This is a genomic window from Mesorhizobium sp. WSM4312 (assembly GCF_002294875.1).
Taxonomy (GTDB): Bacteria; Pseudomonadota; Alphaproteobacteria; order Rhizobiales; family Rhizobiaceae; genus Mesorhizobium.
The window spans coordinates 168794-216103 of record NZ_NSFU01000014.1; the positions used below are offsets into that span (position 1 = coordinate 168794).

At 63.8% G+C, this 47310-nt stretch carries 42 protein-coding genes, 1 tRNA gene and 3 pseudogenes (1 of these 46 running past the window's edge); 24 read left to right on the plus strand and 22 right to left on the minus strand.

All coding sequences use genetic code 11. The features are described from left to right. Nucleotides 1-149, minus strand: partial view of an NADPH-dependent FMN reductase gene (locus CK228_RS23975; protein ID WP_095789493.1) — the beginning only. The gene continues 421 nt to the left of window position 1, outside the view; the window shows 149 of its 570 coding nt (coding positions 1-149); the start codon lies at nucleotides 147-149; the stop codon falls past the left edge of the window. A gap of 200 nt (nucleotides 150-349) precedes the next feature. Between CK228_RS23975 and CK228_RS23980 the strand changes: the two genes are divergently transcribed. Beyond that, nucleotides 350-1717: a cytochrome P450 gene (locus tag CK228_RS23980; protein WP_095789453.1), complete on the plus strand. Its 1368-nt coding sequence runs from the start codon at nucleotides 350-352 to the stop codon at nucleotides 1715-1717. A 27-nt stretch (nucleotides 1718-1744) separates the two neighbouring features. Here CK228_RS23980 and CK228_RS23985 read toward each other — a convergent pair whose 3' ends face one another. From CK228_RS23985 to CK228_RS24020, 8 genes and pseudogenes are all read right to left on the minus strand, one after another. Beyond that, on the minus strand, nucleotides 1745-2722 hold the full coding sequence (locus tag CK228_RS23985) for a complex I NDUFA9 subunit family protein (protein WP_095771937.1): 978 nt from the start codon (nucleotides 2720-2722) through the stop codon (nucleotides 1745-1747). 110 nt (nucleotides 2723-2832) lie between these two features. After that, nucleotides 2833-2991 (minus strand): annotated as a pseudogene (locus tag CK228_RS35875) (DoxX family protein); the annotation flags it as partial. Between the two features lie 87 nt (nucleotides 2992-3078). After that, nucleotides 3079-3360 carry a hypothetical protein gene (locus tag CK228_RS23995; protein ID WP_095771604.1) on the minus strand — a complete coding sequence of 94 codons (282 nt, stop codon included), beginning with the start codon at nucleotides 3358-3360 and terminating at the stop codon, nucleotides 3079-3081. Between the two features lie 239 nt (nucleotides 3361-3599). After that, on the minus strand, nucleotides 3600-4601 hold the full coding sequence (locus tag CK228_RS24000) for an Ldh family oxidoreductase (protein ID WP_095771605.1): 1002 nt from the start codon (nucleotides 4599-4601) through the stop codon (nucleotides 3600-3602). 91 nt (nucleotides 4602-4692) lie between these two features. Further along, nucleotides 4693-5502 carry an ABC transporter permease gene (locus tag CK228_RS24005; RefSeq protein ID WP_095789494.1) on the minus strand — a complete coding sequence of 270 codons (810 nt, stop codon included), beginning with the start codon at nucleotides 5500-5502 and terminating at the stop codon, nucleotides 4693-4695. Then, entirely contained in the window at nucleotides 5502-6167 is a 666-nt protein-coding gene (locus CK228_RS24010) for an ABC transporter permease (RefSeq protein ID WP_019862781.1), read from the minus strand. The genes CK228_RS24005 and CK228_RS24010 overlap by 1 nt, the downstream gene beginning before the upstream one ends. A 205-nt stretch (nucleotides 6168-6372) precedes the next feature. Beyond that, on the minus strand, nucleotides 6373-7170 hold the full coding sequence (locus tag CK228_RS24015) for a transporter substrate-binding domain-containing protein (protein ID WP_019862782.1): 798 nt from the start codon (nucleotides 7168-7170) through the stop codon (nucleotides 6373-6375). Between the two features lie 54 nt (nucleotides 7171-7224). Next, complete coding sequence (locus CK228_RS24020) at nucleotides 7225-8040, minus strand: ABC transporter ATP-binding protein (protein WP_095789454.1); 816 nt, start codon at nucleotides 8038-8040, stop codon at nucleotides 7225-7227. Between the two features lie 214 nt (nucleotides 8041-8254). Between CK228_RS24020 and CK228_RS24025 the strand changes: the two genes are divergently transcribed. The 4 genes from CK228_RS24025 (at nucleotide 8255) to CK228_RS24040 (ending at nucleotide 12295) form a co-directional block, all read left to right on the plus strand. Beyond that, nucleotides 8255-9127, plus strand: coding sequence for a dimethylarginine dimethylaminohydrolase family protein (locus tag CK228_RS24025; protein ID WP_095771607.1), 873 nt, complete (start codon nucleotides 8255-8257; stop codon nucleotides 9125-9127). Beyond that, nucleotides 9124-9771, plus strand: a complete 648-nt coding sequence (locus tag CK228_RS24030; RefSeq protein WP_179296022.1) for a TetR family transcriptional regulator C-terminal domain-containing protein — start codon at nucleotides 9124-9126, stop codon at nucleotides 9769-9771. The genes CK228_RS24025 and CK228_RS24030 overlap by 4 nt, the downstream gene beginning before the upstream one ends. After that, nucleotides 9768-11348: a 5-guanidino-2-oxopentanoate decarboxylase gene (locus CK228_RS24035; RefSeq protein ID WP_095789455.1), complete on the plus strand. Its 1581-nt coding sequence runs from the start codon at nucleotides 9768-9770 to the stop codon at nucleotides 11346-11348. The genes CK228_RS24030 and CK228_RS24035 overlap by 4 nt, the downstream gene beginning before the upstream one ends. 239 nt (nucleotides 11349-11587) lie before the next feature. Beyond that, the gene (locus CK228_RS24040) at nucleotides 11588-12295 is read left to right on the plus strand and encodes an SDR family NAD(P)-dependent oxidoreductase (protein ID WP_095771609.1); all 708 of its coding nucleotides are present in this window, start codon (nucleotides 11588-11590) and stop codon (nucleotides 12293-12295) included. Here the strand turns inward: CK228_RS24040 and CK228_RS24045 are convergent. The 4 genes from CK228_RS24045 to aroA all read right to left on the minus strand — a co-directional run bounded on the left by CK228_RS24045 (nucleotide 12280) and on the right by aroA (nucleotide 18283). Then, the gene (locus tag CK228_RS24045; protein ID WP_095789456.1) at nucleotides 12280-14145 is read right to left on the minus strand and encodes a hypothetical protein; all 1866 of its coding nucleotides are present in this window, start codon (nucleotides 14143-14145) and stop codon (nucleotides 12280-12282) included. The two genes, CK228_RS24040 and CK228_RS24045, sit on opposite strands and share 16 nt — an antisense overlap. Before the next feature lie 132 nt (nucleotides 14146-14277). Further along, a complete protein-coding gene (gene rpsA, locus CK228_RS24050; RefSeq protein ID WP_095789457.1) occupies nucleotides 14278-15975 on the minus strand; it encodes a 30S ribosomal protein S1 in 1698 nt (565 codons plus the stop codon). 210 nt (nucleotides 15976-16185) lie between these two features. Continuing rightward, nucleotides 16186-16836, minus strand: a complete 651-nt coding sequence (gene cmk / locus CK228_RS24055) for a (d)CMP kinase (protein WP_095789458.1) — start codon at nucleotides 16834-16836, stop codon at nucleotides 16186-16188. 88 nt (nucleotides 16837-16924) lie between these two features. Beyond that, the gene (gene aroA / locus CK228_RS24060) at nucleotides 16925-18283 is read right to left on the minus strand and encodes a 3-phosphoshikimate 1-carboxyvinyltransferase (RefSeq protein WP_095789459.1); all 1359 of its coding nucleotides are present in this window, start codon (nucleotides 18281-18283) and stop codon (nucleotides 16925-16927) included. Nucleotides 18284-18489: 206 nt separating this feature from the next. On the opposite strand from aroA, the gene CK228_RS24065 reads away from it, so the two are divergent. Further along, entirely contained in the window at nucleotides 18490-18876 is a 387-nt protein-coding gene (locus CK228_RS24065; RefSeq protein WP_095771615.1) for a TIGR02300 family protein, read from the plus strand. A 171-nt stretch (nucleotides 18877-19047) separates the two neighbouring features. Continuing rightward, a tRNA-Ala gene (locus CK228_RS24070) sits at nucleotides 19048-19123 on the plus strand. A gap of 392 nt (nucleotides 19124-19515) precedes the next feature. On the opposite strand, the gene CK228_RS24075 is transcribed toward CK228_RS24070, so the two are convergent. Continuing rightward, nucleotides 19516-19767 (minus strand): hypothetical protein, encoded by a 252-nt coding sequence (locus tag CK228_RS24075; protein WP_179296023.1) that lies wholly within the window; start codon nucleotides 19765-19767, stop codon nucleotides 19516-19518. A gap of 487 nt (nucleotides 19768-20254) precedes the next feature. On the opposite strand from CK228_RS24075, the gene ssuD reads away from it, so the two are divergent. From ssuD to CK228_RS24135, 12 genes are all read left to right on the plus strand, one after another. After that, complete coding sequence (gene ssuD / locus CK228_RS24080; RefSeq protein WP_095789461.1) at nucleotides 20255-21427, plus strand: FMNH2-dependent alkanesulfonate monooxygenase; 1173 nt, start codon at nucleotides 20255-20257, stop codon at nucleotides 21425-21427. Beyond that, nucleotides 21424-22884 carry an FAD/NAD(P)-binding protein gene (locus CK228_RS24085; RefSeq protein WP_095789462.1) on the plus strand — a complete coding sequence of 487 codons (1461 nt, stop codon included), beginning with the start codon at nucleotides 21424-21426 and terminating at the stop codon, nucleotides 22882-22884. Before ssuD ends, CK228_RS24085 begins: the two co-directional genes overlap by 4 nt. 165 nt (nucleotides 22885-23049) lie before the next feature. Further along, on the plus strand, nucleotides 23050-24153 hold the full coding sequence (sfnG, locus tag CK228_RS24090; RefSeq protein ID WP_095789463.1) for a dimethylsulfone monooxygenase SfnG: 1104 nt from the start codon (nucleotides 23050-23052) through the stop codon (nucleotides 24151-24153). Nucleotides 24154-24275: 122 nt separating this feature from the next. Then, the gene (locus CK228_RS24095) at nucleotides 24276-25202 is read left to right on the plus strand and encodes an ABC transporter ATP-binding protein (protein ID WP_095789464.1); all 927 of its coding nucleotides are present in this window, start codon (nucleotides 24276-24278) and stop codon (nucleotides 25200-25202) included. After that, complete coding sequence (locus tag CK228_RS24100; RefSeq protein ID WP_095789465.1) at nucleotides 25199-26098, plus strand: branched-chain amino acid ABC transporter permease; 900 nt, start codon at nucleotides 25199-25201, stop codon at nucleotides 26096-26098. The genes CK228_RS24095 and CK228_RS24100 overlap by 4 nt, the downstream gene beginning before the upstream one ends. Before the next feature lie 3 nt (nucleotides 26099-26101). After that, nucleotides 26102-27145, plus strand: coding sequence for a branched-chain amino acid ABC transporter permease (locus CK228_RS24105; protein ID WP_095789466.1), 1044 nt, complete (start codon nucleotides 26102-26104; stop codon nucleotides 27143-27145). A gap of 85 nt (nucleotides 27146-27230) precedes the next feature. Continuing rightward, nucleotides 27231-28568 carry an ABC transporter substrate-binding protein gene (locus CK228_RS24110; RefSeq protein ID WP_095789467.1) on the plus strand — a complete coding sequence of 446 codons (1338 nt, stop codon included), beginning with the start codon at nucleotides 27231-27233 and terminating at the stop codon, nucleotides 28566-28568. 78 nt (nucleotides 28569-28646) lie between these two features. Beyond that, nucleotides 28647-29438: an ABC transporter ATP-binding protein gene (locus CK228_RS24115; RefSeq protein WP_095789468.1), complete on the plus strand. Its 792-nt coding sequence runs from the start codon at nucleotides 28647-28649 to the stop codon at nucleotides 29436-29438. 24 nt (nucleotides 29439-29462) lie between these two features. Further along, nucleotides 29463-30710, plus strand: a complete 1248-nt coding sequence (locus CK228_RS24120; RefSeq protein ID WP_095771625.1) for an SfnB family sulfur acquisition oxidoreductase — start codon at nucleotides 29463-29465, stop codon at nucleotides 30708-30710. A gap of 62 nt (nucleotides 30711-30772) precedes the next feature. Then, a complete protein-coding gene (gene msuE, locus CK228_RS24125) occupies nucleotides 30773-31333 on the plus strand; it encodes an FMN reductase (RefSeq protein WP_095789469.1) in 561 nt (186 codons plus the stop codon). A gap of 116 nt (nucleotides 31334-31449) precedes the next feature. Beyond that, nucleotides 31450-31935 (plus strand): hypothetical protein, encoded by a 486-nt coding sequence (locus CK228_RS24130; RefSeq protein ID WP_095789470.1) that lies wholly within the window; start codon nucleotides 31450-31452, stop codon nucleotides 31933-31935. 217 nt (nucleotides 31936-32152) lie between these two features. Then, entirely contained in the window at nucleotides 32153-33364 is a 1212-nt protein-coding gene (locus CK228_RS24135; RefSeq protein WP_095789471.1) for an epoxide hydrolase family protein, read from the plus strand. Nucleotides 33365-33400: 36 nt separating this feature from the next. On the opposite strand, the gene CK228_RS24140 is transcribed toward CK228_RS24135, so the two are convergent. Together CK228_RS24140 and CK228_RS24145 are read right to left on the minus strand one after the other, a co-directional pair. Next, on the minus strand, nucleotides 33401-34075 hold the full coding sequence (locus CK228_RS24140; RefSeq protein ID WP_095789472.1) for a helix-turn-helix domain-containing protein: 675 nt from the start codon (nucleotides 34073-34075) through the stop codon (nucleotides 33401-33403). Between the two features lie 149 nt (nucleotides 34076-34224). After that, entirely contained in the window at nucleotides 34225-34884 is a 660-nt protein-coding gene (locus tag CK228_RS24145; RefSeq protein ID WP_179296024.1) for a TetR/AcrR family transcriptional regulator, read from the minus strand. A gap of 240 nt (nucleotides 34885-35124) precedes the next feature. Between CK228_RS24145 and CK228_RS24150 the strand changes: the two genes are divergently transcribed. The 3 genes from CK228_RS24150 to CK228_RS24160 all read left to right on the plus strand — a co-directional run bounded on the left by CK228_RS24150 (nucleotide 35125) and on the right by CK228_RS24160 (nucleotide 38251). Beyond that, nucleotides 35125-36564: an aldehyde dehydrogenase family protein gene (locus CK228_RS24150; protein ID WP_095771631.1), complete on the plus strand. Its 1440-nt coding sequence runs from the start codon at nucleotides 35125-35127 to the stop codon at nucleotides 36562-36564. A gap of 54 nt (nucleotides 36565-36618) precedes the next feature. Then, a complete protein-coding gene (locus tag CK228_RS24155) occupies nucleotides 36619-37194 on the plus strand; it encodes a DUF1349 domain-containing protein (RefSeq protein WP_095789474.1) in 576 nt (191 codons plus the stop codon). 64 nt (nucleotides 37195-37258) lie between these two features. After that, on the plus strand, nucleotides 37259-38251 hold the full coding sequence (locus tag CK228_RS24160) for a hypothetical protein (protein WP_095789496.1): 993 nt from the start codon (nucleotides 37259-37261) through the stop codon (nucleotides 38249-38251). Here the strand turns inward: CK228_RS24160 and CK228_RS24165 are convergent. From CK228_RS24165 to CK228_RS24190, 6 genes and pseudogenes are all read right to left on the minus strand, one after another. Further along, nucleotides 38234-39808 carry a glycosyltransferase gene (locus CK228_RS24165; protein WP_095789475.1) on the minus strand — a complete coding sequence of 525 codons (1575 nt, stop codon included), beginning with the start codon at nucleotides 39806-39808 and terminating at the stop codon, nucleotides 38234-38236. The two genes, CK228_RS24160 and CK228_RS24165, sit on opposite strands and share 18 nt — an antisense overlap. Further along, nucleotides 39805-41028, minus strand: a complete 1224-nt coding sequence (locus CK228_RS24170) for a glycosyltransferase family 4 protein (RefSeq protein ID WP_095789497.1) — start codon at nucleotides 41026-41028, stop codon at nucleotides 39805-39807. The genes CK228_RS24165 and CK228_RS24170 overlap by 4 nt, the downstream gene beginning before the upstream one ends. A 170-nt stretch (nucleotides 41029-41198) precedes the next feature. Next, nucleotides 41199-42728 carry a mercuric reductase gene (locus tag CK228_RS24175; protein ID WP_095789476.1) on the minus strand — a complete coding sequence of 510 codons (1530 nt, stop codon included), beginning with the start codon at nucleotides 42726-42728 and terminating at the stop codon, nucleotides 41199-41201. After that, nucleotides 42718-44067 carry a glucoamylase family protein gene (locus tag CK228_RS24180; RefSeq protein ID WP_095789477.1) on the minus strand — a complete coding sequence of 450 codons (1350 nt, stop codon included), beginning with the start codon at nucleotides 44065-44067 and terminating at the stop codon, nucleotides 42718-42720. Before CK228_RS24180 ends, CK228_RS24175 begins: the two co-directional genes overlap by 11 nt. Nucleotides 44068-44293: 226 nt before the next feature. Then, entirely contained in the window at nucleotides 44294-45043 is a 750-nt protein-coding gene (locus CK228_RS24185; RefSeq protein ID WP_095789478.1) for an SDR family NAD(P)-dependent oxidoreductase, read from the minus strand. 101 nt (nucleotides 45044-45144) lie between these two features. After that, nucleotides 45145-45336 (minus strand): annotated as a pseudogene (locus tag CK228_RS24190) (helix-turn-helix transcriptional regulator); the annotation flags it as partial. Nucleotides 45337-45370: 34 nt separating this feature from the next. Between CK228_RS24190 and CK228_RS36455 the strand changes: the two are divergent. Both CK228_RS36455 and CK228_RS24195 read left to right on the plus strand, forming a co-directional pair. Beyond that, nucleotides 45371-45457, plus strand: a pseudogene (locus CK228_RS36455) (3-oxoacyl-ACP reductase); the annotation flags it as partial. A 335-nt stretch (nucleotides 45458-45792) separates the two neighbouring features. Continuing rightward, a complete protein-coding gene (locus CK228_RS24195; RefSeq protein WP_095789479.1) occupies nucleotides 45793-47106 on the plus strand; it encodes an O-antigen ligase in 1314 nt (437 codons plus the stop codon). Nucleotides 47107-47310 lie beyond the last annotated feature (204 nt).

Sequence of the window (47310 nt, forward strand, 5' to 3'; positions counted from 1 at the left end):
AGCACCGGCAGGTGGAACGCGGCGATGTCGGTCAGCACCGGCTCGAATTTCCCGTGCTGGCGCGCGAATGTCTCCAGCCACTCGGCAAAAATCGGGCCGGCGCGGCCGGGCCGCGTGCTGCCGATGATGATGCTCAACTGGTGCTTCAAGGCGGGCTCCTTTGTCAGGCGGTATCTGTTGGTGACTGTCACTACGGCAGAGCGTGCCGGCGGACAAGGCGGGATGCCGGAGCGGGCGGTCACGATCGGATGAACGGAGCGTTTGCCGGGCGCCGCGAATTGCCTGCCGTCCGGTCACATGGACGTCGGGATCGCCAGCCACTACATTGATGTGAGCAGCGGAGCACTTCATGGACATTCAGCCCGCCCCCTTCGTTCCTCCCGCGCCGAAGCCGCGCACCTCGCCGCCTTCGACGCTGGAGATGATCCGCATCGTCTATCGCAATCCGCTCGAACTCTGGGGCGAGCCGACCTACAACGAGCCGTGGATTTCCGCCAATGGCGTCGGTGGCCATCTGATCGTCGCCAACGATCCCGGCCTCATCCGCCATGTGCTGGTCGACAACGCCAAGAACTACAAGATGGCGACGGTGCGCCAGAAGATCCTGCGGCCAATCCTGCGCGATGGCCTGCTGACCGCCGAGGGCGAAGTGTGGAAACGGTCGCGCAAGGCGATGGCGCCGGTGTTCACGCCGCGCCATATCTTCGGCTTTGCCCAGCCGATGCTGAAACGCACCACGGAGTTCATCACCCGCTACGAGGCGGGCGGCACATCCGACATCGCCCACGACATGACATTGCTCACCTATGATATCCTGGCCGAGACGCTGTTTTCCGGCGAGATCGCGGGCGAACCGGGCAGTTTCGCCAACGAGATCGACCGCCTGTTCGAGACCATGGGCCGTGTCGATCCGCTCGATCTGTTGCGCGCCCCCGACTGGCTGCCGCGTCTGACACGCATCCGCGGCCGCAAGACCATGGCCTATTTCCGCAAGATCGTGACCGATACGGTCAAGATGCGCGAGGAGAAATTCAGGCGCGATCCCGACGCGGTGCCGCAGGATTTCCTGACGCTGTTGCTCAAGGCCGAAGGTCCCGACGGGCTGACGCGCTCGGAGGTCGAGGACAACATCATCACCTTCATCGGCGCCGGTCATGAGACCACCGCGCGGGCGTTGGGCTGGACGCTTTACTGCCTCGCCGAATCGCCATGGGAACGCAATCGGGTCGAGCAGGAGATCGATGAGGTGCTGGCGCGCGAACCCGATCCGACGAAGTGGCTCGACGCCATGCCGTTGACCCGCGCCGCCTTCGACGAGGCGCTCCGGCTCTATCCGCCGGCGCCCTCGATCAACCGCGAGCCGATCGAGCCGGAGATGTGGAAGGACCTTTATATCCCCAAGCACGCGGCCGTGCTGGTCATGCCCTGGGTCGTCCACCGCCACAGGAAGCTGTGGGACAGGCCCGATGCCTTCCTGCCCGAGCGCTTCCACCCGGGCAACCGTGAAAAGATCGATCGCTTCCAGTATCTGCCCTTCGGTGCGGGGCCGCGCGTCTGCATCGGTGCCAGCTTCGCCATGCAGGAGGCGATCATCGCGCTCGCCATCCTCTTGTCGCGCTTCCGCTTCGACACCACTGCCGAGACCAGGCCTTGGCCGGTGCAGAAGCTGACGACCCAACCGCAAGGTGGGCTACCTATGCAGGTCACGCCGCGCTAGGCGTGCCTTTCAGGCGGTTGCGGTGAATCAAGCCGCGGGCTTGCGCTGCTGGAACTGGCCGGCGGCGCGGAAGCGCCAGAGGTAGCTGGGCAGGATCGTCCCGATCGATTGCGGCTGGATGCCGAGCCCGGCGAGTGTCCTGTTGGCCTTGGCGGCGGCTTCCGAGACGATGTTGTGCTCGCGCAGCTGCATCACCTGGTCCTTGGTCAGCATCGGATTGGGCAACAGGCCGAGGATCGAGGCCTGGATGTTGGCCACCCACCACGGCACCGGCACCAGCAGGCGCTTGCGCTCGATCACGGTCAGCAGCTCTTCCATGCACTCCTTGAAGGTGAGCACGTTGGGGCCGCCGAGTTCGTAGATCTGGCCGCGATTGATCTTGCCGTCGACCGAGCGCGCCACCGCTTCGGCGACGTCGCCGACATAGACCGGCTGGAACTTGGTCTGGCCGCCGCCGATCAGTGGCAGCACCGGCGAATAGCGCGCCATGCTGGCAAAGCGGTTAAAGAAGCTGTCTTCCGGTCCGAAATTGATCGACGGCCGGAAGATCACGGCGTCGTTGATCGTCTCGAGCACGGCCTTCTCGCCAAGTGCCTTGGTGCGCGCGTAATCCGATTCGGAGTCCGCATCTGCGCCAAGCGCTGAAATATGGGTCAACCCGGCACCGACCGAACGCGCCGCCTCGGCGACCGCGCGGGAGCCGAATTCGTGCACAGCGGGGAATTTCTGCCGGCCGGTCTCATGCAGGATGGCGACGAGATTGACGACATGGTCGGCTCCTTGCACGGCGCGGTCGACTGACCAGCGCACGCGCACATTGGCCTGCACCGGCTGGATCTGACCGACATTGCCGAGCGGCTGCAAATGGCCGGCAAGATCGGGCCGCCGGCAGGCAACCCGGATTCGATAGCCGCGCTTGGCCAGCGCGCGCACGACATGGCGGCCGACAAAGCCAGACCCGCCAAAGACGACGACGAGCTTTGGGGTCTGCAGGATTTCGGTCATGGCTGGCTCCGGCGCACTTTCCAGATGGCTTGGCTGAAGCCGTTTCATAGTCGGTTTTGCGCCAAAGGCAAAGGGTGACGCGTCGTCGCGTCACCCCTCTTGAAAGCTTGTCAGAGTGCCTTGCCGATGCGGGCCTCGACCGAGTGGCGTTTGCCGCCGCGAATGGCGAGGAACAACAGGATCGCGGCCTACAAAAGCGACTTTTCGGCACCCGAAAACCCCTGGCCCATGGTCAGCCAGTGGAACCAGACGGTGACCAGCAATACGAAACGCAGAAAACCCCGCCGAAGCGGGGCTTTCCGGATGACATCCATGCGAAGCCAGGGGCCGACGGAGCGGCCTGACCTGAGACGGTATCAGGAGGGCGTGAAGCAAGTACGCCCACCCCAGCCCTGAACATCCGACATAGTGCCACCGACCTTCTTGCAGGCCGCGATGAAATCGGCGCTGCAATTGGCAAATTTGGCGTGGCCGTTCTTGCAATAATGGTCCTCGGTGGCGCCACCGCTCGGGGCGGTGATGACGCCGGGGGTGGACGGCTTGGCCGGAGCAGCCTTCAACGTGGCCGCCTGGGTTGCGCCCATGAACGAACCGAGAAGAAGGACGGCGGTGAGCATCGTGATCTTGGTGTTGGTCATGACAATTTTCCTTTGATGTCGGTTGAGGTTCCGAGGTGCGAAGGACTTCCCTCCGCATGAAGCAGGCTTTTGCTTTCGTTTGCTGTTTCCCTCGGTGTGGATCGGGCAAGCTCGCCTTGCCCTGGACAAAGCTGGGTGGTCGCAACGGGCAAAAAGGTTCAGCGGCGCGCAAAAAAAATCGCACCGCCGCGCGCCCCGCGCCGACAGCCTTCAGGTAACTGTCTGAAATGATGGATTATTCAGGCCGAATAGCGCTCGGCGAATTCGGAAATCCGCTGCACCACCGCCTTGGGCGCGGTGATGCCGCGCGCCTGCGCCTTCTCGGCGGTTTCAGCCCGGGCGCGGCCCGGAACATGCACGCCGAAGCGGCGGCGCAGGCGGTCGAGCTGGTCCTTCATGCGCTGTTCGAAATCCGGATCGAGCAGCTTGGGCTCGACGGCCAGGACGAACAGGCCGGTTCCGGGGCTATCCGGGCCGCCGGTGAACCACGGCGCGTCGAGCGACCAGTTGGCGCCCGACAGGCCGGCAGCCAGCACTTCGACCATCAGCGCGATGTTGGCGCCGCGCTGGCCGCCAAAGGCAAGCATGGCGCCCTTCATGGCCGCCGCCGGGTCGGTGGTCGGGTTGCCGCTGGCGTCCAGCGCCCAGCCTTCGGGGATTTTCTTGCCGTCTTCGGCCGCCTTGCGGATGTTGACGAAGGCAGTGGCGCTCGACGACTGGTCGATGACCAGCGGCGCGCCGTCGGCGGCGGGCGCGGCAAACGACATCGGGTTGGTGCAATAGACCGGCTTGACCGAGCCCGAGCCGGCAAGAACCGCCGGGCCGTTGGTCGCGGCGAAAGACACCAGCCCCTGCGCAGCCAGCCTGCCGGTAAAGTAGCCGAGCGCGCCGCACGTATAGGCGTTCTTCTGCGAGAAGATGGCGACGCCGAACAGCTTTGCCGCCTTGGCAAGATCGTCGATCGTCCGGTCGAAGCCGGTATGCGCCAGTCCGCCGCGTGCATCGGAGAGATAGACGGCCAGCGCCGGCCTTGTGATCACCGGATCGGCATTGCCGTCGATGCGCCCGGCCTCCAGCGCTTCGAGATAATCGATGAAATGCGACAGGCCGACGGTCGAAAGCCCTTCCGCCTCGGCGGCGATGATCGAGGCGGTGAGCGACTGCGCCGCCTCCTCATTGGCGCCGGCGCCGAGTGCCGCCATCCGGCACAGTCCTCTTGCCTGGTCGAGACTGAGTTGCATAGTAGCTGCCTCTAAGGGAGTAGTGGGTAGGGAGTAGTGAATAGGGCATGAAGCGAGCCGCTTCTACTCACTATTCGCTACTCGCTCCTCACTAACCGACCTTGACCGGAATCCGCGCCTCGATCCGGCTGAGGGCAAGGACCAGAATGCCGGTGATCGCCATATAGATCAACGCCAGCAGCAGCAAGGGTTCATAAGTAAGGTAGGTGTCCTGCCGCACCTTGCCGGCGACGGCGAAGATATCGATCACGCTGATTGTCGCCACCAGCGGCGTCGACTTCAACTGCAGCACGGTCTCGCCGGTCAGCGTCGGCAGCGCCCGGTAGAAGGCCTGCGGCAGCCAGATGCGCCGGAGGATCTTCCAGCGGCTCATGCCGAAGGCGCGGGCGGCTTCCAGCTGCCCCTTGGGCACGCCGGCAAAGGCGCCGCGCATCACTTCGCCCTCGTAACCGGCGAAGGACAGCGTGAGAGCCAGAACGCCGTACGGCCATGCCTGCCTCAGATAGGGCCACATCCAGGAGTCGCGGATCCATGGATATTGCGGGAACAGCGAGCCCAGCCCGTAATAGAGCAGCCACAGCTGCAGAAGCAGCGGCGTGCCGCGGATGATGGTGCAGAAGACTTTCGCCGGCGCCGCGACCCAGATTGAGCCGGCGGCCTGTGCCAGCCCGACCGGCACTGCGATCAGGAAGCCGAGCGCGCAGGTGACGGCCAGGATCCACAGGGCCCGCCAGATGCCCATCAGGCCCATTTCCCAATATTGCGGCAGCCAGTTCCAGCGCATGAAATAGGCGGCCGACAGCACCAGCCCCAGCGCGATCAGGACGAGGACGATGCGATGCGGCTGCAGCCAGAGCGAGGCGCGCGCCGCCGTGTTGATGATGGCCGCTTCGCCCGCCATCAGCGTGCCTCCTTGACCGAAGGCATGCCCCGCCGCGCCCATTTCTCGGCGCGGCCAAGCAGGAAGTTCGAAAACAGCGTCACCGCGAGATAGAGAACGCCGGCGGCGAGATAGAATATCAGATAAGCCTTGGTGACGCCTGCCGCCTGCCGTGTCGCCAGCGTCAACTCGAAGAAGCCGACGACGGCCAGCAGCGCGGTGTCCTTCGTCGCGATCAGCCACAGATTGGCGAGACCTGGAATGGCAAAGGGCAGCATCGCCGGCAGCGTGATGCGCCGCAAGAGAAGGCCGGGAGACATGCCGAAGGCGCGGGCGGCTTCGATCTGGCCTTGCGGGATGGCCAGGATCGCGCCGCGCATGACCTCCGTCGAATAGGCGCCCTGGCAGAAGCCGAGCACGGCTATGCCGGCCACCAGCCCGCTAATATCGACACGCTGGTAACCGATAGCGGTCAGCACCTGGTTAATCAGGTCGGTGCCGGCATAGTAGAGCAGCAGGATCAGCACCAGTTCCGGCACGGCGCGCACCACGGTGGTGTAGACCGCGAGCAGGTCGCGCACGACAGGTCCGCCATAGAGCTTGCCATAGGCGCCGCAGATCCCGATGAGCAGGCCAACGATTGTGGCACCGACGGCAATCTCGAGCGAATGCAACAGCCCGAGCATGAGTGTGCCGCCCCAGCCGATGGGCGCGGGCGAGAGAAGTTCGATGATACCGGCCGCCGAGGCCGGAAGAAACGCGTCGATCAGCTTTGCCCCCGGATTGCTGGCTCTTTCCGCCGGCGCCAACGGCGGGCGGCAGGCATGCGTGGGAAGGATAGGCGGGAGGGCACGACTATGGCGTCATGCCCTCCGGCTCATGCGCGGGGCGTCAGTTCGACTGCGTCGAGCCGCCGTAAATGTCGAAATCGAAATATTTCTTCGAGATCTCGTCATACTTGCCGTTGGAGCGGATCGCCTTGATGCCGGCGTTGATCTTTTCCTTCAGGTCGGTGTCTTCCTTGCGCACGCCGGCGCCGACGCCCGGCCCGAGCACCTCGTCGTCCGGAGCCACCATGCCCTTGAGGTCGCAGCAGGCTTTGCCCTGGTCGGACTTCAGGAATTCGCCAAGCGCGATGGAATCGGCCTGCACCGCATCGAGGCGGCCGGCGGCGAGATCCTGGTTGGCTTCGTCCTGGGTCTGGTATTCCTTGATTTCAGAGGCGGTCGCGCCGAAATGCTTCTTGGCGTAGACGGCGTGGACGGTCGACACCTGGACGCCGACCACCTTGCCCTTCAGGTCGTCAGGCGTGGCGCCGAACTTCTGGTCCTTCGGTCCGATGATCGCCGTCGGCGTGTTGTAGTACTTGTCCGAGAAGTCGATCGTCTTCTTGCGCTCGTCGGTGATCGACATCGAGGAGACGATGAGGTCGATCTTCTTGGTGGTCAGCGCCGGGATGATGCCGTCCCAGGCGACAGGCGTGATGACGCAGTCGAGTTTCTCCTCGGCGCACACGGCATCGATGAAGTCGATCTCCCAGCCGACCCATTTGCCCGAAGCATCCGGTGAGGTGAAGGGCGGATAGGGCTCGGCGGCGACGCCGATCTTGACCGGATCGGCCTTGGCCACACCCATGGCGGCGACGCCGAGCAGCAGCGCCGCGGCGAATGTCTTCAGAACAGTCTTCATTTCAAACTCCCAGTTTGTTGTTGGTTCCCGGTTTTCGTCCGTCCCGGCCTGTCCCTAGCCGATGTTGCGGATGAACTGCTTGAGCCTTTCGGATTTCGGCGCGCCGAAGATCTGCTCCGGCGGCCCTTCTTCCTCGACCAGCCCGTTGTAGAGATAGACGACATGGGTCGCGACCTCGCGGGCGAATTTCATCTCATGGGTGACCAGCACCATGGTGCGGCCTTCGCGCGCCAGATCGCCGATAACCTTCAGCACCTCGCCGACCAGTTCGGGGTCGAGCGCCGAGGTCGGCTCGTCGAACAGCATGACGCGCGGATTGATGGCGAGCGCGCGGGCGATCGCGGCGCGCTGCTGCTGCCCGCCAGAAAGATAGGCCGGATAGACGTCGCGCTTTTCGGCAAGTCCGACGCGCGCCAGCAGTTTTTCGGCCTGGGCGATCGCCTCGTCGCGCTTGACGCCGAGCACGTGCACGGGAACCTCGATGACGTTTTCGATCAGCGTCATGTGGCTCCACAGGTTGAAGTTCTGGAACACCATGCCGAGCTTGGAGCGGATGCGCTCAATCTGCTTGCGGTCGGCCGGAACGGTGTGGCCATGGCTGTCCGCCTTGAGCTTGATCTCCTCGCCATTGACGCGGATGATGCCGCTGGTCGGATTTTCCAGGCAGTTGATGCAGCGCAGCAGCGTCGATTTGCCCGAACCCGAGCCGCCGATGATGGCGATCACCTCGCCGTCGCGCGCCGAGAGCGACACGCCCTTCAGCACATGCAACTGGCCGAATTTCTTGTGCAGGTTTTCGACATGGATGGCTTCGGCGGCGCCACTCTGCGCCTTGCCGGATGAGACTGCGGCAGCTTCCACAGCGCTCACCGGCTGACCTCTGCATCGTCGTCGGCAGTTCGTCGAACGTCTATCCGGCTAATCAACATATACGCTGTACTGCCCCGCTCCAGACTTCAGCATGGACCCAACGGCGCGAGCCCGTCAATCCCGCTCATTACGGCACTTGCGAGCTTGTTGTGCAAGTGTATAAATAGCCCTCCATGAAATTTTCTCGGTTTTTTTCAGCGAAAAAAGGGCTTCGATGAGTGCTTTCGGATCACAATCCATGGCAGCTCCGCTGCGACGCGTGCTGATGCGGTCGGCGGCCAACGCGATGCGCGACGCCGACAGGGCTGCCTGGCACTATGGCCCAGGATTCAATCCGGCGAAAGCAGCATCGCAGCACGCGGCGCTTGCCGAACTGGTGGCGGCCTCGGGCGCCGAAATCGAATGGATCGAGGACCAGGCCGATGGACTTTCGGACTCGGTGTTCACGCACGACCCATCGCTGATGACCGACCGCGGCGCACTGATTCTGTCCATGGGCAAGCCGTTGCGCGCCCGGGAGCCCTCGCTGCACGAGGAGACCTACAGAAGGCTGGGCATTCCGATCCTTGGCCGCGTCGAGGCCCCAGGCCAGGTCGAAGGCGGTGACTGTGTCTGGCTCGATGCGCGCACGCTGGTGATTGGACGCGGTGTCCGTTCCAACCAGGAAGGCATCCAGCAGATCTCCAACCTGCTGACGCCGCTGGGCGTTTCCGTCTACGGCTTTGACCTTCCGTTGTGGCAGGGCGAAGAGGCCTGCCTGCATCTGATGTCTGTGATCAGCCCGCTGGCCGACGACCTCGCTTTGGTCTATTCACCGCTTTTGCCGGCCCCTTTCTATCAGATGCTGAAGGCGCGCGGCATCCGTCTGGTCGAAGGCGATGCAGAAGAGTTCGCGGCTTCCAACGGCCTCAGCCTGAACGTGCTGCCGACCAACCCGCTCAAGGTCATTGCCGTCGCGGGCTTTCCAAAGACCAAAGCCGCGATGGAAGCCGCCGGCTGCACGGTCGAGATCTTCGAGGCGGATGCGCTCTGCATCGCCTGCGAAGGCGGGCCGACATGCCTGACGCGGCCAATCCTGCGCCAATGAATACGCCATCCCGCCGCAGGTTCCGTCGCGAGGGCGAGGAGCGGCGGCGGCAGGATCTGATCGAGGCAACTCTGGACAGCGTGGCGGAACATGGCCTGCAGGGCGCCACCTTGCGCATCATCGCATTGCGCGCCGGCGTCACCGCCGGCCTGATCCGGCACTATTTCCCCGGCAAGGAAGAACTGCTGCAGGAAGCCTATGCCGCCCTCATGGGCCGCATGACCGAGCAGGCGAAAGCGGCGTTGGTCATGGAAGATGCCTCGCCGCGCCAGCGCCTTGCCGCTTTCGTCACCGCCAACCTCAACGTGCCGATCATCGACGCGCGGGTGTTTTCACTCTGGGCAACCTTCATCGGCCGCGCCGGTGCGGATCCAAGCCTGGCTCGCGCCCACCGCGAAGGCTACCTCGGCTTTCGCAACGAGGTGGAAGCCGTTGTGGCCGAGGTTCTTGCCGCCGAACGGCGCGAACCGGATGCAAGCCAGTTGCGCCACCATGCCATCGCGATCAATGCCATCATCGACGGGCTCTGGATCGAAGGCTGCCTGGCCGGCGACATGTTCTCGCCCGGCGAATTGGCGGCGATCGGCATCAAGACTGTAGAGGCCGAACTGGGCCTCGCGCCGGAAAGGGAAGACAATCAATGACAACACTCGGCGAAGCCCTGATCACGCTGCTCGAAGCGCATGGCGTCGATACCGTCTTCGGCATTCCGGGCGTCCACACCGTAGAGCTCTACCGTGGCCTTGCGCGCTCGAAGATCCGCCACGTCACGCCGCGCCATGAACAGGGTGCCGGCTTCATGGCCGACGGCTATGCCCGCGCCAGCGGCAGGCCAGGCGTCGCCTTCGTCATCACCGGGCCGGGGCTGACCAACACCATCACCGCCATGGGCCAGGCGCGCGCCGATTCGGTGCCGATGCTGGTCATATCGGGCGTCAACGCAATGCCGACGCTGGGCAAGGGGCTGGGCTTCCTGCATGAGCTGCCGGACCAGCGCGGCATGATGGAAAAGGTGGCGTTGCTGTCGCGGCGCGTCACCGGGGCCAGCGAATTGCCTGACGCGCTGGCACAGGCCTTCGCGCTGTTTTCATCCTCGCGGCCGGGCCCGGTGCACATCGAGATCCCGACCGATGTCATGGTCGAGCCGGCCGACGATATCGCGGCACTGTTGAGCAACGCAGCGCCTCCGGCGCCGGATGGCGCGGCCATTGCCAGAGCTGCCAAACTCATCGCCGCAGCGCGCCGCCCGCTGATCCTGGCCGGCGGCGGCGCCAAGCGAGCCGAGACGGCGCTGCGGCGCCTGGCCGAGACACTGGGCGCGCCGGTCGTCGAGACCACCAACGCGCGTGGCCTGCTGCACCGCCACCCGCTCTGCGTGCCGGCAAGCCCAAGCCTGAAAGCGGTTCGCGCCCTGATGGCCGAGGCCGATCTGGTGATTGCCGCCGGCACCGAATTCGGCCCGACCGACTATGACGGCTATGGCGACGGCGGCTTTGTGCTGCCTTCCAACCTGATTCGCATCGACATCGGCGCCGACCAGCTCGCACGTCGCGCGGTGACGGTCGGCATCCAGGCCGACTGCGCCGAGGCGATCGAAGCCTTGCTTGCCGCGATCGGCCCCGCTCATCCTGCCGCGCCGGACGGCGAGGTGCGCGCCGCCGCCGCACGGAGGGCGGCATCCGCCGAGCTGAGCCCGGCCTATTTGGCGCAGGTGCATGCCGTGGAAATGATCCGCGATGCCTTGCCGGGGGCCATCGTCGTCGGCGATTCGACGCAACCGGTCTACGCCGCCAACCTCTACTATGATCACGACCGGCCGGGCGGCTGGTTCAACGCCGCCACCGGCTTCGGCGCGCTTGGCTACGGCCCGCCGGCGGCAATCGGCGCCGCACTTGCCGTGCCCGACGCGCCAGTTGTCTGCCTGACCGGCGATGGCGGCTTCCAGTTCACCTTACCCGAACTTGGCGCGGCGCTCGATGCAAAGGCGCCGGTCATCTTCGTGGTCTGGAACAACAGGGGCTATCGCGAGATCGAGACCTCGATGCTCGATGTCGGCGTCGAGCCCGTCGGGGTCTCGCCGGCGCCGCCGGATTTCTGCAAGCTGGCCGAAGCCTATGGCATCGGCGCCGAACGACTCGCCAATATCGGCGCCTTGCCGCAGGCCTTGAAGCGCGCCCGGGCAACCGGATTGCCTTGCGTCATCGAAATCACCGTCGATTGAAGGCTTCAGCCCAGCGTTGATTTTCTTGTCTGCATCGGACCATTCGTCGGCTCGCCTGTTGTACCGCAACGGCCGCATGACTGATGCCATTGCCATAATATGCGTTGTGACGCATGCAAAGACGCGACGGCTGCCATGTCGAGATATCAATTGAGTGATCGCCCGAAAGGCGCGACGCTCCGCGTCGGGGCGGCACAACAAGCGACACAATCATAAAAATACGACAGGAGCGGTCCAGGATGACGGAAACACTTCAAGGCAGGCATATCGTTGTGACCGGTGGGACCGGCGCGCTCGGCGGTGCGGTGGTTGGCCGGCTGCTGGAACAGGGCGCTATCTGCCACGTGCCGAACGCGCACGCCGCAGCACCCCAGCAATTTCCTTTCACCGCCCACGACAACGTCAAGCTGGCGCACAATGTCGACCTGTCGGACTCCGCCAAGGTCGAAGCCTTCTATGCCCAGGTTCCTGCCTTGTGGGGATCGATCCATCTCGCCGGCGGCTTCACGATGGCGCCGGTGGAAAAGATCGAATCGGCATCCTTTGCCGAGATGATGGACACCAACGCCCGCACCACCTTCCTGTGCAGCCGCGCGGCGATCCGCTCGATGCTGGCATCGGGCACATCAGGCCGCATCGTCAATGTCTCCGCGCGCGCCGGGCTCGACCCCAGGCGCGGCGCCGGCATGGTCGCCTACACCGCCAGCAAGGCGGCGGTGGCGGCCATGACGGTGGCGATGGCCGAAGAACTCAAGGCAAAGGGCATCCTGGTCAATGCCGTGGCGCCGTCGACGCTCGACACGCCGGCAAACCGCGCCGACATGCCGGATGCCGATTTCAGCAAATGGGTCAGCCTCGAAGCGGCGGCCGAAGCCATCGCCTATCTCGCCTCGCCGGCCAACCAGGCGATGAGCGGAACGCTGGTGCCGCTCTACGGCCGGGCCTGAGCGGCCAGCGTCGAAGTCGGGCACACGGCATCCGATCCATCGGCATTGCGATAGCTGTAGATGCGCAACGGCGATGAAGCTTTCGTCGGGCACTCCCGCAACCATGCCGGTGGCCGGCCTTCAATCAGCGCCGCCGCCAATGGATAGGCGGCTTCCAGTCCCGGCAATGGCGGGCCTCGCCAGGCGCAAATCGCCACATGCGTTGCCTTGGAGGCATCAAGTATCGCGCGTGGGTCGGCGGTCGCCGGATCCAGAAAACGATAGCTGCGCTCGATGCCCTTGGCCGATGGATGGTTGGGGATCGTCACCACCTTGGGACCTTCGGCAAGGGCGACGAAACGCGAGCCGATCAGCGGTGGAGAAAGAACGATTGCGCCGGACGGCCAACCCTGTTCCGGTTCAAAAGGGCTGGAATAGCAGCCGTCGGCAAGTTCCGCGGCGGGAACCGCCGCGTGTGCCGGTTTTACCGACAAATGGTACAGCACCATTGCTCCGGACAAAACGAGACCGGGCAGGATCAGTGCGTATCCGTGCGATGCCGCCGGCACCGGAGATTTCAGATAACGACCCAAGCCCGCATTCGGCAGGAGGCTCGCCAGGGCGAAGATGAGGCCGATGCCGGAAAAGATCGGAAGGTAGCGGTAGTAGCGGACATAGCCGATCGCAAGCGCCAGCGAGAGCAGCGAGAACAAGGTCAATATGACGAGAGGCCGGCTTCGGCCTTCCGGCCTGGCGCAGATCACGGCTGGCGCAAGCGCGCCGATAAACAGCAGCGCCATGCTGAGAAAACCTGTCGACAGGACGACATCGGGGCGCCGAAACAGGCTCAATTCCTGGAGAATTCTGTTGATCATATTGTCGCGGACATAGGCGTCGATCGAAGCATAGGGGCTGGCCAGGCATTGCGGGAACAACACCGCCAGCACCGCAGCGCTGGCCGCCGCGAACACCAGTAGAATTGCCGAGCGCATCGGCCACCCTCCACGCCGGCCGGCAAGCAAAGGCACGACGGCGAATGAAAGCCCGGCCGCGACCAGTGCCGTGACATGCGGCGTCGAATAGGTGTCGCATCTGACCGCGGTATAGGCAGAGGGTGGCACGATCGCCGCGAACAGGGCGATTGCGCCGACGGTCAAGGCAAGCCCGAAACCGACGATCCTGCTTTCACCGCCCTCGCGGTCGAAGATCCAGTCGAAGGCATAGACCGCCATCACCATCGCGTAGAACGGCGCGAATTCGGCGCTGACGGCGATTGCCAGGGCGGTCAGCAGCCCGTTGACGAAGGCCGAAAAGCGGTTCTGCGACATCATCAAAACCAGCGCCGCCAGCAGAAGCAGGATTTGCAGATTGTGATAGTCGATCCGTCCCGGGGCGAATTCGAAAAAGCTGCGCGCGGCAAAGATCAAGGCCAACGGCAATGCCACGGCCGGGTAGGCAAAGCCGATGGCTGTCACCAGCCTATTGTAGAAATAGAGCGCGGGCGCCAGCAGCAGCAGCGGGACGGCAAAGCTTGCCAGCGTCAGAGCCGGCTCGAAGCCGGCAAACGGCGCGAACAGGCGCGCGAAGGCGGCGTAGGGCAGGTCCACGATCCACGGCCAGTGTGAGACATAAGGCTCTGGCTGGACGATACCGGGCAGCGTGCGGTCGAAGATGTTGCCCGTTTCAAGCAAAGTGCGGATTTCGTGCAGCTTGAGGAGATCGTCCGCGTCATTGTTGAGCTGGAAGCCCAGGCACCACAGAGCGGTCGTCAGGATCGCCATTGCGCAAAAGCAGAACAGGACAGGCATGCTGGTGTAAAGGCGCAGCAACCCCGAAGGCTGCGCAGCGGCACGAATGGCGCCAGTGCTCATGGAAGTGTTCCGTTGGACCACCGGCAAATACGCGATGAAGTTTATGTTCCCGTAAAGAAAAGACCCGCCGGATCGCTCCGGCGGGTCTTTTTGTAAGGCCGCACGCGAGGCGTGCTGGCTATGGCTGACGCCTTAGTTGCCCTGCTTCTTCAGCGCGGCACCCAGGATGTCGCCCAGCGAAGCGCCGGAGTCGGTCGAGCCGTACTGGGCGACCGCTTCCTTCTCTTCGGCGATTTCCAGCGCCTTGATCGAGACCTGCAGCTTGCGGGTCTTCTTGTCGAAGGCGATGACGCGGGCATCGACCTTCTGGCCGACGGTGAAGCGCTCGGGGCGCTGCTCGTCGCGGTCACGGCTGAGGTCCGAGCGCTTGATGAAGGTCTCGATGCCGCTGTCGACCAGCCGCACTTCGAGACCGCCATCCTTGACGCCGATGACTTCACAGGTGACCACGGCGTTCTTGCGCAGTTCGCCCGAAGTCGCCGCTTCGCCGACCGTGTCGCGGGCCAGCTGCTTGATGCCGAGCGAGATGCGCTCCTTGTCGATGTCGACGTCGAGCACCTGCGCCTTGACCATGTCGCCGCGATTGTACTCTTCGATGACTTGCTCGCCCGGACGAGTCCAGTCGAGGTCGGAGAGGTGCACCATGCCGTCCACGTCGCCTTCCAGGCCGATGAACAGGCCGAACTCGGTCTTGTTCTTGACCTCGCCCTCGACCTGGCTGCCGACCGGATGGCTGCGTGCGAAGGCTTCCCACGGATTCTCCAGCGTCTGCTTGAGGCCGAGCGAGATGCGGCGCTTGGCCGGATCGACCTCGAGCACCACCACGTCGACTTCCTGGGTCGTCGACAGGATCTTGCCGGGATGCACGTTCTTCTTGGTCCACGACATTTCCGAAACGTGGATGAGGCCCTCGATGCCCGGCTCCAGCTCGACGAACGCGCCGTAGTCGGTGATGTTGGTGACGGTGCCCTTGATCTTCTTGCCGATCGGGAACTTGGTGCCGATCTCGGACCACGGGTCGCTCTCGAGCTGCTTCATGCCGAGCGAGATACGGTGGGTTTCCTGGTTGATGCGGATGATCTGCACCTTGACCGTCTGACCGATGTTGAGGATTTCGGTCGGATGGTTGACGCGGCGCCAGGCCATGTCGGTGACATGCAGCAGGCCGTCGATGCCGCCGAGGTCGACGAACGCACCGTAATCGGTGATGTTCTTGACGACGCCTTCGACAACCTGGCCCTCTTCGAGGTTCTGCACGATTTCAGAACGCTGTTCGGCGCGGCTCTCCTCGAGCACGGTGCGGCGCGACACCACGATGTTGCCGCGGCGACGGTCCATCTTGAGGATCTCGAATGGCTGCGGGTTGTGCATCAGCGGGGAGACGTCGCGGATCGGGCGGATATCGACCTGGCTGCGCGGCAGGAAGGCCACGGCGCCGTCGAGGTCGACGGTGAAGCCGCCCTTGACCTGGTTGAAGATGACGCCTTCGACGCGCTCACCCTTGGTGAACTTCTCTTCGAGACGGACCCAACTCTCTTCACGGCGGGCCTTTTCACGCGAAAGCATCGCTTCGCCAAGCGCGTTCTCGATGCGCTCGACATAGACTTCGACGGTGTCACCGACCTTGAGGGTGGTGTCCTTGCCCTTGACGCCGAATTCCTTCAGCGGCACGCGGCCTTCGACCTTGAGGCCGACGTCGATGATGGCCATGTCCTTTTCGATGGCGGTGATCGTGCCCTTGACGACCTGACCTTCGCCGGAGTGGCCGGTGGTGAATGATTCTTCGAGCAGGCTCGCGAAATCATCGCGAGTGGGATTTGCAGCTGACATTGTTTCTCCTGGAGTGCCCCGCATCATTGAGCGGGACGGGGCGCCGTGGGTTAGCGTTGCGTTGGCCTGCCGGCGTTCCGGGCTTAAAAAAGCCCTGGGCCGCATTTTAAGCGGCAATTCCGGCGCATGAAGAATGCTGGCAGGCTGGTTCGTGCCCGATATGGGTATTTTCTGCGCTTCCGGCAACGGAAACGCGGGAGAAAACCCGGATCAGGCCTTGTTTCTCCTGGCCAGCGCGTCGTCAACGATCGCCATGGCCGCGAGAAACGCGGCTTCTATAGCCATTTCGCTGGTATCAAGCAAGTGCGCGTCGGCGGCAGGCTTCAGCGGCGAGTCGGCACGGCCCATGTCGCGCTCGTCGCGGCGCACGATGTCGGCGAGGATTTCGGCGAAATTGGCGGTGCCGCCGATGCTTTCGATCTCGGCCAGCCGACGCTTGGCCCGCACCTCGGCGCTTGCCGTCACATAGAGTTTGATGTCGGCGTCGGGGCATACGACCGTGCCGATGTCGCGCCCGTCCAGCACCGCGCCCGGCGGCGTCCTGGCGAAGGCACGCTGCTTTTCCACGAGAATGCGCCGCACGGTCGGATACACCGCAACTTTCGAGGCGGCCTCGCCGATGGCATGTGCCGACAGCACCGTGCGGTCGAGCGTTGCCAGGTCGACCTGGCGGGCCGCGGTTTCCGCCGCCGAGACATTGTCGAGCGGCAATGCGTGCTGGATGAGCGCGTAGGCAACGGCACGATAGGTGAGGCCGGTGTCGAGCAGGTTCAGCCGGTAATGGTCGGCGAGACGGCGGGCGAGGGTGCCTTTTCCGGCGCCGGCGGGGCCGTCGATGGCAATGGTGAAGGTGTGGTTCATTTGCTGGCCAACGCTTCGCAAAGCCTGGCGTCCGGCCCATACGGGAGGGATGTCGGCCCCCAATCTCCAGGGCGCTTGGTTGCCACGCTCACCCGATCTCCGCGCCCAGCCCAGTCATCAGCCCCATGAACTCCGGAAAGCTGGTCGCGATCATCGCCTGGTCATCGATGGTGACAGGCTTTTCCGTCGCCAGTCCCATCACCAGAAAGCTCATGGCGATGCGGTGGTCGAGATGGGTCTTCACGGTCGTATCCAGGCCGTTGGGATGGCCGCCCAGCCCCTTGCCACCCGGCTTGCCGCGAACAGCAAGGGAAGCCTCGCCTTCGGTGCAGTCGACGCCGTTGAGCTTCAGCCCGTTGGCGACGGCCGACAGCCGGTCGGACTCCTTCACCCGCAATTCTTCCAACCCCTGCATCAGCGTTTCGCCCTCGGCGAAGCTGGCGGCGACGGCCAGCACCGGGTACTCGTCGATCATCGACGGTGCCCGCTCGGGCGGAACGGTGACGCCCTTTAGCTCGGAATAACGCACGCGCAGATCGGCGACATCCTCGCCGCCGGCATTGCGCGGGTTCAAGATGTCGATCTTGCCGCCCATTTCCTGCAGCGTCAGCAGCAAGCCGGTGCGGGTCGGGTTCATCAGCACGTTTTCGATCACGATGTCCGAACCCGGGACGATCAGCGCGGCGACGAGCGGGAAGCCGGCAGAGGACGGGTCGCCGGGCACGGCGATCGTCTGGCCGGTCAGTCTGCCCTGGCCCTCGATGAAGATGTGGCGCACGCCGCGCTCGTCGGTCTCGACCGAAAGATTGGCGCCGAAGCCTTTGAGCATCTTTTCGGTGTGGTCACGCGTCATCACCGGCTCGATGACGGTGGTGATGCCGGGCGTGTTGAGGCCGGCGAGCAGCACCGCCGACTTCACCTGTGCCGAGGCCATCGGCACGCGGTAGGTGATCGGGGCGGCGTGCTTGGGGCCATGCAGCGTGATCGGCATGCGGTCGCCGGGCGTCGCCTTCAGCACCTGCACGCCCATCTGGCGCAGCGGCTCCAGCACGCGGCCCATCGGCCGGCCCGACAGCGAGGCGTCGCCGATGAAGGTGGTTTCCATGTCATAGGTGCCGACGAGACCCATGGTCAGCCGCGAGCCGGTGCCGGCATTGCCGAAGTCGAGCGGGCCTTCCGGCTGCAGCAGCGCGCCGTTGCCGGTGCCGCGGATCACCCATTCGGCGCCGCGCTTCTCGATATGCGCGCCCATCGCTTTCATGGCCGCACCCGTGCGCATCACGTCCTCGCCCTCGAGCAGGCCGGTGATGCGGGTTTCGCCGGAGGCGAGGCCGCCGAACATGAAGGAGCGGTGCGAGATCGACTTGTCGCCCGGCACGCGCGCGGTGCCGGAAAGGGCCTCGGATTTGCGGGCGGTGGCCGGCTTGGCAGCGGCGGCGTGAGACATGGAATTTCCCTGGACGGAATGCCGGCGGGCCGGCGCTTTTCATTTGTTGCGGCGGTCTCGTATCACGGCGAGGCGAAATGGTCATCCCCATGGTCGTCACTTGCCGCGAGGCCTTTCAGGACTTGGTTTTGTGACGCCGGCTTTTGGCTTTGACAGCGCCGCAAACAGTGGTTAAGGGGACCACTCTTTTATTGACGAGGCTTGCCGTGGCAAAAACCGAACTTGGCACAAAGCGTATCGATCCTGAGACGGGTCGAAAATTCTACGACCTGAATAAGGACCCGATCGTCTCGCCCTACACCGGCAAGACCTATCCGCGTTCCTATTTCGAGGAAGGCAAGATCGCCGCCCTCGAGGAGGAAGAGGAAGTGGCCGAGAAGGAAGTGGACGCCGAGGACGAAGAGGGCGTTGAAGTCGTCTCGCTCGAAGAGGCCGACGACGACGCCAAGGGCGACGATCTGCCCGATCTCGGCGATGACGAGGACGTCGACCTCGGCGACGACGAGGATGACACTTTCCTTGCCGACGAAGAGGAAGAAGACGACGACGTTGCCGACATGATCGGCGTCGGCGACGACGACGACGAGGTCTGACAGGCCTAGACGCAAGCGTTTGCAGGCTTTCTCGGCCTGTGAACAAAAAGCCGCTCTTCAAGGCTTGATATCTGAGAAAGGCGGGGTTAGAAGCCGCCTGCACTAACGGCGCGGTGTTCCAACCCGCGCTGATCTCTTCGCCGGAAACGGCGCCGGCTGACTGCCGGGAGTGGGGCCATAGCTCAGTTGGGAGAGCGCTTGAATGGCATTCAAGAGGTCGTCGGTTCGATTCCGATTGGCTCCACCAAACAGTCTCCCAATGTTTTCAGGTTATTTGCCGTTTTTGTATCCGAGCCCGCCATTCGGAAACCTGCCGGGCACGGCCAGGAGCGTTTTCGACCCGGAGACCAGGTTTGCGAGCGGGACTGACAGGAAAAAGCGGGAAAGCCGCGGCCGAGCCTCAAGTTTCACCAGCACCGCAAGCCTTTAGGACTGCTCTTGGTAGGGAAGCTTCACTTCGTCGTGCAAACCTGCGGCAAGCAAGCGCCGTCTACGGTCGGGATCGTTCGACAGAGCTTGGGAATGGCGCAAGCAGATGACGGCCAAATGGCTTTGGCGCTTGACGGGCGCTGGCCACTCCATCACTTCGCCCGTAGGCGGCGTCATGCTCACAGTAGGTTGCGGCCGGCCTGTCGGTCATCATCGGCCCGATGAGACGCTACCGTCTCGACGGATGGGCTGATGAGCAGTATCCGGTTTTGTGTCGGTGCTTTTCGTCGAGCGCTTGTAGAAAAGCCCAAATGCCAGCAGGAAATATCCAACCTGCAGCATCATCAGTGTGAGGACGGTCCAAGCGAGCGCTTTGCCGACAGATCCAGTTTCTATGCCGGCCCAGATCGCCACTACGGCCGACGTGGCGAACATCCCCACCAAGAATTGCGGAAAATACATGGCTGCCCGCCCCCCGTTGTTGATAGCCCGCCGCTCCATTCGCGAAGCGGCGGGGCCCCCCATCTGCCCCCCGATTGCTGGGTGAGAGATGTCGCCGGCATTGCCGACTGTGCAATGACGGTGCCAGACACGGTGACCCATTAAGGGACACCTATGCCGACGATGCAAGGCCGGATAGCTGATTCATATTACCTGTGGCTAATATGACACCTAGGAGTCGGAAGGACCGCCAAACAGTGTTCTCCAATTCGCCTGGGCCTGACGCCAGCGAGCTGCCGAGGATCAGGCGCGGCTTCGATCGAACGAAGAGAATTTCCAATTTCAACGGCGGATTTGGAATAAACTAACTCTACAGAGTTTATAGAATAAGCAAAGTGCGGACAATCTGTTTTCCCGGACAGGACTCCGCCATGCCCGCCTCTCTGCGTCCGCTCTCAACCCCGCCAGGCACAGACCGCCATTGCCACCGGCTCGCGGGAGGCAGGCAATGACCCGCGACATTCCGGACCGCATCAAGGTCCTCTGGTTCCTGCCGACGCATGGCGACAGCCGTTATCTCGGCACCGCCGCGGGCGGCCGGTCGGTCGATCTGCCCTATCTGACGCAAGTGGCGGAGGCCGCCGACACGCTGGGTTACTACGGCGTGCTGCTGCCGACCGGCCGGTCGTGCGAGGATTCCTGGGTGATCGCCTCGGCGCTGGTGCCGCTGACCGAGCGGCTGCGTTTCCTGGTCGCCGTGCGGCCGGGCCTGCAATCGCCGACGCTCGCCGCGCGCATGACGGCGACGCTCGACCGCATCTCCAATGGCCGCCTGCTGATCAATGTCGTAACGGGCGGCGATCCGCTTGAGAACAAGGGCGACGGCATTTTCCTGTCGCATGCCGAGCGCTACGAGGTGACGCAGGAATTCCTGCGGATCTACAAGCGCGTGCTGAGCGGTGAGACGGTCGAGCACCAGGGCAAGCATTTCCACATCGAGGACGGCAGGCTGCTGTTCCCGCCGGTGCAGACGCCCTATCCGCCGCTCTATTTCGGCGGCTCGTCCGATGCCGGGTCGACGGTTGCGGCGCAGGAGATCGACAAATATCTGACCTGGGGCGAACCGCCCGCCGATGTCGAGCGCAAGCTGGACGCCGTGCGAGAACTGGCCGAGAAGGCCGGCCGCAAGCTTTCCTTCGGCATTCGCCTGCATGTCATCGCGCGGGAAACCACCGAGGAGGCCTGGGCCGCCGCCGACCGGCTGATCAGCCGCCTCGACGACGCGACGATCGCTTCGGCCCAGACAGTCTTTGCCCGCATGGATTCGGTCGGCCAGGCGCGGATGAGCGCGCTGCATGGCGGCGACCGCGCCAAGCTCGAGATCGCGCCCAATCTGTGGGCCGGTGTCGGCCTGGTGCGCGGCGGCGCGGGGACAGCCCTGGTCGGCGACCCCGACACCATCGCCGAGCGCATCGACGAATATCGCCGCCTCGGCATCGACACCTTCATCCTGTCCGGCTACCCGCATCTGGAGGAAGCCTATCGTTTTGGCGAACTGGTGCTGCCGAAATTGCCGACCGATCATCCGGTCAAAGCCGCCGGCTCATCCGTCAACACCGGCCCGTTCGGCGAGACCATCGCCGGCGACCACCGGCCGAAGTCGCTCGCCAGCGCCTCGTGAACGCGCTGCCTCCGGCCCGCCGACTGCGCGTCGCCATCATCGGCGGCGGCTTTTCCGGCGCGGCGTTGGCCTGGCATCTTGCGCGGGCGCATCGGCCGGAGCGCCTGTCGATCTCGGTGATCGAGCCACGCCCAGCGCTCGGCGGCGGTCTGGCCTATTCCAGCGAAGAGCCGGCGCACCGGGTCAATGTGCCGGCCGTCAGAATGAGCATGGCTCCCGACGACCCGCAGCATTTTGCCCGCTGGTTGGCCGGCTCCGGCGAACTCGAACGTGACGCGGACGCGATCTGGAAGAATGACGACGCCTATCCGCGCCGGCGTGTGTTCGGCCGCTATGTCGCCGAGCACCTCGCGCCCTGTCTGGCTTCAGGCGCGGTCCGTCATGTCGGCGGTCTCGCCACCGGCGTGACACGCAAAGCCAATGGCGCGGGCTGGACCGTGCAAACCTCCGCCGGACCTGTCATCGCCGACATTGCGGTCCTCGCCGCGACGCATCCTGCCCCCGCAATCCCGGCAGCGCTTGCTTGCCTGGCCGAAGCGCCGGGTTTTGTCGCCGATCCCAACGCAGCGTCGGCACTTGCCAGGATCGAGCCGGACGCTTCCGTGCTGATCGTCGGCTCCGGGCTGACCTCGGCCGACATGGTCGCGGAGCTCGATCGCCGCGGCCATCGCGGCCGTATCCTGGCGCTGTCGCGCCGCGGACTGCGCTCGCGCGGCCATCCTGATGTCCGGGGCGAACCTTTCGGCGATTTCGCATCGGCGCCGGCCACATCGGCGCTCGGTCTGCTTCGCGACATTCGCGCGACGCTGGCGGCGGCGCGCCAGGCCAATGTCAACTGGCAGTCCGTCTTCGACCAGCTGCGCCTGCAGGGGCCGGTTCTGTGGGCCGCCCTTGCTCCATCGGAACGGGCAAGGTTGGTCCGCCAACTGCGTGTGTTCTGGGACGTGCATCGCTTCAGGATCGCCCCCCAAATTGCTTCCGTCCTTGACCGCCGCCAGGCTGCCGGCACGTTCGACACCATTGCCGCCAGGCTTGTCGCGTCGAACGACGAGGGCGAGAACCTCGCGGTCAGCTTTCAGCGGCGCGGCCAGACACGGATCGAGACGGCGCGCTTCGATGCCGTCATCAACACGACAGGGCCTGCCCATGGGCAGGCGCTTCAGCTCAATCCGGCGCTGCGCTCCCTGGCCGAGACCGGATTGATCAGGGTCGACGCCTACGGACTCGGCATCGAGACAAATCTCGACAGCCTCGCCATCGGCTGGGATGGCGAGGCGGTCGCCGGGCTCTTCGTCGCCGGGCCGCTGGCGCGGGGCACCTTTGGTGAACTCATGGGCCTGCCGGAGGTCGCCCGCCATGCCCAGATGGTCGCGACCGAGATCGCAAGGCTGGTCGACAGGTTTCCGTCCGTCGAGGCGGTTGGCGCCAATGCCAGCGACGTTGCGACCGCGCGCTGACAGGCCGAAGCCGGCCTGGCCGGCCAAAATTGGTATTTCCGTCCCAAGCGGCCGCCAAAAACGGAAAATCCTACTTTGTATATATAATCAGTAGACATGATAAATATCGGCGAGATTCGGCCATGCCGGACCGATCAACGACACGGCCTGAAGGGGAGACAGTTCATGGCACACGCAGCAACCGACGCGGTCAAATTCGCCTATTGGGTGCCGAATGTTTCGGGCGGCCTGGTGATTTCCAATATCGAGCAGCGCACCAACCATTCGGCCGAATACAACCGCAAGCTGGCGCAGATTGCCGAGAAGGCCGGCTTCGACTATGCGCTGAGCCAGATCCGTTTCACCGCCGGCTACGGCGCCGACGAACAGCATGAATCGGTTGCCTTCAGCCATGATCTGCTTGCCGCCACCACGACGCTGAAGGTGATCGCCGCGATCCTGCCCGGGCCGTGGAATCCGGCGCTGGCTGCCAAGCAACTCGCCACCATCAGCTACCTGACCAATGGCCGCGTCGCCATCAACCTCGTCTCCGGCTGGTTCCGCGGCGAGTTCCACGCCATCGGCGAGCATTGGCTCGATCACGACGAGCGCTACCGCCGTTCGGAAGAATTCATCCGCGCCTTGCGTGGAATATGGACGCAGGACAGCTTCACCTTCCGCGGCGATTTCTACCGCTTCAACGAATATTCACTGAAGCCGAAGCCGCCGCAGCCCTTGCCGGAAATCTTCCAGGGCGGCTCGTCGCGAGCCGCGCGCGACATGGCCTCGCGTGTCTCGGACTGGTACTTCACCAACGGCAACACGCCCGCCGAAATCGCCAGACAGGTGGATGACATCAGGGCCAAGGCGAAGGCCAACGACCATTCGGTCAAGGTTGGCGTCAACGCCTTCGCCATCGTCCGCGAGACGGAGGACGAGGCCAAGGCGGTGCTCGCCGAAATCATCGCCAAGGCCAACCCCGAAGCGGTCAACGCCTTCGGCCACGAGGTCAAGAATGCCGGCAAGGCCTCGCCGGAAGGCGAGGGCAACTGGGCAAAATCCTCCTTCGACGATCTGGTCCAGTACAATGACGGCTTCCGTTCGAACCTGATCGGCACGCCAAGGCAGGTCGCCGAGCGCATCGTCGATCTCAAGCGCGCCGGCGCCGATCTCATCCTGCTCGGCTTCCTGCATTTCCAGGAAGAGGTCGAGTATTTCGGCAAGCATGTCATCCCGCTCGTCCGCGAACTGGAAAATGCCGAGCAGGCTGCATCGCTGGCAGCGGAATAACCCTTTTCAAAAAGCAGGCCGGTCAGTCCGGCCTGCACACCAAAGAAGGTTCCCAAGCGCGCTCGATCGATCGGGCGGCGACGAGGATTCGTGCGCTTGTGAAGCAATCGAGGACGATTGGAATGCCCTTGGCCAGTTACGCAGTTGGAATGATGGACGCCTCGGTCTATGCGCCGGAAGTCTTTGCGCGCGGCCTGCCGTCGACGCCCCAGTCGTCCGTCGTCGGCGTCGTGCCGACAGGGTCGATCGCGGATGCCGCCGCTCCGTTGCTCGTCCTGCAGGGCATCGGCCTGTCGTTCGGCGGCGTAGTCGCGCTGGCCGATATCGAGCTGTCGGTGCGCCCCGGCGAGATCCGCGCCATCATCGGCCCCAACGGCGCCGGCAAGAGTTCGCTGATCAACGTCATCAGCGGCGTCTACCGGCCGGATAGAGGCCATGTCCTGCTCGATGGCATCCGCTATGATCAGGTGCCGACACAGCGGCTGGCGCATCTCGGTGTTGCCAGGACGTTTCAGAACCTTGCTCTGTTCAAGGGCCTCAGCGTCCTCGACAATGTCGCCTCCGGCCTCGCCTACAAGGTCCGCTCCAATTTTGCCGGGCAGGTGCTCGGCATCGGCCGCTCGCCTGGCGAGCAGCGCGACTCCCTGAGCCGCGCCGACCACATCCTCGAATTCCTCGATCTCACCGCGGTCCGCGATCGTCTCGCCGGCACGCTGCCTTACGGGCTGCAGAAGCGGGTGGAACTGGCCCGCGCCTTGGTCGCTGAGCCGCGCCTGCTTCTGCTCGACGAACCGATGGCCGGCATGACCGCAAGCGAGAAAAGCGAGATGGCAAGTTTCGTGCGCGCCGCGCGCGACCGCTTCGCCACCACGGTCGTGCTGATCGAGCATGATGTCGGCGTCGTCATGGGCCTGTCCGACCGCATCGCCGTTCTCGACTACGGCCGCAAGATCGCCGACGCCACGCCTGACGAGGTCAGGAACGACCAGCGCGTCATTGATGCCTATCTCGGCGTCGCCTCCGACAATGAGGACGGGGCTGGCATATGATCGCCGATTTCGACTACCAGTTCTTCATCGAAGTGCTCGTCGGCGGCCTGCTCTCCGGCGTCATGTACTCGCTGGTCGCGATCGGCTTCGTGCTGATCTACAAGACATCAGGCGTGCTGAATTTCGCGCAAGGCGCGCTGCTGTTGTTCGCGGCGCTGACCTTCGTCAGCCTGGTTGAGCGCGGTGTTCCCTTCGCCTTGGCGCTGGCGGCCACCTTCGCCATCATGGTGGCCATCGGCGTCGCCATCGAGCGCACCGTGCTGCGGCCGCTCACCAACAAGCCGCCGATCACGCTGTTCATGGCGACGCTCGGCCTGTCCTACATCATCGAGGGTGCCGCCCAGCTGATCTGGGGCACGCAGGTCCACGGCCTCGACCTCGGCATCGAGGATGTGCCGCTGGAAGTCGGTGGCGTGCTGATCAGCCAGTTCGACATCTTCGCCGCGTTGGTCGCCGCCGGCATGGTTCTGCTGCTGTCGCTGTTCTTCCGCTATACCCGCATCGGCCTCTCCTTCCGCGCCGTTGCCGACGACCAGTTCGCCGCCCTGGCGGTCGGCCTCAGGCTGCCGCTGATCTGGGCAACCGTCTGGGCCGCCGCCGGCCTGGTCGCGCTGGTTGCGGGGTTGCTCTGGGGCGCCCGCCTCGGCGTGCAGTTCTCCCTGTCTCTGGTGGTGCTCAAGGCGCTGCCGGTGCTGGTGCTTGGCGGCTTCGATTCGATTCTCGGCGCCATCGTCGGCGGCCTCTTGATCGGCGCCAGCGAGAAGCTCGCCGAGGTCTATATCGGCGACTATTTCGGCGGCGGCATCGAGAGCTGGTTCGCCTATGTCGTGGCGCTCGCCTTCCTGCTGATCCGTCCCTCGGGCCTGTTTGGCCAGAAGCTCGTGGAAAGGGTCTGAGCCATGGCCGTGATCACAAGCGATCTCACCTCCGCCGCACCGGTGCTGCCGAAATGGATCGCGCCCGTCCTGCTGCTCGCCTTCGCCTATGGCGTCGTGCCGCTGATCGGCTCGAGCTATCTGTTCGAGGCCATCCTGCTGCCGTTCCTGGCGCTCGGCCTTGCCGGCGTCGGGCTGAACATCCTCACCGGCTATGCCGGCCAGGTCTCGCTGGGCAGCGCCGCCTTCATGGCGACGGGCGCCTTCGCCGCCTATAATTTCAACCTGAGGGTCGAAGGCCTGCCACTGATCGGCAGCATTGTCCTCGCCGGTATCGTCGCCTCCGCGATTGGCATCGTCTTCGGCCTGCCAAGCCTGCGGCTGAAAGGCTTCTACCTCGCGGTCTCGACGCTCGCCGCGCAGTTCTTCGTGCAATGGGCGCTGACCAAGTTCAGCTGGTTCTCCAACGACTCGGCGTCCGGTGTCATCGACGCGCCGCGGCTGTCTATCGGCGGCGTTGCGTTGGATGGCGCCGTCGGCCGCTATCTCTTCGCGCTGACCATCGTCAGCATACTCACCTTCCTCGCCCACCGTCTGGTCACATCGCAGACCGGGCGCAACTTCATCGCCATCCGCGACAATGAAACCGCCGCCCGCATCATCGGCATCCCGGTGCTGAAGACCAAGCTGCTGGCCTTCGCCATCTCGTCCTTCATCATCGGCGTTGCCGGCGTCATCTGGGCCTTCGCCTATCTGCGGACCGTCGAGCCGGACGGCTTCGATCTCGACCGCTCGTTCCAGATCCTGTTCATCATCATCATAGGCGGCCTGGCCTCGATCCGTGGCGCCTTCTTCGGCGCCGCCCTGATCGTCGTCTTTCCGCTTGGCTTGTCGCGTCTCGGCGGCTTCCTGCTCGGCGATGTCTTCGACTCGGGCGTCCTCGACATGAGCCAGCGCATCGTGCTCGGCGCTCTCATCATCCTGTTTCTGATCCTCGAACCGGACGGGCTGGTGGCCCTGTGGGACAGGGTCCGAAGACGGCTCCTGCTCGCCTGGCAGTCGACATGAGCCTGCGGGGCAACCCGCATCGAACTGAATCGGAAAATGAACCAGAGGCCGAACCAAGACGGCCCATACCGGGAGTATCTCGACCATGACTTTCCTCAGCACAATCAAGGCGGCGGCGCTGTCCGCGGCGATGATCGTGTCGGTGGCCTTGCCATCGGCCCACGCCGACGAACAATACTTTCCGCTGCAGAGCTATCGCGTCGGTCCCTACGCGGCCGGCGGCACCGGCTTCTTCGGCGGCTTCATCGATTATCTCAACCTCATCAACATCCGCGACGGCGGCGTCAACGGCGTCAAGCTGACCTGGGACGAATGCGAAACCCAGTACGAGGTCGAGCGCGGCGTCGAATGCTATGAGCGGCAGAAGAGCCATGCCGGCGCCGCCGCCTGGAATCCGCTTTCGGTCGGCATCGCCTATGCCATGATCGACCGCATCACGGCCGACAAGGTGCCGTTGATCACCGTCAACCACGGCCGCACCGATTCCACCGACGGCCGCGTTTTCCCTTACGTCTTCCCGCTACTGCTCAACCCCTATAGCGAGACGTCCGGAATCGTGAACTACATCGCCGCAAAGGAAGGCGGTATCGACAAGCTCAAGGGCAAGAAGATCGCCGTGCTCTATCACGGCTCGCCTTACGGCAAGGAAACCATCCCGATCTACGAACTGCTGGCGCAGAAATACGGCTTCACCGTCCAGCAGATCGAAGTGCCGCATCCCGGCAACGAGCAGCAGTCGCAGTGGCTGACCATCCGCCGCGCCAAGCCCGACTTTGTCGTGCTGCGCGGCTGGGGCGTGATGAACCCGGTGGCGCTGAAGACGGCGGTCAAGGTCGGCTATCCCGTCGACCACATCGTCGGCAATGTCTGGTCGAATTCGGAAGAGGACGTCATCCCGGCCGGCGATGCCGCCAAGGGTTACACCGCCATCACCACCCAGGCCTCCGGCAACACCTATCCGGTGGTGCAGGAGATCGTGAAGACGGTCTACGGCGCCGGCAAGGGCAATCTGGAAGACAAGTCGCGCATCGGCTCGGTCTACCACAATCTCGGCATCGTCAACGGCATCCTCAATGTCGAGGCGATCCGCGTCGCGCAGGAGAAGTTCGGCCACCGCACGCTGACCGGCGACGAAGTCCGTTGGGGCTTCGAACATCTCAAGCTCGACCCGGCCAAGGTCGAGGCGCTTGGCGCCAAGGACCTGTTCCACTCGATCAACGTCAGCTGGGACAATCACGAGGGCGAGGGCTACGTGACCTTCCAGCAGTGGGACGGCAAGAAGTGGAACGTCGTTTCCGACTGGATCGCGCCGGACTGGGCGCTGCTGCGGCCAATCATCGAGAAGTCGGCCGAGGCCTATGCCGCCGAGAAGGGCATCAAGCTGCGCACCGCCGATGATGCCAACGCCGTGACCACCAACTGATCAGCCACTGCCGGGCGCCACGGACAGCTTCCGCGGCGCCCGTTCCTTACGGTTTTCGAACCGCGGAAGAAGAGCCCCATGCCGGACAATGACGTCATCCTTGCGGTGGACACGATTCATGCCACCTATAACCACGCCATCACGGCGCTGCATGGCGTCAGCTTCGAGATCAGGCGCGGCGAAATCCTGGCGCTGCTCGGCGCCAACGGCGCCGGCAAGACCACCACGCTGAGGGCCGTCTCCAACCTGCTGCCGGCCGAGCGTGGACAGGTCAACGCCGGCACCGTCCGCTATGACGGCGCCGATGTCTCACGCCGCAAGCCGGGCGACCTGGTGCGCGACGGCTTGGTTCCGGTGCTGGAAGGCCGCCACTGCTTCAAGAGCCTCACCGTCGAGGAAAACCTGGTCGCCGGCGGCATCGGCCGCAGCGGTCGCCGTGCCGAGATCAGCGGGGACCTCGAACAGGTCTACGCCTATTTTCCCCGGCTGAAGGAAAAGCGCCGGACATTATCCGGCCTGACCTCGGGCGGCGAACAGCAGATGACCGCGATCGGCCGGGCGCTGATGTCGCGGCCGCGCCTGTTGGTCCTCGACGAACCGTCGATGGGGCTCGCCCCGCTCATCGTCCAGGACATCTTTCAGACGCTGAGGAAACTGAACCGCGAGAGCGGCCTGTCGATCCTGGTCGCCGAGCAGAACTCCGCTGTCGCGCTGCGCTATGCCGACCACGCCACGGTGCTCGAAAACGGCGTCTCTGTTCTCGCCGGCGCGGCCGCCGATCTTCGCCAGCGCGAGGATGTCCGCGCCTTCTATCTCGGCCAACAACCGTCGCCGGCTGCGAAGCCAACCCATCTCCATGCCGTTGCCTGAAACGAAATCTCGAGGAGCAGCAATATGACCGTCTCTACCGTCAAGACAGACCACGCCTCCGCCGCCGTGCCGCCGGTCGCAAGGCCGTCGGCGCCGGCCCACATCATCCGGGATGATGCCGAAGCGATCGCGGTCGCCCGCGCCCTCGCCGCCGAATTCGTCAAGGACTCCTCCCGGCGCGACCGCGAGCGGATCTGGCCGGTCGCCGAACTCGACGCCTTCTCGCAGAGCGGCCTGTGGTCGATCAACGTACCCAAGGCATTCGGCGGACCGGAGGTGTCTTATGCGACGCTGGCCAAGGTGATCGAGATCATCTCGGCTGCGGATTCCTCGATCGGCCAGATCGCCCAGAACCATCTCGGCGTCGTCGCTGCGATCCGCACCGTTTCCGACGCGGACCAGCAGAAGCTGCTGTTCGCCGAGGTGCTGAAAGGCACGCGGTTCGGCAACGCCTTTTCCGAGTTCGGTTCCAAGCGCGCCGCCGATTTCGAGACCCGTTTCACCGATGCCGGCGACCATGTCGTCGTCAACGGCCGCAAATTCTATTCCTCCGGCGCGTTGCTTGCCCATCTGGTGCCGATCGTGGCGCTCGATGACGAGGGCCGCGCCTGGTATGCGATTGCCGACCGGGCAGCGCCAGGCCTGACCGTCATCGACGACTGGTCGAGCTTCGGCCAGCGCACGACCTTGTCCGGCACCGTCATCATCGACAACGTCAAGGTGCCGAAGACTTTTCTGGTGCCCGGCTACAAGGGCTACGACAGACCGACCGCCGACGGCGCCATCTTCCAGATCATCCAGGTGGCGGTCGACACCGGCATCGCCCAGGCGGCCATCGACGAAACGGTTCACTTCGTCAGGACCAGAAGCCGCGCCTGGATCGACAGCGGCGTCGACAATGCCTGGGACGACCCCTACACCATCCAGGCGGTCGGCGACCTGACATTGCGCCTGCACGCAGCGCAGGCACTGCTCGAAAAAGCGGGCCTGGCGATCGACAAGGCGGTGGCCGAGCCGACCGCCGAAACGGTGGCGCATGCGCAGATCGTCACGGCGGAAGCAAAAATCCTGTCGACCGAGATCGCCATTGCCGCCACCAACAAGCTGTTCGAACTGGCCGGCACCCGCTCGACGCTGGCCGAGCACAATCTCGACAGGCATTGGCGCAATGCCCGCACCCACACGCTGCACGATCCGGTACGCTGGAAGTACTCGATCCTCGGCAAATATTTCCTCAATGGCGAAAACCCGCCGCTGCACGCCTGGAGCTGATTTCCCTCGGCGGGCCATGTGGCCCGCCATTTCCAACTTCGACATCCGAGAGGCCCACTGCCATGTCAAACCCCACAGTCGTCGGTTTTTCCGGCAACATCACCCGGCCGTCAAAGACGCGCTCCTTCGTCGAATTGGTCACCAGGGACATCGCCGCGCGCCATGGCCTGTCGGCTGTCACCTACGATATCGAGGATCTCGGTCCATCGCTCGGCACCGCACGGTGGGCGCGCGACCTCGACAGCCAGGCGCAGCCGATCCTGGCGCAGATCCTCGCCGCTGATGCGCTGGTGGTCGGTTCGCCGACCTACAAGGGCAGCTATACCGGCCTGTTCAAGCACTTCTTCGACCTGATCGACCCGGCAGCACTCCGCGGAAAGCCCGTCCTGTTGACAGCGACCGGTGGCGGCGAGCGCCATGCCCTGATCGTCGAGCATCAGCTGCGGCCGCTGTTCGGTTTCTTCGAGGCCTTTGCCTTGCCGACAGCCGTCTATGCCACCGACAAGGATTTCACCGACGGCGTGCTGCGCTCCGAGGCGATCCTGAAGCGCGCGGCGCAGGCGGTGGATGAGGTCGGCTTCGTGCTGGCCAATCGCTCGACAAGCAGGGTCGCCGCCGAATAGCGGCCCGACAGCGGATTTCACCGATTGAAATCGGCACCGGTGGTGCCGTCGCTTACGTGCAATTTACGACCGCCCGCTACAAAGTTCCTGTCTGATTCGTCCGGGACAGGAACACCATGAGCAAAGCCCTCACGACCTTCGCACTCGTTGCCGTGCTGACCGCCCTGCTCATGGCGCTGAGCCTGGCGGTGGCCCGTCACGGCTATCCCTATGGCGCGATCGGCGTCAGGCGGCTCGACGGCATCGCCGATGCCGGAACCTTCATTCCGCTCGCCGCCGTCTTCTTCTTCAGCGCGCTGTTGATGATGATCCTGCCGATCCGCGCCGCCAGCATCGTCCTTACCCATGCGGCCGACGCGATCTTCTGGACGGTGATCGTGCTGTTTGCCACCATCGTCGGCGGCCTTCTCGCCCGATGGGCCTTCGGCCAGGGCAGCGCTCTCCTGGCCTTGCTGAACTGGCGGTTCCTGTTTGCCGTCGCCATCGTCGGCTGTCACTTCGTCATGAACGAATTGCGCCGCAACGTGCTGTTGCGCAGCCTGTTCTTCGTGGTCTTCGCCGCCGCGACGCTCGCCTGCCTGTTCTGGTCGTTCACCCTCTAGAAAAAGCGGAATATTCGTCAGCCTCCATCCTCTGTTGCCGGGTGGCGGAACGCCGCACCGCATACCGTTTCGTCGTGCATCCCTCATGCCTCAACGGGCGCGAGAATGAGACCTGTCGCGTGCTCGTCTCGTCCGGATGAATTGCGCAAATTTACAATCCGCGCTGCCGCCGTTCCCATACTTTGGCTCCATCGAAAAAGAACAAGGAGCTGCGAGAATGAGCCGCCGCGAATTTGCCAAAAGCCTCATCGCGGCAGCCCTTCTCGGCGGTCTCGCCGATCGCAGCGCCTTCTCACAGGAGAACACGACAATGGCCAAGCCGACCCCGTTCAAGATTGCCGTTTCCGATGACCAGCTCGCCGATCTCACGACGCGCCTGAGCCACACCCGCTGGCCGGATGAGCCCGCCGGAGCGGGATGGATGACTGGCACAAATCTCGATTACATGAAGAAGCTGACCGACTACTGGCTCCATGACTATGATTGGCGAAAGGCCGAAGCGGGCCTGAACGCATTGCCGAATTACAAGGTCGATATCGAGGGCATCGACCTCCATTTCGTCCATCAGCCGTCGAGAAAGAAGGGCGCGACGGCAATCCTTCTGCTGCATGGCTGGCCGGACAGTTTTTACCGCTATCACAAGGTCGTGGATGCCCTGGCGGAGGAGTTTCACGTCGTCGTGCCGTCCATTCCGGGGACCGGCTTCTCCGGCAGAACGGCTCTGCCCGCCGACAAGGTGGCCGACATTTTTGCAAACCTCATGAATGACATCCTGGGTTACGACAGCTTCATCGTGGCTGGCGGTGACCTGGGGTCGGTAATCGCCATGTCGCTGGCGCAGCGCCACCCGGACAAGCTTATCGGCTCCCACCTGACCGATGTGGGCTACCCGGACCAGACCACGGATTTTGGCGCCCTCAGCGGGCTGGAGCAAGGTTATGCCGGCGCGATCCAGCAATGGTTCTTCATGCACGGCGCCTTTAATCTGGTCCAGGCGACGAAGCCGCAAAGCATCGCCTTCGCCATGAACGATTCGCCCGTCGGACTTGCCGCATGGATCATGAGCTTCATGGCCGGGATGGGGGTCGGCGATGAGGCCGACGCCAGATTTGGTCGCGACGAGCTTTTGACCAACATCATGATCTATTGGCTGACGGAAACGGCGGCCTCGTCCTTCCGCATTTACAATCAGAACGCGATGCAGCAGCCGACCATCAAGGGAAACAACACGGGGGTGCCGGTGGCGGTGGCGACCGAAGTGCCGATCCCGGGCGGCGTTCGCTTGCCGCGCGAATGGGCGGACCGCCAGACCTCGGGAAATGTCGCGCAATTTCACGATATGGAGAAAGCGGGCCATTTCGCCGCGTGGGAAGATCCCGCATTCTATGTCGAAGACATCAAGCAATTCGCCGCACTCGTCACGAAATAGCGCCGTGAATCCGCCGGGCGAAACCTTCGCCCGGCGTCAGATCTTGTGAACCGCATCGAGGTTTGAGGGCAGAGAACCCATGATCCTCTTTATGGATTTGATCATGTGCGGTTGATCCGTATAGCCAAGATCGAAAGCCACGGCTGTGGCACTATGGCCGGCTTTCAAACGCCGAACCGCTTCCTGGGCGCGGCGGATCAACTGGAAATCCTTCTGCGTAATGCCGGTGGTGTTTTTGAAATGCTGTTGCACGGAGCGTTTGGAGGCGGCCTTGGGCTTCTCGGTAAAGGCGCTGGCCACGACGTCGTCGGACGCAAGCAGCCCCGCGGCGATCATCTCGTCGACAAGAGCTTCGGCGTTCAGGAAAGTCGGTAACGGCAGTTCCACGCCATCCAATAGAAATTCGTCTTCTTCTACATCCAGAAAACGGACCGTCGCGCCGGTTCGCACCTCCATGTCGCGCGCAAGATAGACATGGGCGGCAAATGAGATGACAACCGAGTGCTCACCCTCGACATATGGCACGTCGACCGGCTCGGTTGCCTGGCCGCTCAAGAACACCACGGAAATCCCGTCCGGCGCGACGCTGCAGATCAGATCCCACGAACCGTCCGGTGTGGCTCTGTAAATCCCGTCGCTTAAACACACAGTTTGCCAGACAGTGTCGATCCAGGGATGGGGGGATGACCGGCTCGTATGCTTTTGGACCATGATCGGCAATTGCTCCGGCAAAACTGCGAATTCGATTCATGAATGGAGATCATACAGTCGAACCCTTGCGCGATGCTGGCTATGGGGGGTGGGCGTTCTACGGATCGCGTCTGGAAAACTGTCGGGTCAGGGCCGGCCGGCGACTGCGTCTATCGTTTGCCAGAAAGCGTCTTCTCGACGTATCGCGCGAAGTCCTCGACATCGTCCGCCGGAGGCTCCTGGCCGGTGAAGCTGCGCAGATAGGAGGCGACGTGCGCGAGACGGGTGCTCATCGGCTCATTGAGCTCAAGCGAGTAATAGCCGATCTGCATGAAATAGAGGACGCGAGCGCGCACGAAGGCGTCCTCGTCCTCATAGCCATGACGCTTGAACATGTCGCGTATGGCATTGACGCGCTCCTCGTCGGCCTCGTCGAGCGCGCGCCTGATGGTGGGTGAGCGCCGGGCCCAGGCCCTGATCGCGAAGTCCAGCCGGGGATCGAACAGCCTTTCGTCCACCCAGCATTCGAAAATGCTCATCACGCCGCGGATGACGGTCGCGGAAGGCCGCGAGGCGCGCTCGACGATGAACCTTGTGTTGGTCTGCCGCCAATAGTCCAGCAGCTGGTCGAGCAGATCCTGGCGGCTTTTGAAATACCAGTAGAAGCTGGATCGCGAGACATCGAGCTGCTGGCCAAGTGTCAGCACGCGGACGCGTTCGACACCATCCGAGATCAGTGTCTCAAGCGCCAACTTCAGCCAGTCTTCGCGCGTGGCCTTGATGTTGCCGGTGGCGCCGGCGCGCTGGATCGTCGTTTCGAGTGCTGCCATCTGTACGACGCATGACACGCCGCATCAGCCAAATCAAGGCTATGGACATAGGTGTGCAGGGCAACTCGCCTGGTCGGAAACAACGCTCCGCGGATACCAGCCGGGCTGGCTGCAACGGCTGGCCCGGGGATTTTTGTCGCGGCTGTTCGACCAGTGCGTGCTTTCCCGCAGGGCATTTGTCTGGCAAATACCAGTTCACACAGATGCCGCCGCGCGGCCAACCAGCAGGAAAGACCAGATATGGCACAGTTTCGAAAGAACCTCATCGATGGCGAATGGGTCGGCGATGCCGGCTCCCGCAACATCAACCCTTCGGACACCGGCGACGTCGTCGGCGAATATGCCTCGGCTGGGGTCGACCAGGCCAAGCAGGCAATCGCGGCGGCCAAGGCGGCGTTTCCTTCATGGTCCCGCTCCGGTCCATTGGCCCGCCATGCGGTGCTGAAAAAGGCATCCGACGAGATCATGGCGCGCAAGGACGAGATCGGCCGCAATCTGGCGCGTGAGGAAGGCAAGACGCTGGCCGAAGGCATTGGCGAGACCATCCGCGCCGCCCAGATATTCGATTTCTTTGCCGGCGAAACATTGCGCCTGACCGGAGAGATGGTGCCGAGCGTGCGGCCGGGCGTCGGCGTCGAGATCACCCGCGAGGCTGTCGGCGTGGTCGGCATCATCACGCCGTGGAATTTCCCCATCGCCATCCCCGCCTGGAAGATCGCGCCGGCACTCGCCCATGGCAACACCATCGTCTTCAAGCCGGCCGAGCTGGTTCCGGAGAGCGCCTGGTCCATCGTCGATATCCTGCACCGCGCCGGCCTGCCCAAGGGTGTGCTCAACCTCGTGATGGGCAAGGGCTCGGTGGTCGGCCAGGCGATGCTCGATAGCCCCGATGTCAACGCCATCACCTTCACCGGTTCGGTCGGCACGGGAAAACGCGTCGCCGCGGCAAGTGTCGAGCATATGCGCAAGTTCCAGCTCGAAATGGGCGGCAAGAACCCGCTGGTCGTGCTCGACGACGCCGATCTCGCGGTCGCCGTCGATTGCGCGCTCAACGGCGCCTTCTTCTCGACCGGCCAGCGCTGCACCGCCTCGTCCAGGCTGATCGTGACCGAAGGTATCCATGACCGTTTCGTCGATGCGCTGAAGGAGCGGATGGGCAAGCTGGTGATCGGTGATGCGCTCGATGCGCAGACCCAGATTGGCCCGGTCGTCGACGCGACCCAGCTGAAGCAGGACGAGGATTATATCGCCATCGGCGTCAGGGAGGGCGCCACGCTCGCCTTCGGCGGCGAACGGCTCGACCGCAAGACGCCCGGCTTCTACCTCAGCCCGGCCCTGCTGACCGAAGCCACCAATGGCATGCGCAGCTCGCGCGAGGAGATTTTCGGCCCAGTCGCCAGCGTCATCCGCGTCAAGGATTTTGACGAGGCGCTTGCCGTCGCCAACGACACGCCTTTCGGGCTCACCTCGGGCATCTGCACCACGAGCCTGAAACATGCCACCCACTTCAAGCGCAATTCGGAGGCCGGCATGGTGATGGTCAACCTGCCGACGGCGGGCGTCGATTTCCATGTTCCCTTCGGCGGCCGCAAGGGCTCGAGCTACGGCCCGCGCGAACAGGGCCGCTATGCCATGGAGTTCTACACCACGGTAAAGACCGCCTATACATTCGCGGGCTGATCGGGCGCCGGCCTGTCGGGCCGGCGACCTTCACCACGGAACCGGCATGAGGCGATGACATTGCAGGACCTGACCTGGCTCAACCCGCCGCCGCATCACGCCATCGACGGCGATGCGGTGCGCGTGCGCACCGGCAAGGAGACCGATTTCTGGCGCGAGACCTTCTACGGTTTCTGGCGCGACAACGGCCATTTCCTGCATCGGCCGGTCGAGGGCGATTTCACCGCCGAAGTCACCGTCAAGGGCGACTACAAGGTGCTCTATGACCAGGCCGGACTGATGGTCCGGCTCGGCCAAACGCATTGGATCAAGGCTGGCATCGAATACACCGACGGCCTTGCCTATTTCTCCGTCGTCGTCACCAACGACACATCCGACTGGTCGCTGGTCGCCATTCATGCCGGTCCGAACGGCGTCAGCATCCGTCTGACCCGCCACGGCGAGGCGATCCGCGTCCAGTATCTCGACACTTCGGACGGTCGCTGGAAGCCGGTGCGGCTCGCCTATTTTCCGATCTCGAAGACGGTCGATGTCGGCATGATGTGCTGTTCGCCGCAGCGCGAGGGTTTCGAGGTCACATTCTCCGGATTTTTGGTCGGCCCGCCGATTTCCCGGGAACTCCACGGCTGACGTTCGGGCGGGAACTGGGACATTGCAGGCGCGACGGTGTCTGGGCTAAGCCTTGCCGATGGGCATGTCGCGTTGGCGGGCAAAACTCAAAAAGGCGGTGCGGTCCTGGGCGCTGAGATCTCTCGGCGTTCCGTCCGTGCTGTGGTCGCAAGGCATCGCTTGCTTCTGCGACTTCGCCGGACCCGAGTGGTATCGCAACGCGCCGACCGAATCGACGCAGAGCGAGGCCTTTTTCCGCGACCACTACAGTGGCGCGCACGGCATCGTCTGGGTGCGGCTGAGCACATTGGCCAGGGAGCGGCGAAACTGCGACCTCGATACATTCACCCGGGTCGTCTTGCCGACCATCAAGGCTCCCTTCATCCTGCTGACGACAGACGGCGATGCCTCGGTGCCGTCGGACCTGGCGAAGGACACCGTCGAGCGGCTTCTCGCCAACCCCTATCTGGTGTCCTGGTACAGCCAGAACTGCGATGGCGTTCATCCCCGGATCAATCCGTTCCCGATCGGGCTGGACCTCCATACGCCACGCTCCCTTGCGACGCCTGCCGGACTGGTGCGGCAACTGCAAACCCTGCGCGGCCGGCAAGGCAATGCGGATCGTCGTCAGCCCAGGATATTCTGTGATTTCAGCGTCAGCAGCGGCTCGAGCGAGCGTCGGGAATTGCTTGATGTCCTGGACGGATGCCCGCATGTCGACTTCCTGAAAAGACGCGTTTCGCAGCGCGGCATCTGGCAGCTGTATTCGCAATATCCGCTCGTGCTTTCGACCACGGGAAACGGCCTCGACTGCCACCGCACATGGGAGCTGCTATATCTCGGGTGCATCGTGGTGACCAAGACCTCGCCGCTCGATCCTCTCTACGAAGGCTTGCCGGTCATCATTGTCGAGGATTGGCACGAGGTCAGGGATCCAGAAGCGCCACAGCGCTGGATCGGCAAGGCCGCGCATCTGACGGACCGGGAATATTTGTGGCGGCGCCTGCGGCCGCAGGCCTATCTGGAACCCCTCAGGCAGGAACTTCGGCAGGCTGCCGCTTCACCAGGGGACGTGTAGGATCTCCAGCTTCGGCAGGCCGACCGGCCGGATGCCGAGATCGTTGGCGAGCACCCCAAAGGCTTCGGTCTCGATCAGGTCGCGGTAGGGAATTTCAGGGAAGCGAAGGCCGCCGCGATGCAGAGCGGCATCGACCAGAAGCATGGTCCCGCCGACCGCATCGAGGCCGATGATGTCGAGATGCCTGACATCGCTCAGGTGATATCGATATGGTGTCTCCCTGGGAGGCTGGTGCAGACCGCCGCGTATCTCGCGGTAATAGCGATAATCCCTGGTCTGCCGTCGGATAACGAAACTGTTGAGGTCGAAGCTGCTGCCGCCGGCGATCTTCACGCAGTTGGGCACAGCGATGCGATGCCGCGTGGCGATCAGCCGGTTCAGCACATCGCCGGGAAAGCGCCAGACGTCGATATCGATCCACAGCGCCCAGTCGTCGTCTTCCTTCAGCCCGTGGTCGATGAGGTAATTTCGCACCTTGGCAATCGCGCCGCGCCTCACGCGTCGCATCCTCGGCTTGGCCCGTTTTGCCCTGTCCAGCCTGGTGCCGACATGTCGTTGCAGCAGCACGATATCGCGATATTTGCCGGCCAGTCCCGCCGTCGCGGCCTGCAGCCGTTCCCAGCTGCCATCCAGGCTGTCGCCTTCGCAGAAGACCAGCTTGAGCCTGTCCTTGGGGTAGTCGAGCCCGTCCAGCGCATCGAGAAAGGGTTGGATGAGGTCGGCGGCGTCGCGAAGCGGCACCAGAACGGCGATGTTCTGGCCCGAAGGCGGCGGCGCCGCCAGAACCGCCTTGTCGACGCCGGCTTTGGCCTCGGCCTCATCCAGATACGCGCCGCGCGTCAGCTGGTACCGGAGCCGATAGGCTTGATTGCGCAGCCTGGTCGTCCATCTCGGTGGCGGCTCCGGGATCCACCATGTGCCGGCCCAGTGATGGATCGAAAGTGCCGCAGTATCGTCGCCGGCCTCACGCTCCATGCTCCCCGCAGACGTCACCGGCGTGAACAGGCCGGAAGGGTGAATGGCCAAGGCTTCCTGATCGCCGTAGCTGCGCTGGGCGGAGGTCAAAAGGCAGGGACCGGTCGCGTCGAGCACGTCCTTGGCGCCGGCGAGCCCGGGCATCATGGCCAGGACATGCATCCAGAACGGATGCCTGGGCGGGCTGGCGATTGTTCCGTTGAACAGAAGATAGGGCAGGCCCCGGAAATCCGCCTGGACGGCCGCATGCGACGCCGGCTCCTTGCACAGCACGACACGGGTCTCATCCATGATGGGATCGAAGGCCGCGACGCATTCGCAGTCGATGTCGGCATAGACCCCGCCAAAATGATGCAGCAGCATGTAGCGGGCCGCATCCGAGCGCTGCACGCCCCTCGTGTAGCCGCAGAACATCGACAGGAAATCAGGGTAGTGCTCGGCCACGAATTCGAGCAGCATCCGGTCGCTCCAGAACATCACCGTCCAGTGCGGATTGTGCCGCTTCCAGCTGTCTGCATATGCCTGGAAGCGCGCGGGAATGGCGTCGCTCTTCCAGGTCTGGTGCAGGATTGCCGGAATCATCCAGCAGCGCCGTTTGGTCCAAGCCCGTCACGAACGGCATCGCGGATCGCTTGCGGGCCGAACCTTGCCCATACCGCCTGATGCGCCCGAAGGCGTTGCCGCGCCCTGCGTTCGGGATCGAGACAGAGTCCGATGGCCATCTCGGCAAGCGTTTCGTCGAATTGAGACAGCAACACCTCGTCATTTTCGACCAGATCCAGGCCTTCGGCCGCGATCGGCGTGGCGATCACCGGCACGCCCGCGGCCATTGCTTCCAGGATCTTGATGCGTGTGCCGCCACCCGCCGTCAGCGGGACGATGGTGAGATGCGCGCTGGACAACAGCGGCGCGACATCCGCGGGATCTTCGATGAGCTCCACACCAGGCAAGCTGGCCAATGCCTGCACTTCCGGTCGCGGGGTGCGTCCCGCCAGGACGAGCCTGGCATCCGGCAGGGCGTTTCGGATACGGGGCAATATGACACTGGCCAGCCGCTGGGCGGCATCGATGTTTGGCGGGTAGGCGAGATGGCCGATGAACACGATCACCGGAAAGCCGTTGTCGGTCGGCGGCTCGGCGGGCAGGCGCGCGCGACTGTCCCCGGGCTGCGGAATTCCGTTCGGAACAACGTCGATCGGGATCTTGTGCCGGGAAAGCGTCATCAGCTTCTGGCGATCGAGGTTCGAGCAGACCCATACCCTGTCGACAAGGGACAGTGCTTTTCTCTCGAGGAACCGGACGCCGAATGCTGCCGCGCTTCGCTTGGCACTGAGACGCCTGATCTGTCCGGCCAGGTCGGACTCGACATTGTGCATGTCGAGAATGAGCTGCTCCGCCAGCGGCCGCAGCGGCCGCAGCAGCTTGAACAGGCCGACCCCCTCGACAATGATTGTGTCAGGGCGGAATTCACGGACGAGTGCCTCAAGCCGGGTCAGCGCGGAACGCGGTATGCGATTCTCCGCCCTTGAGCGCCACCAGCCGATCGAGGCCGTGCGAGGCTCCCCCTCGATCGACAGGGCCTCGACCCGGATCAACGGATCAGGCGCATTCCTTGCCTTGTTCGGCTTCACTGAAACCAGGCAGACCGGTCCGAACCTGGCGGCCGCTTCGGCGTTGCGATAGTTTCTCAGATCCGCACCTGAAGCCGGCGGAAAGCCCGGGTCGTGCGACACGACCAGCGTACGCTTCTGGGTCGCCTGCCCGGGCTGGCCGACAGCTGGCTGCGCGCCTGTGCCGTTCAATGCGGACGCCTGGGGCTTTGTGCCAGGCAGGGGGTCCAATTCGGATGGCATTCAGAACGATTCCGTGACTGCAGGCATCAGCGCCACCTTGTTTAGCTGAACAAGGCTTTCGTCAAGCACTGTATATTTTGAATACTGCCGCGCCCCGAGCCCTCTGCGCGCGGCCAGGGTCATCGCCTCGACCAGGCCAGCCAGCGCGCCGCCAGACGCCTGCGCAAGGAGGTGAACCGGGTTCGCCTGTAGGCATCGCCCGCCATCTTGATGCCTTGTGCCTGCGTCGGGAAGGGATGGATGACGTCGGCCAGGGCTTGCAATCCCATGCCGGACCTTATGGCAAGCGTCACCGCATTGATCATCTCGCCGGCATGGGCCGCGACGACCGTCGCCCCCAGGATGCGGTCGGATCCCTCCCGTGCATGGATCTTGACGAACCCTTCCTCCTCGCCGTCCATCACGGCGCGGGCGACGTCATGCATCAGCACCGTATAGGTCTTGACCGGAATGCCGTTCTGCCGCGCCTCGATTGGATAGAGCCCGACATGGGCGATCTCCGGATCGGTATAGGTGCACCAGGGAACGACGAGGTCACTGAGCCTTTCGCGCCCGCGAAACAGGGCATTGCGCACGACAATACGTGCCGTTGCCTCGGCGGTATGGGTGAACTTGTACTCCAGGCACACATCGCCCGCCGCGTAGATGTGCGGATTGGTCGTCCTGAGGTGATCGTCCACCTTGATGCCGCTGGCGTCATACACCACCCCGGCCTCTTCCAGCCCGAGATCCCTGACATTGGGCGAACGGCCGACGCCGGTGATGATCTCGTCGACGGAGATCGTTGTCGTGTCGCCGTCCCGCAAAAGGTCGGCGTGCTTCTTGCCGCCTTCCTTGCGCACCGCCACCACCTCGGTGTTCAGGCGTACCTCCACCCCCTCGCGCGCCAGCGCGTCCGATAGGATCTGCGCGGCGTCGCGTTCCTCGCCGGGCAGGAACATCGGATCGCTCTGCGCCAGGATGACCTTCGCGCCGAGCAGGCAGAAGGCCTGCGCCGTCTCGCAGCCAAGCGGCCCGCCGCCGACGACCAGGAGCCGCTCGGGACGTTGCGTGAGGTTGAACATGCTCTCATTGTCGAGATAGCCGGCCTCGGCAAGTCCGGGGATCGCCGGCCCGCTGGGACGCGCGCCGGTCGCGACCAGGGCCTTCTTGAAATGCAGCGTCTTGCCGGCGACCAACACCGTATCGGGTCCGCCAAAGCGCGCTTCGCCGAAATAGAGGTCGATGCCTTCGGCTGTGATGGCAGCGGCCGAATCGGCACGGCTGAGCCGCTGCCGGATCTGCCGCATCCGCATCATGGCCCGTTCGAAGTCGACCGGAAGACGCGCCGGCGTGTCGCCGCCGAAATTCTCGGCATCGCGCATGTCGGCATAGAGCCGGGCCGTACGGATGATCGACTTCGACGGGATGCCGCCGACATTGATGCAGGCGCCGCCGATCAGCCCGCGCTCGATCAGCGCAACTTTCGCGCCAAGGCTTGCGGCGTCGCGCGCCGCGGTCAGCCCGGCTGGTCCGGCGCCGATGACGACGAGATTGTAGGGGCCGTCGGGCGTAGGGTTCTTCCAGTGAGGCGGATGCGCGCCTCGGACCAGGTCGACGTCGTTGCGGTCGACAGGGAAGGTGGCCGCCCTTGTCTGTTCACGCGCCATCGTAGGCTCCCGATGCGGAGCCTGACGGCTGTGCCAGCCAGCCGCCGGTGAAACCCGCTTTGTCCAGGCCGCGGCGGATGTGCCGATTGGAGCGCATCAGCTCCCAGATCAGGCGCGAGCGGTGGTTCTCGATCATCATCACCACAATGCCCTGGTCCAGCCCGTAATGGCCTTCCGACACCCAGCCGTTGCCACCGAATTTTCGCCGATTGGCCAAGGTCGGATTGAAGCCGCTCGGCAGGCGGAAATTGTCGATCACTTGCGGATAGCGCTCGCCGAGATGACGCATGGCTGCCAGGCAGATGTCAGGCGCGAAAGGCAGCGACGCTGGATAGGACCATGGCGCGATCGTCCCGTCATCCGGCCCGAACGGTGCACCGCGCGCGGCATAACCCGAAAACCGGTGCCTCCGTCGCTCGACACTGGCGCGGAAGCCGCCCGGCCCGTCTCCGGCCGAAAGGCCCCAAAGGTTCTCGCCATAACCGTCGAAGCCATAGGGGTTGTGGCGGGCGTAGTCGCGGTGGAGATAGGTCGAGCGGCGGCTGTTTTCGAAATAGTCCGAGTTCTTCTCGCGCATGAAAGCGTCGCGGATGCCGGCGAAATCGATCCAGGCATGCGAGAATTGATGCATGAACAGCGGACCGCCATAGAGCACGTCATGGCCGTAGATGTTTTCCCACTGGTAGGTTGCCGTCCAGGCTTCGTAACTGTCGTCCGAAGTCGGGCTGTCCGGCGAGGCCATCGACAGCACATAGAGGATGGTCGCCTCGTTATAGCCTTCCCAGCCATAGTGGAGAAAACCGCTCTTCGGCTTCCAGCCTTGCCGCAAGGTCGGGCTGCTGCCTTGCGCCCAGCGCCAGTCGACGCGCCGGTAGAGTGCTTCGGCCAGTCGCCGGATTTCGGCCTCCTTCTCATTCCCGCCGGAGAAATAGGCGCCGGCCACCAATATGCCGGCCATCAGCAAGGCGGTGTCCACCATCGACAGCTCGCAGCGCCAGACGCGCAGCCCGGTGCGCATGTCGAGGAAGTGGTAGTAGAAACCCTTGTGGCCGGTGACGTCATCACCACCGTTTTGCCGGCTGGCCGAGAAGAAACGCAGCGCCGCAAGCGTGAGCTCCACCGCCGCCGAGCGCGTCATCCAGCCGCGTTCGACGCCGATCGGATAGCAGGAGAGGGCGAAACCGACGACCGCGATGCTGGCCGGCGAATTCGGCCGCGATGTATCGGCGACCAGCCCGTTGTCGGGGTTCACATTCTCCAGGAAATAGCCGAAGGCCGCGCGCTGGTAGCGGTCCAGAAGTTCGTCATCGGACAGCGCTGCGGGCTCTGCTTCAGGCAAGCGATGCAATCTCCAGCCCGATGGCCGTGGGCCCTGTCGATCTCCCGGCGTCGGCACGGCGGCCATCGGTCACCGCCAAACTGTCTCGTCGTGTCATGGCTTCCCTCAAACCCTGTTCTGTCGCCAATACAGACGTCAGCGACTATAAGCCTGTCCAGTTCCGATCGTTGCCTCGTCACGCGGATTTGTAGTTGCACCGGCCAATGTGGGGATGTTCCGGCCCGGATCAATACGTGGCGCGGCCACCGGAAACGTCGAAGACGGCGGCGGTCGTGAACGAGCATTCTTCCGAGGCGATCCAGCAGATCAGCGCCGCCACTTCCTCGACCTCGCCAAAGCGCGCCATCGGAATCTTGGACAGCATGAAGTCGATGTGCTCCTGCTTCATCTGCTTGAAGATCGCTGTGCGCACAGCCGCCGGCGTCACGCAATTCACCGTCACCTTGGTCTTGGCCAGTTCCTTGCCGAGCGACTTGGTCAGCCCGATCACGGCGGCTTTGGACGTGCTGTAGGCGGAAGCGTTGGGATTGCCTTCCTTGCCGGCGATCGAGGCGATGTTGACGATGCGGCCATAATTGCGTTCCAGCATGTGCGGCACCAGCGCCTTGTTGCAGTAGAAGACGCCGTTGATGTTGATGTCGATGACCTGCTGCCAATCCTCGGTCGAATAGGCCCAGGTTGTCATGTTCGGTCCGGTGATGGCCGCGCTGGTCACCAGAATGTCGACGCCGCCAAGCGCTTCGATCGTCCTTGCGGCGGCGCCTTCGACGCCGGCGGCATCGGCGACGTCAATGGCGACACCATGCAGGCCAGGGATGAGAGTTTTCGCCTGTTCGATCTGGGCCGGATCACGGTCCCAGACGCAGACGCGCCCGCCTTCCTCGACGATCCGTTGTGCGACCGCCAGGCCGATGCCCGAGGCTCCGCCGGTGATGACGGCTGACCGGCCAGCGAAGCGTCCCGCGAAGTTCAACATATATCTTCCTCCCAATCGGTGGCGAATGTGAAGTCAACGGCAACCAAGTTCAAGGCGGGATCGGGCTCGCCGAACGGGATATTGGTAGGCCAGCAGGGGCGCTATCGGTGCTGAAAGAACTGCAAAAACAGCTCCCGCTCGGTGGTGATGTCGAGCTTTTCCTGGATGCGCCGGCGGTGGTTGTTGACGGTTCCGACGGTGATGCCGAGACGCTCGGCGATGTTGGCTGTCGGATGGCCGGCGAGGACCAGCTGCACCAGTTCCCGCTCGCGCAGCGACAGTTCCGGCCACAGGCTTTCATGGACTTCGAGGGCACGCAGCCCTGGGGCTCCACTGGCGGTGTTCCTCTGCTCGGATTTGGCCACGGGCATCACCATGGAAAACATCCAGATCACCGGCGGAGCACTGTGGTAGCGTTCTCGTTGCTGATCCAGGCGGCTGTCGCGGGACGGACCACCGGCTGCTCTCTCGCCGTCCGCTAGGGTAATTCCAGGAAAAGTGTGAACGGTTTTCCGTCCGGAATAGCGTCAAAACAAAGAGTTAGAGCGGTTCGCCGTTTCCGTTAAACGGTGAACTGCCCTGATGTAAGACAAGGTGACCGGATTTGCCATTGAGCATGCGGTGCGATAGGTTATATTGCACTGCACAATGGAGATGCCGTTTATTGCACGCCCCTCTTTGCGGATATGCCGGCTGGCCTGCCGCCTGCCGGATTTGCTGGTCTTGGGCCGCGCCGACCGGACTCTGAGATGAAAATTCCAAAGTCCCTGCTGGTCGATCCCGAGAGGAACTCGGTCTACGGCGCTTTTGCCGTTGCCGTTTCGATCTGGGCGTTCTCCTATTCCGTCATTTTCGGCCAGGTGCTGATCCTGGCCTACTACGCCGTCTGGCTTCCGCTCGTCCTGGTCGACTACCGGCGCTTCCTGCGCCAGCTCTCCAGCGCCTGGCTGCCGCTGCTGTTCGCGGCGTATATCTGTTTTTCCATCTTCTGGTCGCAGGCGCCCGGCGTCACCGCCAGAACGGCGGTCCAGTACCTGTCCCACATCGCCTGTGCCTATGTCGCGGCGCGCACCGTCAGCGTGCGCACCCTGACGCTCGGCGCCCTGGTCGGGATTTTCTTCGTCATGCTCTATTCGCTCAAGGTCGGGGCCTATTCCGAGGACGTCCTTGACGGCACCTACAATTTCGTCGGCGCTTTTGCCTCCAAGAACCAGATCGGCTTCGTCGGCTCGCTCGGCATCTATTTCTCCGTGGTGTTCCTCGCTTTCCTGCGGCGTGGCCGGCTGAGTTTCATCCTGACCGTGCCTGTCGTGCTGTTGTCGGCCTACCTGCTGGTCATTTCGCATTCCGCCACGTCGATGGCCTCGATACCGGCGGTCCTGGCGCTGATCGCGCTTCTTGCCATGACCAAGCTTTTGTCACGGCGCTATCGCCGGGTGATCTTCCTGGTCGGCGCCGGCCTGATCGTGGTGGTGGCCGTTGTGGCCCTCAATCTCGGGCTCATGGACTTCGTGCTTGGCCTCTTCGGCAAGGATTCGACGCTCACCGGGCGGACCTATCTGTGGGAGCAGGGCTGGAACGCCGCGCAGCGCTCGCCGATCCTCGGCGTCGGCTATGCCGCCTATTGGGTGCAGGGCTTTGCCGAGGCCGAGCGGCTGTGGAATGAATTCTACATCACCACCCGCACCGGCTTCCATTTCCACAACACCTATGTCGAGGCGCTTGTCGAACTCGGCTTCACCGGAGCGGTGATGATCTCGCTGATCATGCTGCGCACGCTCTACGGCCATGTCTCCACGGTGATTTTCAAGGCATGGCAGGCCGAATCGGTGGTGCTGTTCGGCGTGATGGTGTTGCTGCTCATCCGCTCCTTTGTCGAGGTCGAGGTCCTCAACCCCTACATTATGGGCTCCTTCCTGATGTATTTCAGCTACTTCAAGCTGGCACGGCTGCCGGTCACCCGCACGCGCTGGTCGCCGGCCTTCGAGCCGGCGGACGCGGCAAGGGGCGACCCGGCCTGGCCCCGGCATGTCGGCCGTCCGGCCGCCGCCGATCCATCATGAGCCCATCCACGTCGCCCAAAGACGCATAGCGCCTTGCGGCAACGAGACATTCCCGTCCTTCGAGGCGGCGCGCTCTGGAGCAATTCCAGGAAAAGTGTGAGCGGTTTTTGGAGTGCGCCCCTCGGAGCGGACAGCTTGACTAAGCAGAATTGACTTGGAAGCCGGGCTTTCGAAGGATGGAAGCCATGACTGCACATCGCGCGC

Excerpts from the sequence above, each read along its gene's own strand:
- CK228_RS23980 (WP_095789453.1), top strand. The coding sequence starts at position 350 with ATGGACATTCAGCCCGCCCCCTTCGTTCCTCCCGCGCCGAAGCCGCGC.
- CK228_RS23985 (WP_095771937.1), bottom strand. The coding sequence starts at position 2,722 with ATGACCGAAATCCTGCAGACCCCAAAGCTCGTCGTCGTCTTTGGCGGG.
- CK228_RS23995 (WP_095771604.1), bottom strand. The coding sequence starts at position 3,360 with ATGACCAACACCAAGATCACGATGCTCACCGCCGTCCTTCTTCTCGGT.
- CK228_RS24000 (WP_095771605.1), bottom strand. The coding sequence starts at position 4,601 with ATGCAACTCAGTCTCGACCAGGCAAGAGGACTGTGCCGGATGGCGGCA.
- CK228_RS24005 (WP_095789494.1), bottom strand. The coding sequence starts at position 5,502 with ATGGCGGGCGAAGCGGCCATCATCAACACGGCGGCGCGCGCCTCGCTC.
- CK228_RS24010 (WP_019862781.1), bottom strand. The coding sequence starts at position 6,167 with ATGCTCGGGCTGTTGCATTCGCTCGAGATTGCCGTCGGTGCCACAATC.
- CK228_RS24015 (WP_019862782.1), bottom strand. The coding sequence starts at position 7,170 with ATGAAGACTGTTCTGAAGACATTCGCCGCGGCGCTGCTGCTCGGCGTC.
- CK228_RS24025 (WP_095771607.1), top strand. The coding sequence starts at position 8,255 with ATGAGTGCTTTCGGATCACAATCCATGGCAGCTCCGCTGCGACGCGTG.
- CK228_RS24030 (WP_179296022.1), top strand. The coding sequence starts at position 9,124 with ATGAATACGCCATCCCGCCGCAGGTTCCGTCGCGAGGGCGAGGAGCGG.
- CK228_RS24035 (WP_095789455.1), top strand. The coding sequence starts at position 9,768 with ATGACAACACTCGGCGAAGCCCTGATCACGCTGCTCGAAGCGCATGGC.
- CK228_RS24040 (WP_095771609.1), top strand. The coding sequence starts at position 11,588 with ATGACGGAAACACTTCAAGGCAGGCATATCGTTGTGACCGGTGGGACC.
- CK228_RS24045 (WP_095789456.1), bottom strand. The coding sequence starts at position 14,145 with ATGAGCACTGGCGCCATTCGTGCCGCTGCGCAGCCTTCGGGGTTGCTG.
- rpsA (WP_095789457.1), bottom strand. The coding sequence starts at position 15,975 with ATGTCAGCTGCAAATCCCACTCGCGATGATTTCGCGAGCCTGCTCGAA.
- cmk (WP_095789458.1), bottom strand. The coding sequence starts at position 16,836 with ATGAACCACACCTTCACCATTGCCATCGACGGCCCCGCCGGCGCCGGA.
- aroA (WP_095789459.1), bottom strand. The coding sequence starts at position 18,283 with ATGTCTCACGCCGCCGCTGCCAAGCCGGCCACCGCCCGCAAATCCGAG.
- CK228_RS24075 (WP_179296023.1), bottom strand. The coding sequence starts at position 19,767 with ATGTATTTTCCGCAATTCTTGGTGGGGATGTTCGCCACGTCGGCCGTA.
- ssuD (WP_095789461.1), top strand. The coding sequence starts at position 20,255 with ATGACCCGCGACATTCCGGACCGCATCAAGGTCCTCTGGTTCCTGCCG.
- sfnG (WP_095789463.1), top strand. The coding sequence starts at position 23,050 with ATGGCACACGCAGCAACCGACGCGGTCAAATTCGCCTATTGGGTGCCG.
- CK228_RS24095 (WP_095789464.1), top strand. The coding sequence starts at position 24,276 with ATGCCCTTGGCCAGTTACGCAGTTGGAATGATGGACGCCTCGGTCTAT.
- CK228_RS24100 (WP_095789465.1), top strand. The coding sequence starts at position 25,199 with ATGATCGCCGATTTCGACTACCAGTTCTTCATCGAAGTGCTCGTCGGC.
- CK228_RS24105 (WP_095789466.1), top strand. The coding sequence starts at position 26,102 with ATGGCCGTGATCACAAGCGATCTCACCTCCGCCGCACCGGTGCTGCCG.
- CK228_RS24110 (WP_095789467.1), top strand. The coding sequence starts at position 27,231 with ATGACTTTCCTCAGCACAATCAAGGCGGCGGCGCTGTCCGCGGCGATG.
- CK228_RS24115 (WP_095789468.1), top strand. The coding sequence starts at position 28,647 with ATGCCGGACAATGACGTCATCCTTGCGGTGGACACGATTCATGCCACC.
- CK228_RS24120 (WP_095771625.1), top strand. The coding sequence starts at position 29,463 with ATGACCGTCTCTACCGTCAAGACAGACCACGCCTCCGCCGCCGTGCCG.
- msuE (WP_095789469.1), top strand. The coding sequence starts at position 30,773 with ATGTCAAACCCCACAGTCGTCGGTTTTTCCGGCAACATCACCCGGCCG.
- CK228_RS24130 (WP_095789470.1), top strand. The coding sequence starts at position 31,450 with ATGAGCAAAGCCCTCACGACCTTCGCACTCGTTGCCGTGCTGACCGCC.
- CK228_RS24135 (WP_095789471.1), top strand. The coding sequence starts at position 32,153 with ATGAGCCGCCGCGAATTTGCCAAAAGCCTCATCGCGGCAGCCCTTCTC.
- CK228_RS24140 (WP_095789472.1), bottom strand. The coding sequence starts at position 34,075 with ATGGTCCAAAAGCATACGAGCCGGTCATCCCCCCATCCCTGGATCGAC.
- CK228_RS24145 (WP_179296024.1), bottom strand. The coding sequence starts at position 34,884 with ATGGCAGCACTCGAAACGACGATCCAGCGCGCCGGCGCCACCGGCAAC.
- CK228_RS24150 (WP_095771631.1), top strand. The coding sequence starts at position 35,125 with ATGGCACAGTTTCGAAAGAACCTCATCGATGGCGAATGGGTCGGCGAT.
- CK228_RS24155 (WP_095789474.1), top strand. The coding sequence starts at position 36,619 with ATGACATTGCAGGACCTGACCTGGCTCAACCCGCCGCCGCATCACGCC.
- CK228_RS24160 (WP_095789496.1), top strand. The coding sequence starts at position 37,259 with ATGTCGCGTTGGCGGGCAAAACTCAAAAAGGCGGTGCGGTCCTGGGCG.
- CK228_RS24165 (WP_095789475.1), bottom strand. The coding sequence starts at position 39,808 with ATGATTCCGGCAATCCTGCACCAGACCTGGAAGAGCGACGCCATTCCC.
- CK228_RS24175 (WP_095789476.1), bottom strand. The coding sequence starts at position 42,728 with ATGGCGCGTGAACAGACAAGGGCGGCCACCTTCCCTGTCGACCGCAAC.
- CK228_RS24185 (WP_095789478.1), bottom strand. The coding sequence starts at position 45,043 with ATGTTGAACTTCGCGGGACGCTTCGCTGGCCGGTCAGCCGTCATCACC.
- CK228_RS24195 (WP_095789479.1), top strand. The coding sequence starts at position 45,793 with ATGAAAATTCCAAAGTCCCTGCTGGTCGATCCCGAGAGGAACTCGGTC.